51 protein-coding genes are annotated in these 54,978 nt (G+C 37.1%); 50 read left to right on the plus strand and 1 reads right to left on the minus strand.

Annotated elements, in window-relative coordinates; all coding sequences use genetic code 11:
• Positions 1-766: 766 nt before the first annotated feature.
• From HMPREF9072_RS07585 to HMPREF9072_RS07715, 27 genes are read left to right on the plus strand one after another with little or no spacing between them, the layout of a single operon-like run.
• Positions 767-1,147 (plus strand): hypothetical protein, encoded by a 381-nt coding sequence (locus HMPREF9072_RS07585; protein ID WP_034566309.1) that lies wholly within the window; start codon positions 767-769, stop codon positions 1,145-1,147.
• The gene (locus tag HMPREF9072_RS07590) at positions 1,128-2,627 is read left to right on the plus strand and encodes a relaxase/mobilization nuclease domain-containing protein (RefSeq protein ID WP_009411136.1); all 1,500 of its coding nucleotides are present in this window, start codon (positions 1,128-1,130) and stop codon (positions 2,625-2,627) included. Before HMPREF9072_RS07585 ends, HMPREF9072_RS07590 begins: the two co-directional genes overlap by 20 nt.
• Position 2,628: 1 nt before the next feature.
• On the plus strand, positions 2,629-3,270 hold the full coding sequence (locus HMPREF9072_RS07595) for a ParA family protein (RefSeq protein ID WP_009411137.1): 642 nt from the start codon (positions 2,629-2,631) through the stop codon (positions 3,268-3,270).
• Positions 3,257-3,541 (plus strand): hypothetical protein, encoded by a 285-nt coding sequence (locus HMPREF9072_RS07600; RefSeq protein ID WP_009411138.1) that lies wholly within the window; start codon positions 3,257-3,259, stop codon positions 3,539-3,541. The genes HMPREF9072_RS07595 and HMPREF9072_RS07600 overlap by 14 nt, the downstream gene beginning before the upstream one ends.
• 12 nt (positions 3,542-3,553) lie before the next feature.
• The gene (locus HMPREF9072_RS07605; RefSeq protein ID WP_009411139.1) at positions 3,554-4,081 is read left to right on the plus strand and encodes a hypothetical protein; all 528 of its coding nucleotides are present in this window, start codon (positions 3,554-3,556) and stop codon (positions 4,079-4,081) included.
• Positions 4,082-4,105: 24 nt separating this feature from the next.
• Positions 4,106-4,429, plus strand: coding sequence for a DUF4134 family protein (locus HMPREF9072_RS07610; RefSeq protein WP_009411140.1), 324 nt, complete (start codon positions 4,106-4,108; stop codon positions 4,427-4,429).
• A gap of 21 nt (positions 4,430-4,450) precedes the next feature.
• Positions 4,451-4,759, plus strand: coding sequence for a DUF4133 domain-containing protein (locus tag HMPREF9072_RS07615; RefSeq protein ID WP_009411141.1), 309 nt, complete (start codon positions 4,451-4,453; stop codon positions 4,757-4,759).
• 2 nt (positions 4,760-4,761) lie between these two features.
• The gene (locus tag HMPREF9072_RS07620) at positions 4,762-5,208 is read left to right on the plus strand and encodes a DUF3127 domain-containing protein (RefSeq protein ID WP_009411142.1); all 447 of its coding nucleotides are present in this window, start codon (positions 4,762-4,764) and stop codon (positions 5,206-5,208) included.
• 18 nt (positions 5,209-5,226) lie between these two features.
• Positions 5,227-8,259 (plus strand): TraG family conjugative transposon ATPase, encoded by a 3,033-nt coding sequence (locus HMPREF9072_RS07625; RefSeq protein WP_009411143.1) that lies wholly within the window; start codon positions 5,227-5,229, stop codon positions 8,257-8,259.
• Entirely contained in the window at positions 8,240-8,905 is a 666-nt protein-coding gene (locus tag HMPREF9072_RS07630; RefSeq protein ID WP_009411144.1) for a hypothetical protein, read from the plus strand. Before HMPREF9072_RS07625 ends, HMPREF9072_RS07630 begins: the two co-directional genes overlap by 20 nt.
• Entirely contained in the window at positions 8,905-9,615 is a 711-nt protein-coding gene (locus tag HMPREF9072_RS07635; RefSeq protein ID WP_009411145.1) for a hypothetical protein, read from the plus strand. The genes HMPREF9072_RS07630 and HMPREF9072_RS07635 overlap by 1 nt, the downstream gene beginning before the upstream one ends.
• Positions 9,612-10,298 (plus strand): hypothetical protein, encoded by a 687-nt coding sequence (locus HMPREF9072_RS07640; protein WP_009411146.1) that lies wholly within the window; start codon positions 9,612-9,614, stop codon positions 10,296-10,298. The genes HMPREF9072_RS07635 and HMPREF9072_RS07640 overlap by 4 nt, the downstream gene beginning before the upstream one ends.
• 4 nt (positions 10,299-10,302) lie before the next feature.
• A complete protein-coding gene (locus tag HMPREF9072_RS07645; RefSeq protein ID WP_009411147.1) occupies positions 10,303-11,145 on the plus strand; it encodes a hypothetical protein in 843 nt (280 codons plus the stop codon).
• A 4-nt stretch (positions 11,146-11,149) separates the two neighbouring features.
• Positions 11,150-12,478 (plus strand): hypothetical protein, encoded by a 1,329-nt coding sequence (locus tag HMPREF9072_RS07650; RefSeq protein ID WP_009411148.1) that lies wholly within the window; start codon positions 11,150-11,152, stop codon positions 12,476-12,478.
• Between the two features lie 15 nt (positions 12,479-12,493).
• Positions 12,494-13,108: a conjugative transposon protein TraK gene (gene traK / locus HMPREF9072_RS07655; protein WP_009411149.1), complete on the plus strand. Its 615-nt coding sequence runs from the start codon at positions 12,494-12,496 to the stop codon at positions 13,106-13,108.
• A gap of 1 nt (position 13,109) precedes the next feature.
• Positions 13,110-13,538, plus strand: coding sequence for a hypothetical protein (locus tag HMPREF9072_RS07660; RefSeq protein ID WP_009411150.1), 429 nt, complete (start codon positions 13,110-13,112; stop codon positions 13,536-13,538).
• The gene (gene traM / locus HMPREF9072_RS07665) at positions 13,535-14,770 is read left to right on the plus strand and encodes a conjugative transposon protein TraM (protein ID WP_009411151.1); all 1,236 of its coding nucleotides are present in this window, start codon (positions 13,535-13,537) and stop codon (positions 14,768-14,770) included. Before HMPREF9072_RS07660 ends, traM begins: the two co-directional genes overlap by 4 nt.
• On the plus strand, positions 14,760-15,641 hold the full coding sequence (gene traN, locus HMPREF9072_RS07670; RefSeq protein WP_009411152.1) for a conjugative transposon protein TraN: 882 nt from the start codon (positions 14,760-14,762) through the stop codon (positions 15,639-15,641). Before traM ends, traN begins: the two co-directional genes overlap by 11 nt.
• Positions 15,642-15,666: 25 nt before the next feature.
• Positions 15,667-17,661 (plus strand): type IV secretion system DNA-binding domain-containing protein, encoded by a 1,995-nt coding sequence (locus tag HMPREF9072_RS07675; RefSeq protein WP_009411153.1) that lies wholly within the window; start codon positions 15,667-15,669, stop codon positions 17,659-17,661.
• A 12-nt stretch (positions 17,662-17,673) separates the two neighbouring features.
• Positions 17,674-18,468 (plus strand): M23 family metallopeptidase, encoded by a 795-nt coding sequence (locus tag HMPREF9072_RS07680; protein ID WP_009411154.1) that lies wholly within the window; start codon positions 17,674-17,676, stop codon positions 18,466-18,468.
• Between the two features lie 7 nt (positions 18,469-18,475).
• The gene (locus HMPREF9072_RS07685; RefSeq protein WP_009411155.1) at positions 18,476-18,676 is read left to right on the plus strand and encodes a hypothetical protein; all 201 of its coding nucleotides are present in this window, start codon (positions 18,476-18,478) and stop codon (positions 18,674-18,676) included.
• Positions 18,673-20,808 carry a type IA DNA topoisomerase gene (locus HMPREF9072_RS07690; RefSeq protein ID WP_009411156.1) on the plus strand — a complete coding sequence of 712 codons (2,136 nt, stop codon included), beginning with the start codon at positions 18,673-18,675 and terminating at the stop codon, positions 20,806-20,808. Before HMPREF9072_RS07685 ends, HMPREF9072_RS07690 begins: the two co-directional genes overlap by 4 nt.
• The gene (locus tag HMPREF9072_RS07695) at positions 20,805-21,104 is read left to right on the plus strand and encodes a hypothetical protein (protein WP_009411157.1); all 300 of its coding nucleotides are present in this window, start codon (positions 20,805-20,807) and stop codon (positions 21,102-21,104) included. The genes HMPREF9072_RS07690 and HMPREF9072_RS07695 overlap by 4 nt, the downstream gene beginning before the upstream one ends.
• Positions 21,101-21,793 carry a hypothetical protein gene (locus HMPREF9072_RS07700; protein WP_009411158.1) on the plus strand — a complete coding sequence of 231 codons (693 nt, stop codon included), beginning with the start codon at positions 21,101-21,103 and terminating at the stop codon, positions 21,791-21,793. Before HMPREF9072_RS07695 ends, HMPREF9072_RS07700 begins: the two co-directional genes overlap by 4 nt.
• A gap of 22 nt (positions 21,794-21,815) precedes the next feature.
• A complete protein-coding gene (locus HMPREF9072_RS07705; protein ID WP_232300845.1) occupies positions 21,816-23,759 on the plus strand; it encodes a hypothetical protein in 1,944 nt (647 codons plus the stop codon).
• A 15-nt stretch (positions 23,760-23,774) separates the two neighbouring features.
• Complete coding sequence (locus tag HMPREF9072_RS07710) at positions 23,775-24,443, plus strand: hypothetical protein (protein WP_009411160.1); 669 nt, start codon at positions 23,775-23,777, stop codon at positions 24,441-24,443.
• A 12-nt stretch (positions 24,444-24,455) separates the two neighbouring features.
• Positions 24,456-30,515, plus strand: a complete 6,060-nt coding sequence (locus tag HMPREF9072_RS07715; protein WP_009411161.1) for a toprim domain-containing protein — start codon at positions 24,456-24,458, stop codon at positions 30,513-30,515.
• 45 nt (positions 30,516-30,560) lie between these two features.
• Here HMPREF9072_RS07715 and HMPREF9072_RS07720 read toward each other — a convergent pair whose 3' ends face one another.
• A complete protein-coding gene (locus HMPREF9072_RS07720; protein ID WP_009411162.1) occupies positions 30,561-31,151 on the minus strand; it encodes a hypothetical protein in 591 nt (196 codons plus the stop codon).
• A 268-nt stretch (positions 31,152-31,419) separates the two neighbouring features.
• On the opposite strand from HMPREF9072_RS07720, the gene HMPREF9072_RS07725 reads away from it, so the two are divergent.
• The 23 genes from HMPREF9072_RS07725 to HMPREF9072_RS07835 all read left to right on the plus strand — a co-directional run.
• Complete coding sequence (locus HMPREF9072_RS07725) at positions 31,420-32,487, plus strand: PKD domain-containing protein (RefSeq protein ID WP_009411163.1); 1,068 nt, start codon at positions 31,420-31,422, stop codon at positions 32,485-32,487.
• Positions 32,488-32,514: 27 nt separating this feature from the next.
• Positions 32,515-34,992 carry an AAA family ATPase gene (locus tag HMPREF9072_RS07730; protein ID WP_009411164.1) on the plus strand — a complete coding sequence of 826 codons (2,478 nt, stop codon included), beginning with the start codon at positions 32,515-32,517 and terminating at the stop codon, positions 34,990-34,992.
• Positions 34,993-34,997: 5 nt separating this feature from the next.
• Complete coding sequence (locus HMPREF9072_RS07735) at positions 34,998-35,636, plus strand: C40 family peptidase (RefSeq protein WP_034566292.1); 639 nt, start codon at positions 34,998-35,000, stop codon at positions 35,634-35,636.
• A 61-nt stretch (positions 35,637-35,697) separates the two neighbouring features.
• Positions 35,698-36,636 carry a type VI secretion system baseplate subunit TssG gene (locus tag HMPREF9072_RS07740; RefSeq protein ID WP_009411166.1) on the plus strand — a complete coding sequence of 313 codons (939 nt, stop codon included), beginning with the start codon at positions 35,698-35,700 and terminating at the stop codon, positions 36,634-36,636.
• Positions 36,633-37,601: a TssN family type VI secretion system protein gene (locus HMPREF9072_RS07745; RefSeq protein ID WP_009411167.1), complete on the plus strand. Its 969-nt coding sequence runs from the start codon at positions 36,633-36,635 to the stop codon at positions 37,599-37,601. The genes HMPREF9072_RS07740 and HMPREF9072_RS07745 overlap by 4 nt, the downstream gene beginning before the upstream one ends.
• Before the next feature lie 3 nt (positions 37,602-37,604).
• Positions 37,605-38,756, plus strand: coding sequence for a hypothetical protein (locus tag HMPREF9072_RS07750; protein WP_009411168.1), 1,152 nt, complete (start codon positions 37,605-37,607; stop codon positions 38,754-38,756).
• A gap of 30 nt (positions 38,757-38,786) precedes the next feature.
• Entirely contained in the window at positions 38,787-39,308 is a 522-nt protein-coding gene (gene tssO / locus HMPREF9072_RS07755; RefSeq protein WP_009411169.1) for a type VI secretion system TssO, read from the plus strand.
• 26 nt (positions 39,309-39,334) lie between these two features.
• The gene (locus tag HMPREF9072_RS07760; protein WP_009411170.1) at positions 39,335-39,895 is read left to right on the plus strand and encodes a hypothetical protein; all 561 of its coding nucleotides are present in this window, start codon (positions 39,335-39,337) and stop codon (positions 39,893-39,895) included.
• Positions 39,896-39,908: 13 nt separating this feature from the next.
• Positions 39,909-40,607: a hypothetical protein gene (locus HMPREF9072_RS07765; RefSeq protein ID WP_009411171.1), complete on the plus strand. Its 699-nt coding sequence runs from the start codon at positions 39,909-39,911 to the stop codon at positions 40,605-40,607.
• 37 nt (positions 40,608-40,644) lie between these two features.
• Entirely contained in the window at positions 40,645-41,073 is a 429-nt protein-coding gene (locus HMPREF9072_RS07770) for a GPW/gp25 family protein (protein WP_009411172.1), read from the plus strand.
• 11 nt (positions 41,074-41,084) lie between these two features.
• Entirely contained in the window at positions 41,085-42,917 is a 1,833-nt protein-coding gene (locus HMPREF9072_RS07775) for a type VI secretion system baseplate subunit TssF (RefSeq protein ID WP_009411173.1), read from the plus strand.
• Positions 42,918-43,163: 246 nt separating this feature from the next.
• Positions 43,164-43,604: a hypothetical protein gene (locus HMPREF9072_RS07780; protein ID WP_009411174.1), complete on the plus strand. Its 441-nt coding sequence runs from the start codon at positions 43,164-43,166 to the stop codon at positions 43,602-43,604.
• Positions 43,605-43,636: 32 nt separating this feature from the next.
• Positions 43,637-45,004: a DUF5458 family protein gene (locus tag HMPREF9072_RS07785; RefSeq protein ID WP_009411175.1), complete on the plus strand. Its 1,368-nt coding sequence runs from the start codon at positions 43,637-43,639 to the stop codon at positions 45,002-45,004.
• Between the two features lie 131 nt (positions 45,005-45,135).
• Complete coding sequence (gene tssD / locus HMPREF9072_RS07790; protein WP_009411176.1) at positions 45,136-45,522, plus strand: type VI secretion system tube protein TssD; 387 nt, start codon at positions 45,136-45,138, stop codon at positions 45,520-45,522.
• 50 nt (positions 45,523-45,572) lie between these two features.
• Positions 45,573-45,959: a type VI secretion system tube protein TssD gene (gene tssD, locus HMPREF9072_RS07795; protein ID WP_009411177.1), complete on the plus strand. Its 387-nt coding sequence runs from the start codon at positions 45,573-45,575 to the stop codon at positions 45,957-45,959.
• 88 nt (positions 45,960-46,047) lie between these two features.
• Positions 46,048-46,443, plus strand: a complete 396-nt coding sequence (gene tssD, locus HMPREF9072_RS07800) for a type VI secretion system tube protein TssD (RefSeq protein WP_009411178.1) — start codon at positions 46,048-46,050, stop codon at positions 46,441-46,443.
• 44 nt (positions 46,444-46,487) lie between these two features.
• Entirely contained in the window at positions 46,488-48,395 is a 1,908-nt protein-coding gene (locus tag HMPREF9072_RS07805) for a type VI secretion system Vgr family protein (protein ID WP_009411179.1), read from the plus strand.
• Positions 48,396-48,397: 2 nt separating this feature from the next.
• Positions 48,398-49,522 carry a DUF2931 family protein gene (locus HMPREF9072_RS07810; protein ID WP_009411180.1) on the plus strand — a complete coding sequence of 375 codons (1,125 nt, stop codon included), beginning with the start codon at positions 48,398-48,400 and terminating at the stop codon, positions 49,520-49,522.
• 18 nt (positions 49,523-49,540) lie between these two features.
• Positions 49,541-51,553, plus strand: a complete 2,013-nt coding sequence (locus HMPREF9072_RS07815; protein WP_009411181.1) for a phospholipase effector Tle1 domain-containing protein — start codon at positions 49,541-49,543, stop codon at positions 51,551-51,553.
• Between the two features lie 2 nt (positions 51,554-51,555).
• On the plus strand, positions 51,556-52,158 hold the full coding sequence (locus HMPREF9072_RS07820) for a hypothetical protein (protein WP_009411182.1): 603 nt from the start codon (positions 51,556-51,558) through the stop codon (positions 52,156-52,158).
• Between the two features lie 137 nt (positions 52,159-52,295).
• Positions 52,296-52,973 carry a hypothetical protein gene (locus HMPREF9072_RS11790; protein ID WP_009411183.1) on the plus strand — a complete coding sequence of 226 codons (678 nt, stop codon included), beginning with the start codon at positions 52,296-52,298 and terminating at the stop codon, positions 52,971-52,973.
• Position 52,974: 1 nt separating this feature from the next.
• Positions 52,975-54,528, plus strand: coding sequence for a hypothetical protein (locus HMPREF9072_RS07830; RefSeq protein WP_009411184.1), 1,554 nt, complete (start codon positions 52,975-52,977; stop codon positions 54,526-54,528).
• On the plus strand, positions 54,509-54,978 hold a 470-nt coding region (locus HMPREF9072_RS07835; RefSeq protein ID WP_009411185.1), incomplete at its 3' end, for a hypothetical protein. The genes HMPREF9072_RS07830 and HMPREF9072_RS07835, both read left to right, overlap by 20 nt.

Below are 54,978 nucleotides of genomic sequence, written 5' to 3' on the forward strand. Positions count from 1 at the left end.
AGGTAGGATAAAATAAGACCTACTTTCCAACAAGGTAGGTTAAAATAATACCTACCTACTGACTAAGGTAGGATAAAATAAGACCTATTTTCCAACAAAATAGATTAAAATAACATCTACCTACCGACTTAGGTAGGATAAAATAAAACCTACTTATGTTTTATAAATAATTGATTTACATTCAAATATATTATTTCTTCAAAAAAAAATAAACAAATATACCTAATATAATGTATATATGTAAATAAAAATATATAGCATACACACCTCTCTTCTTTTTCTGCAACTAAAATCTTCTAAATCTGTAATTCATTATTAATCAGTTATATTTTGCGGTTTTGTATTCGGTCGCGGTTTTAGGGGCAAGATGTGTCTTTGTATATACACAGTTTTGAAAAAACGGTATACAAAGACTCATCTTGCCTTTTAGCTTCTTTGAAAAATTTGTCTATCGTCTGCATTTTTGCAAAGAAGCTAAAAGGGGAGAAAAACTGCGGATCTTGTTTTTCTTTCTGCAATGGAAATAGAAATCATACATCAAAAAATCTTCAAAAATCCAATATTTTACGTTCTAATACGTACCAATAGAGTCTAATAAACACCAATACCGTCTATTTGTGTCTATTTATGTATAAAATAGTCTATTTTTTGAAAAGTAATGTCCATTTGTGCTGTTTATAGTCTATTATAGTCTACACCCCCTCTTCACCTATTGCGCACCTTAAAAATCCTTCCTTACTTTGCCTCAAATTTAAACCTAAAAGCGTTGGAAAAGACACCACTTAACAAATCGAAATACCTTATTCTCAGAATTAGCGAGAGTCAGAAAGAGCGGTGGAAAAGGTTAAGTGCAGAAAGAAAAACTACCCTTACCGATTTGATAATATCAGCGGTAGAAGGTAATATGAACGCACAAGAACGACGCGCGGTTTTAAAGTTCATTGAAAAGCAAGATAACATCTTTGCTAAGATTGAAAACAACATCAATCAGTTTGCCTATGTAGCCAATGCCAAGAAGGAAGTACACAGTGCAGAGCTTATTGCTTTTACCCAGCGTTTAGACGAGATAGTTAGACTCAAGGCTGAACAAAATCAAATCTTTAGGCAGATATATAAACTTATTGCCAATGATAGTAAAAATTCTTAGTTCGGCTAGTAAGGACTTTCACGGAGTGAAATACAACGACAAGAAGGTGCACAATGAGAAAGGCGAGTTAATGCTGATGAAAAACTTTCCTTCGTTTATCAATGAGCACAGTTCGCAGGAGGAAGTCAGAGATTACTTTAAAGCTATCTCACAAGGAGAGCGCACCCAAAAGCCACAGTTCCACGCGGTAATTTCCACCAAGTACCAAGAGCACAGCAAAGAGCAGCTCACTGAGATAGCCGATAATTTTATGCAAGAGATGGGCTATGGGGAGCAACCTTACCTTGTAGTCTTTCACAAAGACACTGAAAATAACCACGTACATATCGTCTCCACTCGTGTAGATAAAAGCACAGGCAAGAAGATAAACGACAGCTTTGAGCGACTCAAATCGCAACAGGCCTTAGCAAAGGCAATGGAAAAAGTACTGGGAACAAATCACCAAGAAGCTATAGACAAGCTCTTGCAGTATAGATTTAGCAACCTTCAGCAGTTAGAAATGCTCCTTACACGCAATGGTTTTAAAGCAGTGCAAAACGAGGAGAATCCTAATCAGGTGGATATATTGCATAATGGAGTTGTTCAGAAGACACTCTCTATTGATAAACTCAATTACCAAGAAAAGCAGAAAGGTGACAAGCGTATCAAGCAAATCAAAGCCTTTATAGATAAGTACAAGGAGTTGTGCAGCAATAAAGTCTTTAAGGTGATAGATGATAGAGCCCAGCAGGGACTGTACGAGAAAAACATACTTCCACAAGAGCCTATCCCACCTCAGATAGAATACGCCAGCGAGTTACAAGAAAAGTTGCGCCAAATCTTTGGGATAGATATTGTTTTTCACTTTAAAGATGATAAACAGCCCTTTGGCTACACACTCATTGACAATAAAAACCAACAGGTGTACAAAGGCAGTGAGATAGCTAAGATGAAAGACATTTTTGAATTTACTGAAGATAGTATTGATAAAAAAGAGTTTGAACGCCTAAAGGACTATAACCTGAGAAGTGATAAGGAAAAGCAAATCCTTATGCAGTACTTGAGTAAGGAAGGAGTAGAACTTAAAGATTTTATGCTCTTTGAGAACAAACGTTTTAAGGGTAAAGATAGCAACCCTGACTTTCAGCAGCTCAAAGAAGATGTAAAACAGCACATTCACAATGCACAGGACGATGATTTTGTCATTTTGGAGCAAGACGACAAGGGTGAGTTTTACACTATACATGAGCGTTATCACCAAATACATAAGTTGTCATTCCTTTTAGGAAAAGAGGAGTACCAAGCATTTTTAATAGGGAAATCCATACACAACACCTCTGAGATTAGAAGCCAAACTGACCTCAAACACAGCCCAAGCGGTAAAATCTCAGAGGCTTTAAACGATGTAACAGACATCTTTAAAGCTTTAGGAAAAAGCACTTATGCTCCACGTGATACTACAGACGATGAACTAAAGAAAAAACGCAAAAAACGAAAATAAAATGGTCATAACATTTGCTACCCAAAAAGGAGGAGTAGGCAAGACTACCTTAGCAGTTGCTTTTGCAAACTACCTCACCTTAGTAAAGAATAAAAAAGTAAAAGCTTTTGACTTCGACTTTCAAAAATCTTTCCATCAAAAATGGGAAGAGGATAAATTGCTTTCTATCCCTGCGCTCTATGATGTAGAGGTGATAGGTGATGAGAACCAAGAAAGTCTTTTAGATTTTCAGACCTTAATGGATATGAAAAAAGAAGAAGAGACAGTATACCTCTTTGACTTAGCAGGAACATTGGACGAGCGTTATATTGATTTGCTCATATACAGCGACTTTATCATCATTCCTTTTGAGTACTCCGATGTGTCAGTAAAATCTACAATGGTATTCATCAACCTATTGGGTATGATAGAAAGCCAAGCCAGTCGTGTGTTCGTGCGTTCCAAGTATGATAAGGGGTATTTTTATCGCAATCAACAGGCAATGGACGAGGAAATTAGCAAGTATGGGAAACTACTATCTACACCTATTTACAAGCGCAACGACTTGCAGAGTATCAATACTCGTCGCCTTTCTTACGAACAAAAGAATGCTGTTAAACAAACGTTTGAAGAACTAATCCAGTACATCAATGAAACCATCTAAATTACCCTTTAACATACAATTGGAGCGGAAATACAACGAAATAAACACAGAGGACTTCCTCAGAGATTGGATAGAAAATGAGGGAAGCAGGCGTGATAGAACCATTAGTATGAGTAATGATTTGCACATTGAGTTAGTGAAGTTCGGCACTTTTGAAGTAGACCTCAATGAAATTATTGACATAGGTTTGCGTTATGCCCTTAGCAAACGAGAGTTTAGGGGAATGATAGCACAACTGATAGCCTATAAAAGTAGTTACTTAACCCATTAATAAAAAACACTGATGACAACATTTTTTCAAATAGTAATTATTGTCTACCTCCTTTATTACGCAGGAAATATTCTATATGATTTGTATTTCAAAAAAGAAAAACTAACAGTAGAGGAGGAAGACAAACAAGAGTTTTCTTTATCGGGTATAGAGCAAATTAAAGTTACCAATGTAGACTTTAACGATGTGGAAGAAATGACTACCAGCAGTAGTACAGAAATAGATGAGAATGATTTATTCCCTTCTACTCCTGATGAGACTGCAACAGTTCCTGATGAAGTCTTAAACGCGATGATGAGAAAACATCAAGAGGAAGAACAACTTAACACTGACAATACCGATAAACCTGAAACAAGTTCAGATAACACTGGTGGAGAAAGCACAGAACTCACTAATGAGCAAAAGCAAGAGCTTTTAAAAGACAATAGAGCACGTTTTAAAGACATTATGAATATGGCAGAGACCAGTGTACAAGTAGTGGTTAGTGGAGAGGGCGAAAATGGCATTAAGGTATACAAAGCCTCAGTTCAACCTAACTGAACTCTAATATTAATTTTTTTCAATATGTTAAACAATCAGAAATCTGTAACAAGAAAGCGACTACTACTCTTGTTACTTTTAGGAGTGTGTGTCACGACTCCTATGTTTGCACAAGGTGCGGGTGCTATTACCGATGCAGCTAATAGTATCAAAAGTTATTGGGGGCCTTTAAAAACGCTCATTATGATGATTGGAGGTATTGTAGGTCTTATTGGAGGTTTACGTATCTACAACAAGTGGACGAATGGCGACCAAGACATCAACAAGGAAATCCTCGGTTGGGGAGGTGCCTGTTTGTTCCTCATCTTAGTGCCTATCTTCGTAGGAGCTTTCTTTGGTTTGAACTAAAAACTAAAAATTGCTTAGCCTATGGGATTCTACCTGTACAAGGGGCTTAAAAAACCCCTTGTCTTTTTCGGACTTAAAGATAAGTACATCTATTACGCCTTAGGTTCAGCCTTAGGAGGACTTATCTGTTTAGCTTCCTTGCCTTCTTTTATTGGTTGGTTTGGTGCTCTTATAGGAGTAGGAATAGGTGTAGGAGGCGTATGGTATACCTTTCATAATCAAAAGACAAAAGGTCTGTATAACAAAATTAAAAACAATGATGAGATACACATCTTTCCTAAAAGATTTAGGAAATCATCACATAAACAACAACAGATTAAATCGTTATAACTATGGAAATACAAGGACGAGTTAAGGAGATTTTTCCTTTAGAGGTTATTGGTAACAATGGCTTTCAGAAAAGAGATTTAGTTATCACCACTGAAGAACAGTATCCTAATGATATTAGCATTCAGTTCACGCAAGGGCGTTGTGCGCTATTAGACAATTTGCAAAAAGGTCAATTGGTAAAAGTACATTTCAACCTTAAAGGGCGTGAATGGATTTCTCCACAAGGAGAAGTGAAGTATTTCAATACAGTAGAAGGTTGGAAAATAGACTTAGTGCAAATGCAACAAGTACCCTATAATTCAAGTCAAGGGCAATTTGTACCTGCACAAACGCAAACTCAGGCAACACCGCCTCCAATGCAACAACAAGCACCACAAGCACAACAGGGTGAGTTTTTTAACTTTTTTGGTAATGCGCCTGCACAATCCGATGATAACATTCCTTTTTAACAAGAAAAGAATATCAAAATGAAGACAAAGGCTTTTGAATTTCCTTTTATAGGGTACGACTATGGCAGTGAGCACGGCTGGAAGTACGATGCGCTTATTGGTCAGTACGGCAATCCTGTGATAGGTATTCGCATTAAAAATATAGTAGAACAATACTCAGCAGACCCTGAACGTTACGAGCAGTTTCACACCATTCTCAACCAAGTGATAGCTATTATCGGGGAAGGACATATAGTGCAGAAAGTAGATATTTTTGCTAAAAAGCGGTATGTATCTGAAAAGGAAAACACCTATCTGCAACAGAAATACTCCGACCACTTTAACGGCCGTATCTACAAAACCATAGACACACTACTGCTTTTCACTGATTTGTTAGACAAGAAGAAAAGTAAGTACAAGTTTTCAGAAAAAACCTATAAGGAACTGCGAGACAAGTGTGAAAAGGTGTTTATGCTGTTAGAGCAAAGCGAGTGTAACCTCGATTGGCTTTTTGAGAAAGACTTTGAGTATTACATTGGAGGTACTCTTACAATGCAGTTTGCCGATGTGCCCGTGTTTGACAATATCAAATCTACCAATGAGTATTTGCGTATAGGCAGCTCATTTGTCAAAACTGTCTCTTTTGTAGATGTAGAAAACATTGAGCTGCCTAATGAAATAGAAACCTATTCACGCTTAGGAGGTAGCAGTACAGTTGCTGATTTGGCAGTAGATAATTTTTCTTTTCTCAACGAGTTAGAAGAATATCAAACAATTGTCTACAATCAGGTAATTGCTATCCCACCCCAAGTAGCACGCCAGCGAGAGTTGGAAAAGAAAATGAAAAAGCACGATGGAGTAGCTAAGAATGCTCCTTCTAATGCCATAGTAGCACAGGAAATACAAGACCTTTTGCACGATATAGCCGTCAATGGGCAGCTCATAGTAGACGCTCACTTTTCGTTGGTATTTGCTTGTGACACCTTGGAGAAAATGGAAAAAACACAGTCCACTATTGAAAGCAAACTTTTTACCAAGGGAATTATCATCTCTAAGAACGCTTACAACCAAATGGAGCTATTTAGGTCGGCTATTATAGGTAATGCGGTAGAACTGCAGGACTATGATTTGTTTACCACAACGAGCGAGGCGGGCTTGTGTTTTTTTTTTAAAGAGAGTTACCCGATAAGTGAAAAATCTAATTTTTACTTGCGTTTTGCAGATAGACAAGGCGTTCCTCTAAAGGTAGACACCTCTGATTTGCCTTATCAAACGGGGCGTATCAACAACCGTAACAAGTTTGTTTTAGGTCCTTCGGGAAGTGGTAAATCGTTTTTGATGAACAATATTGTAGAGCAGTACCTCACTTATAATTACGATGTGGTAATTGTAGACACGGGTGACTCTTATTCAGGGACTTGTTCCTACAAAGGAGGTCGCTATGTGCAGTACACAGAGGAAAAGCCTATTACGATGAACCCGTTTGCAGTAGGTAAAGAAGAGTTTAACATTGAAAAAACTGAATTTCTTACCAATCTCATTTTCTTAATATGGCAAGGAGCTGATGCAACAATGTCCCCCGCTCAGAAATCCATTATAGACAATGCCCTCCTTGCCTATTATCACCAACACTTTGAGGGTGATACCCAATGGTATAAAGCCAAAACAAATGAGGAGCTGTTACTCTACCTTAATAAGTTCAATGTGTATGAAGAAGATTTGGATAGTAACGAGGAAGAGACATATTATGATATACTGGGACTGCCTTTTGATGCCACTACTGAAGAAATTAAGGACAGAGGGCGCAAACTGTTAAAAGAGTATCACCCCGATAAGCGCAAAGAAAAGTTAGACACTAATATGGATGATATGTTTTACAAGATATATGAAGCTTATGATACTCTTTCTGATGAAAATAGGCGCAAAGCCTATAACGAAAGTGCGGCACTTATCTCTGTAAAACGAGAAGTAATAGTGTTAGATGATGAAGATTCAAAAGGTGATAAACAGCGACAAGCGATTGTAAAACGCGTTAAAAAGGTAGCAGAAGAATTTAAAGTACAAGAATTGTCGTTTAATACGTTCTATGATTTTTGTGAGAAGTTCCTACCTGTGTATATGAACAACAAGCACCACCGTATTACCGAGCAGGAGTTCAACCTGCGTACTTTTCTCTTTGTGCTCAAGGACTTTTATCGAGGAGGTCGCTATGGTACCACTCTTAACGAGAATGCCGATAGTTCCTTGTTTTACGAGCCGTTTATTGTATTTGAGATAGACAACGTGAAGGATAATCCTAAACTGTTCCCGATAGTAACGCTTATCATTATGGACACGTTCATTCAAAAAATGCGTTTGCGCAGTGATAGGCGCAAAGCCCTCATTATCGAGGAAGCGTGGAAAGCGATTGCCTCTAAACTGATGGGAGGGTATATCCTCTATCTGTACAAAACGGTGCGCAAGTTTTGGGGAGAAGCGGTAGTAGTTACCCAAGAGTTAGACGATATTATCGGTAATACAGTAGTGAAGGACTCAATTATCAATAACTCCGATACGTTCATACTACTTGACCAAACCAAGTTTAAGGACAATTTCGACCGTATAGCAGCACTACTGTCGCTCAACAAAGTAGAACAAAACAAAATCTTTACGATTAATAACTTGAACAACAAAACAGGCAGAGGGCGCTTCAAGGAATTTTATCTAAAGCGAGGCTCAAAAGGAGAGGTATACGGCAACGAGGTATCTATGGAACAATACCTTACCTATACCACTGAAAAGCCTGAGAAGTCAGCTATACTGTACTATGTAAAGGCGTTAGGCAATTACGATAAAGCTTTAGATGCTTTTGTTGCCGATGTAAAGAAGTACAAAGAGAAGACCGATGCCATATTTGCCTTGGTAAATCTTTACAAAAAACCTTTAGACGAGAAAGTAGTTGCTTTCTTTAAGGAGTTTAAAAAGGAACACTCTAAAGATACCTTAAAGAAATTCGACCAATATGTAAAAGACCAAGAAATACCTTTATCTGAACTTATAAACGCACAACACTATGAAAAACAAGCTGTTTAAATTATTACTTACATCAATGTTGTTGCCTGCAATAGGTGAGGCACAAACTATTTACTTTGACCCTGCAGTAACAGGCTCAATGGCGGGCTATGCTATATCGCTTAAAAACGGACAGAACAAAATAGCTGATGAACAAACCAAACTGCAAAAGGCACAAACCTTTATCAGTAGTCAAATGGCATTAGTCAATCAGGTGCAAGAAAAGGTGTATAAAGGACTTACAGAAGTCTCTACCACCCTTACCAACGGAATGCAACTCAAGAGTATATGGGAGCAGCTCAAGCAATGCCAAGAGTATTCTTCTAATGTACTCACCCTTGCTAAGAAACACCCTCAGTACGCTGTTTTTGGCGCAAAAGCAAGTGAAAAAGCCTATCAAGAAATACTCAAGCTAACCTCAGAGATTAACAGCGTAATTGATAGTAAGGGTAAGAACCTAATGACCGCTGGCGACCGTTACAAGCTGTTAGACTCTATTGAGAGCAAAATACGCTCTTTCAAGATTTGGCTTTTGACTATTCAAATCGGGTTAGAAAATGCTCAGCGTATTGGGTTTTGGAGAGCTATCAATCCCTTTGACCAATACATCAATACCGATAAGGATATAGTAGAAAACATAATGCGAAAATTTAAACACAATTTCTAATGAAAAAGGTTATTTATCTCATCGGAGTATGTACACTGGGTTTTTGGCTTAGTTCCTCAGGAGGAAGAGGGGGAGCTCCTAAAGTTCCCTTAGAAAAAGAATCATTATCCCCCGTGATGATTAACAACGAGGTAGAACGTTCAGTTGATGAAAACAAGCGACAAAAAACGCTCAACAACAAACAAACGCTCAACACAACTACCGAAGCAGTCAATAAAAGCCAATGGGAGAAGTATAAGGAAACAGGGCGCAAGATACAAGACCGCTTGCGGATAGTAGATTTTACCCTGCAAGCAATCCCAACGGGCTATGTAATTAGCGAGCGTGCTAAAGAAATAAAGCAGGTGCAACAGAAGATTTACAGAGAAATGCGCAACGCTCCTGATGTCTTTAGAGAAGCTTTTCCTATTGTATTGCCTAAACAAATCAATTTTGTAGACGATTTGCAAATGGTAACGCGATTTTTAGCAGGTATTGTACTTTCTTATGGGGCTATCAACCAAATGGAACGCGCTGAACGACAAATATTATTGGATTATGCCTTGAGTGAAGTTGATAGACTCTACAACGATTCTTACGCTACTCTTACAGTTATTCGTGAGACAAGCTATGCTATACAACGCAGAAGGAGCTTATTTCAGTACTATATAGACCGAGATAAGGAATTGGCGCAAGATATTTTAAAAAATGTAAAAAGCCTTGGACTATGAAACAACTCACACAACTAATTGTACTCTTTTTCTTTTCTGCAATAACTACCCTGCAAGCACAGAGTAGTTATTATGAGACGGTCATCAACAGTTCTTTATTGGCACATATCAGTGCTAATCACGTAACAAGGGAAGCGAGTTTAGCAAACTTTAATAGTATCTTTAAAAAGCAAAAAGAGTTCTATGAAGAGTCTAACAAAAAGATAGTACAAGTGCTGGCTATTCACGAGAAAATTTACCAAAATCTGTACAACATTAATTCATTGTTCAAACAGAGTAAGCAACTCAAGTATATAGGTATTTACCTTGGGAACGTATTTGAAAACGTACAAAAAATGAACCGAATTGCTATGGAAAACCCTCAGTATGCTTTTTGGGTAAAGAAGCAAACGGACGAGGTTATTAATAAAGCAACATCATTGAGTAATGATTTATATACCCTCACGAAAAAAGAGAATAGAAAACTACTGATGGACTCAGCCGATAGAGATGCGCTTATTGACCGCATTTATATGAAAGTTCGTTTACTCAATGTTTCTATTTTAAACGTTATCAATATCATAGAGTTTAACAAAAGTCGCGCTTACATTTACTCTATCCCTGTATTCAACAATTTTGTAGAGCACGACAAGCAGCTGGCTGAGGAGATTATGCAAAAGTACAGGCGATATAAACATTTTTAATACTATGAAACAAACTATTTTTTATCTGTGCCTATTAGCTACATCTGCAGTCTTTGCTCAGTACAAGGTTACCAAGGTGAAAGATGAAGCCCTCAATGCACAAGAAAAACGACAAGTATTTCAGCAGTGGGGCGATTTTAAACCCGAAGCGCAGTACAAGACTATTTTCGGGATAAAGGTCGGCCCTCAATTGAGCAAGAACCACTCAATGGTATGGGGGTGGCTCTCTTATAATGGGCGCAGGTATAACCACCGATATATGGATGGTCCTGATATTCGTCCGCTTAGTGCTACAGGATTAGAAACCCAACGACAAGCTAAAGCTATGATAATGCAAAAAGAAGCAGAGACTATCAAAAAACACGTGGATAGTATCTATAAACGCAGTCTCAGCGATATGGCACACTGGACTTCCTTAACCGTTAATGCCGACCCGCTGTTTTTGTTGTATTACAAACGAATGCTCACTCCTTTAAAAAACTTTCCTGACAATCCACAGACCTTTTCTCAGTGGGGTTTTAAAGATGAGAAATCTTTTGAAAACGCTAAACGCACAGGACAGTTACAACCTTTGCAAGAAAAGTTAGATATTATCAAAGGGATATACCAAAAGGCAACCACCTTGGATATGCCACGAGGCAAGCGATTTTTGATGTATCACAAGGCTCTGATAGGTTGGCGAGAATTTAAGCGAATGTTACAAAACACAGGTAATATCAACTTATGGTTTTTAGAAACAGAACGACTGCTAAATGAATCCTATAAGGCTACCGATGGTATATCTCCACTAATGGACGATATACAAATAATGGAAGGTATAATGCGAGAATACAAACATAAATTCTAAGTATATGAACTTAAAGAAAATAACAATCATTATAGCAAGTTTGCTTTTTATATTGGCTACTCCAGCCTCTTTGGCACAGCCAAGACCTCCTTATTCAGGAGCAGGAGGCTCAACGGTCATAGGCCCGCCACCACCTAATGCAGCTCAAGGAGCTAAGACCGTAAAATTTATGAAAGGTAGTGGCGACTTTGAGGAGTGGTTTATGGAAGCCTTTACTCACTTAGACACTTTCATTGAAAGTTATGCCTATCAAGCCTCTCTACTGGGAAAAGCTATTGGAGCTTTGGGTATGCTCATTTATTTTTCAATCATAGGTTTTAGAATGCAAAGCGGAAGTGCTGAGTGGGATGTAGAGCCAATGATTAAACCTGTTATTATCGGACTCATACTCATCTACTGGGTGCCCTTTACTCAAATGATACAATACCCATTTTTAAAGCTCGCTGAAATGCCTAAGGGTGTTTTCCAAGAGATTGAGAAGACAACCAATGATCTTCGGACAACTCGCTATACCAAACAAATGCAAGTGCTTGATGCTACTATCAAAGAAAGAGCAGCTCTTATGGCTAAAAAGCAAGACTTTTGGACAAAAGTAGGCAATGGTGATGTAGGAGAAGCCTTTGGTGACCAGTGGGACAAACTCACCGCTCCTATTGAAGATGCCCTTGAAAGACTTAACTATAAAATGCAAAAAGTTATAGGTGAAGCCCTTGAGTTAGTATGCTTAATGATTTTAAGGGTGGGGGTCTATCTCATCTTCTTTATACAGAAGGTATGGTCGTATATACTGATAGTTCTAGGCCCTATAGCTGTCGGTATGTCGCTCATACCAGGGTTTGAAAGTTCTTTGACTAACTGGATTTCTAAGTTCATTAACATCAACCTTTACACCTTTATTGCTTATACGATTATCAATATAGGGCAACAAATTATAATGGCAGGTTACACTATGGATATTACACGCCTTTCAGCTATAGTAGATAACGATGGTAATGTAATTAACCAAGGACTTTTAATGGCTTATACCACTCATAGCGGAATGATGAACTCTGTGATTTTTCCTTGTGTGGGTTATGTGATAACAGGCATAGCTACATTGATGACCCCTGTTATTGCCGATGCTGTTGTTTCAGCAGGAGGCGCAGGAATAATGACTAAAGCTAAAGGAGGTATAAGTAAATTAGCAGGTGCTGGAAAAGCAGGTGGTAAAGCTGTAGGAGGTACTATAAACGCTGGTCGCTCAATGGCTAATAGTGTAAAAAACTCTGTAGCCAATACTACTTTCGACACTGTTAGCAAAAATATCAATAGGATGCCCGATGTACCTAAATAACAAATTCAACTCACAATGATAGTAAAAAACATAGAAAAACGTATCAAAATCAATAAAACAATGGCAATAGCCACCGTAATATTTGCCATCGTTATCGTGATAGTAGGTTTTAGCTATTCCTACAGAATTGTACAGGACTCTCGTAAGTCTATCTATATCTTAGACAATGGAGTTCCCGTATTGGTCAAGCAAACTGATGAGTTATTAAATCGCCCTGTAGAGTACAAGGCACAAGTGGAACTTTTTCACCGCTTGTTCTTTACCTTAGCTCCTGATGATGAGTACATCAATAAAAATATTGATAAATCACTCTACCTTATGGACGACTCAGCGAAGAAAGAGCGCAGTAACCTTACTGAAAAAGGCTGGTATAACCAAATCATCTCCTCTAATGCAACCGTGTCCATACAAACTGATTCTATCAATATTGATTTGAATAACAAGAAGTTTATGTATTACGGCACTCAGATGATTAATAGGAAAACAAGCCTTATCATACGAAAGCTCATTACACAAGGTACTTTTAGAGATATACCGAGAACACCTAACAATGCGCACGGAGTACTATTAGAAAACTGGAATATCTTAGACAATACCGAGCTATCTGTTAAACAAAAATACAGTTATTAGAATGGAAAAGGAAGTACAACAAATCAATTCTGTAGAGACTCAAATAGAGTCCCAAGAAGAGCAACAACCTAAAAAAATCAAAGATAGGTTTAAAGAAACCTCAGTAGGCAAATGGCTGTATGCCAATCCTAAAAAGTTTTACACCTATGCAATGACCTTCTTAGTACTATCGTTTATAGGAAGTACCATTTGGGATATACGCTTGTCTCAGAAAGCTGATAAAAACGTTATAATACCAATGCTTTACGAGCAGAGCAGTAAAATCATCAAGCAAAATGAGAACAGACAGGAGCAAATGAAAAATATCTCTGAGGAACTAAAGGGCTATAAAGCCAAACGTGATTTAGGGTCACTCACTCCTTCTGATAGCCTTAGAATTGAGTTTTTATACGAGCAGTATCAAACCTTACAAAACCAAAGTCAGCAATGAGAAAAATTAACTTTAAGCAACCCAAGTACATCTTTCCTCTGATTGCTTTGCCTTTTGTCTGCTTTATAGGATATCAAGTGATAGACTTATTTAGCAAAGACGATAAAAAGGAGCAAGCACAGAAAGACCTGAGTACCTCTTTAGGAAAAGTAGAAACGCCCATAATGAACAAAAATGATGCGTACGACAAGATGTTTGAGAATACGAATGACAGCCGTTCTATGATTCAAGATTTTGAGAAGGAAAGCGACAGTCTTTATAACTATTCCGACAATCTAAATGATGCGCAAAAGCGTTACTTAGATTCCTTGGAGTACGAACGTAAACGCAACGCAAACACCAAGGTAACCAAAATAGGTGATAACACCTATTACCACCCTAACAGTAATTTTTCTCAATCATCATCGGGACAATCCTCATCGCAATCACAACAATCACAAGACGATAAAGATTACGAGCGTTCCAAGGAAATGATTCGTATGCTCAACGAGTCACAACAGCCTACAGTGAGTGCAAAACAAGAAAAAGAGGAGAAAGAGTACGACCCAGTAAAAGGCTTACGTGAACAAATGTTGTTCTTAGATTCCCTTGAGAAATCCAAAGACCCCGAAGCAGTGCGACAAAGAGCAGCCTCAGAGCGTTTGAAAGCCAATAAAGAGAAACGCGAGGCCTTTCTCAATCGTACATTAGAGGTAACCAAAGCGAATAACTTAGGTAATTTTAATCACATCTCTAAAGAGAAAGAGGGTAACAATATCAAAGCAGTAATTGATGAGAATATCAAAGGCTATTTAGGTAGTCGTATTCGCATACGCCTATTGGAGGATATTTTCATCGGTAAAAAACAGAAGAGGTTAGTGAGAAAAGGCAGTTTTCTATACGCTGAGATTGCAGGGTTTTCTCAACAGCGCGTTTACCTGAGTATAGTATCAGTAATGACAAACAATGAGATTTACCCTATCAATCTTTCCATTTACGATATGGACGGACTCAAAGGTTTATACGTGCCTGCAAGTGCTTTTAGGGAAATGATTCGCGAGTTAGGAGCGAGCTCCGTACAAGGGGTGAATGTAGAAACAGGCCAAGGATTCTTTACTAGCCTTGCCTCCAATCTATTCCGCTCTACCTCCGAAGCAGTAGCGGCTATCATTCGCAAAAATAAAGTAAAACTCAAGTACAACTCTTACATCTATTTAATTAACGAACAAGATTTAAACAAAAATGAAGAATAACATCATTACAAAACTCTCTATAGCGTTATTTGCCATTGTTTGGGGAGGACAAGTACAAGCTCAAAGCCTTGTCAATCAAATCAACGTAGATGACCTCCCCATTATCTTTATGGGCAAAGAAGTGAATATCCACATCATCGCCCCCGAACCGATACAGTTTGTAGACCTCTCTACAAATCTCCTCATAGGTGATTTACCTTCTGAGAATATCGCCCGCATCAAAGTAGAGCAGAACGGAGATGAACTAATGGAGAATGCAACTCAAAAAAAGCAGCTCCGTTCAGGAATGGACATCGGTATTATCACGGTAGTAGGACAGTCCTTTTTAGCGCAGTACCGTGCTATCTACCAAGAGCAAGAGCACAATTGGTTAGCCTCTAACATTCATATCAAAGCCGAAGATATGCAACCATTGGAGTTTCCTAAGTTTAAATACTCTAACTATGAGCTTAAACGCTTTGCGATGGACATTCGAGCAAAGAAAATCAAAAAGCCCATTCGCAAGAAAAAGAATCTGAAGCTCAGAATGCTATTGAACAATGTTTATGTATTAGATGATTACATTTTTTTAGACATCAGTATTGAAAACCTAACTAATTTGCCTTGCAATATCGATACTATGAAATTCAGTATCGAGGACAAGAAGATTTACAAAGCGACCAACAATCAAAGTATTCTGCTAACGCCTTTGTATGCGCTGAATAATCAGACTAAGATACGCAAGAACTACCGCAATATTTTTGTGTTTGAGAAGTTTACCTTCCCCAATAGCAAAATACTGAAAATACGCCTTATCGAGGAGCAAATCTCAGGGCGTGTAATTGATATGAAAGTCAATTACTCCGATGTACTACAAGCTGATACATTCTAAACCATAAACTCTGAAACCTATGAGTATGCAAGAACAACAAAACCAAATTAAGATATACGACTTCTTCCAAAAAATGGTCTATGGAGTCGTTACCTTAGACTGCCTAATTCTTTTTTTTCAGAATGCAGAAATACCTGTACTATCCAATATCTTACAAAGCTTTGCTAAAATGGGAGTGTTCTTTCCTCCTATCAATGCCAAACTGAGTACCCTCGTATTAATCGCCTTGGTAGCTGTTGGTACACGTGCTAAGAAGAAACGAGACTTGGATGCAACCAAAGAAATCTTTTTGCCTATCTCTGTAGGGCTGATAATGATTATTGGATCATTAGCTCTTGTATGGGGCGCAGGCAATCCCAATTTACCTTATATAGTGCCTTATCTTAACGGCTATCAATTAGGTTACCTTTTGCTCTCGTATGCAGGAGCGATGATCACCCAAAAGGGTGCTGATAGTATTTCTAAACTAATGCAAACTAAAATGGATAAAGACCGCTGGAATACCGAAGAGGAGAGTTTCGACCAAAATAGGGAACTTGTGGAAACTCCTACCTCAGTAAACATCCCTTACAAGTTCCGTTACAAAAAACAAACGCACCAAGGCTGGATAAATATAGATCCCTTTCGTGGTTCTATGGTGATTGGTGTCCCTGGCTCAGGTAAATCTTTTGGGGTGATTAACCCCGCTATTCGTCAGTTAGTGAGCAAAGGTTTTTGCCTCTGTATCTATGACTTTAAGTTTCCCAGCTTAGGTGAAATCGCCTATTATCACCACTTGCTAAAAAAGAAAACCGACCCTAATTACAAGCATCAATTTCACGTGGTAAACCTCGATGAGGTGGAATACTCCCGAAGAGTGAACCCTTTTAAAAAAGAGTATATCAACACCTTGGCACAAGCACAAGAAATGGCTGAATCTATGGTGAGTGCCTTGCAAAAAGGAGGTGGTTCAGGCGGTGGAGGCTCTGAGCAGTTCTTTACGCAATCAGCGGTGAATTTCCTTGCCTCTACTATTTATTACTTTGCTACTTATGAGAATGGTAAGTACTCCGATTTGCCTCACATACTCGCGTTTATGAATCGCAGTTACCAAGAAATATTCGACACCCTCTTTACCAATGAAGAGTTAGTATCGCTTATGTCGCCTTTCAAATCAGCGTATGAGAACAAAGCCTTTGACCAGCTCGAAGGACAGATAGGCACTATAAAGATTTTCTTATCACGCTTGGCAACCAAAGAGAGTTTTTGGGTGTTCAGTGGCGACGAAGTGCAACTCAAAATATCAGACCCTGAAAATCCCTCTATCCTCATTCTCGCCTCCAACCCTCGCACGCAGGATATCAACTCAGCCCTTTATTCAGCTGTACTCAACAGGGTAATAAGTCAGATAAACGACAAAGGTAACCTCTACAGCGGGCTCATTGCCGATGAGTTCCCTACTATCTACATTCACAAGATAGACAACCTCGTGGCAACTGCACGTAGTAATCAAGTTGCTGTAATGCTCGGTTTGCAAGAGCAACCACAATTGCGCCAATTCTACAAAAAAGAAGTAGCAGAAACCATTTCAGCGATTATGGGTAACATCCTATCAGGAGCCGTACGCGACAAGGGTACCCTTGATTGGCTTGAAAAACTCTTTGGCAAAATCAAGCAGAAGAGCTATTCAGAGTCTATCTCTAACCAAGGTACCAATATGACCATCAGCGAAAAAATGGACGTGATGATCCCAGCAGGCAAGATTGCAGGACAACGCACAGGTGAAATGGTGGGTATGGTCGTACAAGGAAACGATAATGCAACCGAAGAATTTAAAACATCGGCTATTTCAGGTAAAATCAACCTTGATATGAAAGCCATTAAACACGAGGAAGCCAATTACGTGAAAATGCCTGCTTACTATTCATTCAAAGACAGTGCAGGCATCGACCGCAAAAACGAAATCCTTATGACTAACTTCCGCCGTATCAACAAAGAAGTTGAAATAATGATTGGAGAAATCAAAGAAGCCGTAGCTTAAAACATATTGCCAATGCAACTCAATAAAAAACATATCAAAATAATAGCCCTATACCTTTTCTTTTCTGCAATAAGTAGCACTTATGCACAGTTCAATACACTCACACCAAGAGTTGCACCTGAAAAAGAGTATCAGAAATTCAGAGTGATAGAGCATAGTGAGGTAAGTAGTAGCAATGCTACTGCAGAAAAAAAAGGCAGTGGCGTGTGGAAACGATTGTTCCGTAGTGAGAAGGCAGCTCTTCGCAAGGAGGTAGACTCGCTAAAGACAATCATTCGCCAATCACAACCTCCAGCGACCAATATTCTAAAGCAGGTGCAAGACTCTATTATCTTATCACTTGCTAAAAAGGCAGTGACAGAGGTACACACCAAACAACAACCTATCCCTGACAAACAGCCCGTACGGTTGGCATTACCTTTAAAAGGAGAACTACACGTTACCTCGCCCTTTGGAGAACGTTTTCACCCCATTCTAAAGCAAGAACGTATGCACAACGGGATAGACCTTCGTGCTAACTATCAGCACATATACGCTGTGTTAGACGGAGTGATTATCGGAGTAGGTTGGGACAGCAAAGGTGGAGGAGTGTATATCAAAGTCAAACATCAGAACTTTGAAACGACTTACTGCCACCTTTCTGAAGTCTATTACCGACAAGGAGAAACTGTAAAAGCAGGTTTTATCATTGGCAAAAGCGGTAACACAGGACTCTCCACTGCACCCCATCTGCACTTTTCAGTAAAGCAGAATAACGAGTATATCAATCCCGTAACTTTTCTAAATGACTTAATATCTCTAAAATAACAAAACTATGAACGAAGCACAAGAAAAGTATTTAGACAATTTTAAACAAGAAGCGTTAGATGCTGTACAAAAGCTATTAGAATATCTAAAAACAATGCGCCCTAATGGTTTTATTTCTACAGAAGGAGAAATAGACGCAAGAGATGTGTATGTAGACATAATGTATCATTTGCGTGATTTTATCTATAAAAGAAACTATATAAAGTGAAAACCCTAATCATAGCCGAAAAATCAACCCAAATGCGTGAGTACGCCCGCGCCTTAGGCTTTACCCTCAAAGGCGACCACTACGAAAAAGGCGATATGATCCTTTCCTGTGCAGCTGGCCACCTCTTAGAACTTGCTGAAGATACCGCCTATCGAGGGGAAGGTAAATGGGATAAATCCTATTTGCCCCTGCTCCTGCAGATAAAAGATTATAAGTACGTGCCTAAGAAAGAGGAGAACCGACAAGCTCAACTCAACAAGTTAGGCAGCTTACTGAACAGCCCTGAAATCGGTAATATCATTGTCGCTACCGACTCCGACCGCGAGGGCGAGCTTATCTTTCGTTACATCTACAACTATTTTAAGTGCAAGAAACCCTTTATTCGTGTGTGGGTATCGGCATTAGTTGATGAAAATATTCGTGAAGCCTTTGCCCATCCTACCTACAAGCAAGGCGACCCTTTTTTAGAAAACCTTTGTAAAAGTGGTTACGCTCGTGCTTTTACTGATTGGCTTATAGGCGTTAACGCCACCCAAGCGGCCACCCTACAATTAGGGCAAGGTAAATTGCTATCCATAGGACGCGTACAGACTACTATCCTGAAGATTATTTGCGATAGGTACACTAAAAACAAATCACACGAGAAAACCTATACTTACAAGATTATCACCAATCATTCGTACAATGGTACTGCCTACACGACCGAGAGCCCTATTTACGAGAATAAGGGGCAAGCACAAGCCGTTTTTAACGGACTTTTGCCCGCTCATAGGTTCGTGTCTCACGAGGTAAAAAAAGTGTCTAAAAACCCGCCTCTATTGCATACGTTGGACAGTTTAACCATTGTGGCCAACAAACTCTATAAGTACACGCCCGACCAAGTGTTAGCCTCTGCCCAAAAACTGTATGAAAGCAAATATTTGTCCTATCCGCGGACTGAAGACCCTTACATCACCGAAGAAGGATATTACAAACTACAAAAGTTCTTTGTCGGTTTGTGTGAAAGTTTTCTCGGTGTTACCGACTTTTCTTTTATGGGTAAACCCAAATCGGTAGATGATAGTAAAATTACAGGCTCGCACGATGCCTTAATACCTACGGGCTATACCAGTGGGTTAGAGAGTTTAGCCGAGCAGGAACACCGTATTTTCTCACTTATCCTATATCGCTGTTTGGAGAGCTTTTCTGAAAGCTCTCAGTACGAAAAAGGCGTGTATCTTTTCGATAACCAAGGCACGCCTTTCAAAACCAATACTAACAAATGCTTATATGCAGGGTGGGAGCGCTACACGCCTAAAAACAAGTCTGTAGCTTCTTCTGCCGAAGACGAACCCGAAGCTGATGATGAAAAAATTACTGTTTTAGAGTTACCCTATAGGCAAGGTGACGCAGTTGCTATTGAGGCTAAAAACGTTCGTGAGATAGAAAGCAAACCACCTGCTATATACACACCCGCCACCCTCACTGATGATTTGTGTAACTTGGATAAATTCCTACAAGAGCAATCGCCTGAAGTACACAAGGAATTAGCATCGCAGTTTGAGTTAAAAGGACTACAAATCGGTACGAAAGCCACTCGCCCTGGCATACTTGAAACGCTCATCGAAAAAAGGCAGTTTGTCGCCTTGCAGAAGAATAAGTATATACCTACAGACTTAGGCCTACAGTTTTACAATGCTATCAAAGATTTAGAAGTAGTGAACGTTGCCCAAACTGCACGCCTTGAATACCAACTGAAGCAGATAACCGAAGGGAAGTTATTAGTAACTCAGTACTACAACAACCTATTGCAGTACGTGCAGAATATGGTGCACGATATCTTTAGCATTGAAGCCACTGTTAAGGTAGAACGCCCTACCTTGGGAACTTGTCCTAAGTGCAAGCAAGGGCAAATCGTGGAAGGCAAAAAAGCCTTTGGCTGTACCAACTACAAAAGCGGTTGCGACTTTACCATTTGGAAAGAGGTAGCCCATAAAACCATCACCGCCAAACAAGTGACCGACCTTATCACCAAAGGCAAAACAAGTCTTTTAAAGGGCTTTAAAAGCAAGGCAGGTAAAGACTTTGAAGCGTATTTGGTACTCAAAAATTGTAAAGTAGATTTTGAATTTAAAAACAATAAGAAGAAATGACAAAACAACAGAAGTTAGAAATCTTTTACACCGCTATATTGCTATTGCTTTTTATAGGAATTATAGTAGTAACAGTTTACTTTAACAGCTTGGTTATAGAAGCGTTACAATCCATTGACGAGTCGTCTCTTGTTACCACCAAAGAAGCTCAAATAGCTAATGAGTTAGCAATTCTTATTAAAAAATGTATAGCTCCTGTCAATCTAATATTGGGAACAGTTATAGGTTTTTTAGCACCTGAAGTTATTAAGCTGGTAAAACAATTATTAAAAACAAATAAAACAACGACAATATGAATGAACAATTACCCACATCCGACCTTAAAGAGTACGGTATTATGAGTGAGGATAACACCTTCTCTAAGAAACTGTCTAACAAGGATATTGAAAACTTCCTAAAGGGACACGCAATGATTGCCGACAATGGTAAAGACCGTTTGATTTTTCTCCTAACGGACAACAACACCCGCCTGAATGTGAATATCTATCAGCGAGACAAAACCATTGACGAGATTGTAAAGCAAGGTCAAAAGGAAATTGTCTATAGTCAATTAAACGAACTTACCAATAGCAAGTCAATAGATATAGAGAAAAAAGCTTTTATCTATGACCAAAAAACGCAACAGGTAACCGAGTTTGACCTGCTCAAGGACACCGAGAAAATCGCACAAGTGGTTGCAGAAAAAAAAGATATTCAGGAAAGCAACCGTTTCAAGAACGAGCTTCTCAAGCTCAAAGGCTACTTGCAGGACAAAATTGACAAGTTCCCTGAGATTGGCAAGGAAATCACCAATAACCTAAACATAGTTTCTAAGACTATCAGCACCATTGACGATGCCACCCCTAATGAAAGTCAATCGCAAAAGCAACAACAATCTAAACTCCGTTTAGATGTCAATGACGACGACCTCTACCAAGACGCTAATCGTCACCGTGAGGAACAACAAGAGCAAGAACAACAACGCCATCGTGGCTTTAGAAGATAACATCAAAAATACAATACGAAATATGGCAGTTTATATAAAAGTAAGTAAAGACGATGTTACTTTAGAAGAAGTAAAACAAGTATTTGAAAATCCAACAGACAAGTTTGATATTCATAACTTCGATGGAACTAAGGGTGATTATTACGAAATGGAAGTTAGAGGCTTTGAAGAGGGAGAAGAAAGAAAAGCCAAAAAAGAACTCCTTAAAATAGTAGATAACCTTAGAAAGCAAAACTTGCAAATTAACATTGGTCAGCAATTCTATTCTAAAGACTACGATGAAACTTTAGAAGTGTATAGCATCCGTGAGCAAACCGACCCTAAAATCTATCTAAGGGGTACTGATTTCGATAGAGAAGTTACTCTTTACAAATCTGATATTGTAAAACTTCTCAATGAAGAGAGGTTAAAAGCTGTAGAAACACCTAAAAAAACCTTAAATACCTCCCTACTTAATGGTTTTATAGGTGATTTAGCTTGGGGGAATAATACTGAAATGGATAGGCTCAAGCAAGTATACCTCTCATTTTCTCCTAAGGAGAGAGAATTTGTAGAGAAAAACGCTGTAAAAGAAGGTGCAAATTCTATTGAAGAAGTCTCTGAGAAAGCATTATCAAAGGACGAAAAAGAGAAATTAGAAAACAAAATCAATAACTTTTTTAACACTGTAAAACAAATGGAAACAACAGAGCAAAAAGAGATAAACCAACAACCTGCAATAGACTTACAAGTAGGTCAAAAACTTCATTACAAAGAGGACGTTTTTGAAGTAGCAAGATTTGCTAAAAACCAAAACGGCCAAGATATGGTTATTCTAAAAGACCCTTCTATTGGGACAGGAGTAGAAATTCCTTGGTATAGGTCAAAATTAGAAGAGGTTATAAACAGCGGACAGTACAATCTTACAAAACCTAACAAAATTGAGCAGCAACAAAACCAAAATCAAGAACAAAAACCTCAAGGAAAAGAAATTGATGTCCGAAGCATAGAAATCAATATAGGGCAAAAATTTCAATCTACAGAAAATAACCACACTTTTGAGATAGTGGGAATAGGTAAGGAAAAATCTTGGGACAATAGTGATACTCTATTACTAAATAGCAGTAACGGACTAAAAGAAATTAGCAAACTACAAATGCAATATGCAGTTTTAGAAGGTAGAGTAAGAGATATTACATCTCCAGAGCGTGAACTTTCAGAGCAGCAATTCACACAACTGAACTACCTTAAAAACCAAGTAAAATATCTTGGTTTAGGCGAAGATAGTAAACTACACAAGGACTTAGAAAACGCTATACTATCGCCCGAAGCTAAAGTTACCGTTCGTGCCGAATACAATCACCCTGACCGCCTAATGAAAGGTAACACCGCTACTTTTGACCTAAACATCAATAAAACCGAACAAGGTGGCGTGTTTCTAAATTCTTACCGTGCTAATCTCACTACCAAAAATGGCGAGGAACGCTCACAAACCTTTAAGGTGCAGAAAGAAAACAGTATTACTGCCAAAGAAGCAATTAACCTGCTTGAGGGGCGTTCTGTAAAAATGGAGCACGATGTGGTCGATAAAGAAACAGGTGAGTTGTCACGCACCGAAAGCTTTATAAAACTTAATATGAAAGAGACTAAAACTGACTATGGCAACTACAAATATGAGTGGTACAATCAAAAAGCTTACGGTGTGGATGTAGACAACATTATGCAAAAGTCTAACTTAGCCTTTGCTGATGATACCGAGCGCGAACGTACAAAAAAACACTTGGAAAAAGGCAACATCACTCAGGTAACTTTCCTACACGAAAACCGTCAAGTACAAGGTTTTGCTGTATTAAATCCTCAGTGGAAAATGCTCAATTTGTACGATAGTGCAATGAATAGGGTTACTACTCAAAACCAATTGGTAAAACCCGAAGTTACCCAATCTCAGCAAAAGAACAACGTTCCTGAACACAGCATTTCACGATAAAACCTAACTTGAACAATGAAAAAAACTCTCTTTTTATTTTCTGCATTATTGTGTTTTTCTTGTGGTAAAAAGGAGATAAAAGCCGAAAAAGGAGGCATTGATATAGTATCCAACATCTATTTCAATGCCTCCAAAGGCTTAGAGGATATGAAAAGCGTAGTTGTCTCTAAACTCAATTACAAAGGCGATACTATTGTGGAGCTCGTTCCTTATGTAGATTACCCTGAAATCACTGAGAAAATCTTTGTCATTACCGATACGCTCGCTTTTGACATTACCGACAGAAATCCTCAGCAATTCATATTTTCTACGCTCCCTAAAGTCCCTTCTATTCCAAAACATAAAAAAGAACAAGGTGCAGTATTTAAATCAAAATACTTGTTGAATTACGGTTACCGAAAAAACCTTAATGATACTATTCTTTTTAAAAAGAAGTACAAACGTTTTAGGGTAATTACTCCTGAAAATTACACTACCTATTATGTTTACCAAACCGATACGATATTGCCTTACCAATTATATGAAAGACAAGGCAAAGAGTACGGAGGGCGTATAGAGCGTATAGACCTATATAACAAACAAAACGATGTGTTTATATCTCTACAACTCCTTCCTCGCAAAGAATGGGACAGTGAAGCTAAAAACATCTTTGAATTTAACGATTTTATCAAAAAACGCAAATAAACCTTACCTACTATGGCAAAACAACAGTTTTTATCCCCTCAAAACATCGAAGACATAATCAATAATACCTCCATAGTTGATTATTTTCACTACCTTGCTGATAAAGGACGACTAAAGTTCGACCGCCAACGTGGACACGACCACTATTTTCTTACTGAAAACGAAAAGTATTCAGTAAGCGATACCCCCCGAAAAGGTTATTATGATTTTAAAGCAGGTGAAGGTGGTCAAATCATCAAAGCTGTTATGAAATTTGAAAGTAAATCTTGGAGAGAAGCAGTAGATTTTCTTAAAGATTTTTCCAATACTACTATTAGCCAGAGTGTCAAAAATCAAAATGCAGAAAATAAAATAGCTACTCCTACTCAGCATAACATTGAGAAAAGCCCCAGAACTACAATTACCCAATTAGCTATTCCTAACAATGATAAATTGTTAGAGTATTTTGCAGAACGTGGTATCTCAAAAGAAATTTTACAGCAATATGCTCAACAAGTGCACTATCACAATAAGAACGATGGTAAGAATTATTTCGGCATTGGATTACGTAACCAATCAGGAGGGTATGATATCCGAAATCCTTATATCAAAGCCAAAGTAGGAGCAAGTGATATAAGCATTGTTCCTGGTACTCGTAACGAAACAGTTGTCTTTGAGGGAATGACCGATATGTTTTCTTACCTGCAAATGGCTAAAGATAACGGAAAAACTAATGACCGTACATTGGTAGTGCTGAACTCTATTACCAATACAGGTACTTTTATTGAGCAGTTTGAAAATTACACAGGCAAAATACATCTCTTTTTAGATGGGGATAAAGCAGGTAATGACGCTACACAAAGCATACTCAACAATCTGAAAAACAGCATAGACCAAAGAGGTGCTTACGGGATAGGTGTAAATGAGATTAAAGACTTGAATGACTATTATTTAAAAGTTTTTAACTACAAGAAAAGCTTAGAGCAAAGTAACACCTCTGAAGAGATAAAATTGCAAAAAGGAATGAGAGCGGTAAACAAAAGTACTAATGAGACTTTTGTCATTAGCTATACAGCCGATAATTATATAGATTTAAAACGTGAATACAACACTCATATTGCCAAAGTGAATAGCGTTCATTTCAATCAACTCAGCGAACTATTCAGCGATTATGATTTTTTTGATTTTAACGATAAAAAATTGTTTCTTTCACCAAAAAATATTATCTTTGCCGACAATAATAACATACAAATTCATACACAAAATGGAAGCACTACAATTGAACCCAACAGAGTATCCTCACCTAAGCAGGTGGGAGAGCAATCACCTGAACCAAACCTTAGAGAACCTCTCACGACAAGCCAATCCCAGCAAGAAGGAACTCACTCAAGCCGACAAGCAGTGGGCAGCGACAATGCTGGAAATGGACTTAGCAGCTCAGAGCGGAGCGATTTGGGAGGACGAACAGGAAGACCCCAAATGGGTAGCAACATTGGAGCACAACAAGAAATTCTACCTAATCAAAGACCTCTTTCAACAGAAGAACACCGAAGCACTGGAAGAGATATTCCAAACGGAGACCGACCCCGACCTCAAGGAGATGGCGAACAATTACCTAAAGAATCTGTACGACCTACCCTTTTAAACAAATCTAACAGCACGAAAGTCAGCAACGAGGAAATAACTAATTTAGTCAATTCGCTGACTTTCGTTGCTGATGATAATACTATTCAGCTCAAAGAAGGCGTACAAATCACTGACGAGATAAAAGATACCATTAGCCAATACAAAAGTGGTGGTATTACTAAAGACAACCGTGGCGTATTAGATGAATACTACACCGATGAAAAGTTAGTGAATGCCGTGCGCAACCTCATTAAAAACAACTTTTCAGGTAAACAGTCCATCAATGTGTTAGAACCCAGTGTTGGCACGGGCAATTTCCTGCGCGCTATCGACAATTTAGGGCTGAAAACTAACATTACTGCCTTTGAAATCAACGAAACTACTGCCAAAATAGCCAAACTTCTAAACCCCGAAGCCACTATCAACTTGCGTTCCTTTGAAACAGAGTTTATCACCGACAACGGTACTAAAAAGGACTTTACCCTTCAGTACGATTTGGTTGTCGGTAATCCTCCTTATGGCACACATAGAGGACTTTATTTAGGCTTAGGCGAAGAAACCAAACTCCCCCGCTACGAAGATTATTTTGTAAAACGCTCCCTTGATGTAATGAACGAGGGTAGTACCTTGGCAATGGTACTCCCTTCAGGTTGGCTCAATAGGCAAAACAAACTTTCAGGAGCTGAACTCTCTGAGGCCTATCGCCTGCCTAATGGAGCTTTCAAAGCTACCGATGTAGGTACTGATATTGTCATTCTTAGAAAGAACAGTCAGGCACAAACTCAAGATATTAGCAACTATTTTAAAGAACACCCTCAACAGATATTAGGCGATACTTTACAGCGCAAAAATCGCTTTGGTCGTGAGGAAGACTACGTAAAAGGCAACTTAGACGATGCTCTTACACGCCTGCAAGAGTTCGCTACCCAAAAAGTAGTACAAGCATCTGTACAGGAAAAAGAGCAAGGCGTGCAGCTCGATATGTTTTCAACTTTTGAGAGTGCTCCTGCCAAAGAACCTATTGCAGAAAAAAAAGAAGATGTAGTTGCGCCTACTGCCCCTAATGAAGAGTATAACAATTTACTTGCTGAAGCCAAAGAAAAAGTAGGACAAGCAATAAATATCTTTAGAAATATCAAGTTTAAATCATTAGCAGTCATTACTGAATGGGATAATTATGCCGCCTTGCTGAGAAAACTCGATAGAAAAAATGCTAAATTTACCCAAGAAGAGCTTTCGGATATTAGCAAGAAAGCGGATAACATTATCCAAGAGCATACCCCCAAAAGCATTAAACGCAAAAAACAGTCTGAAGAGAGCACAGGCGAATACAAGGTACAATCCACTCCTGAGATTAGCAAAAAGGTACTCAAATACCACTTTGTAAAAGATGATACAGTGGTAGATACTGCTTTACAGAATAGTCATAACATCACTCCTGAGCAAGTAAAAGCCTTTGCCGATACTAACTACAATGGCGAGATAGCCAATCCTGAAGAACACGCTGGATACGCTAACTATTATAATGGCAAGTATATACACGACTTTTACTATGCTGAAGGGGATATTTACGAAAAATTAGAGCGTTTAGAGTATGATTTTGCAGGTAGATTAGATGACGAGAAACTAAAAACGCAATACAACAAGCAAAAATCGCTCTTGCAAAGTGTTTTACCCCCAAAGAAACAGTTGGAAGATATTATTGTATCACCCAATCACGAGTTTGTACATAACTTTGACTTAGGAAAGATTGAAAAAGAGGTTTACAACCAATATATGAGGCGTTATGAAACTGAACAAGTAGATTACAATTTGGCTGAAAAATTCAAAGACTTTGTACGGAAACTGCCGAGCCAAGCCCTTGAACCCTCTTCTTCTTGGGAGGTCAGAGAATTTGTGGATAACCAAACAGTAACAGGTAGTGATAAAGAGCGCAATGCTTTGATACGTGAACGCCGTAAAGAGGTGGCTAATAACCTCTTTCAAAAGTTCCTGCGTGAAGAGCTCCCCGACGACCTTAAAGAGCGTTTTGTAAACGAGTTTAACCGAAAATACAATAATCTCCATATCCCCGACTATTCTCAGTTTCCACTGTTTTCTAAGATAAACCAAAACTTTAAAGGAAAACCTTTAGAATTGACAGAAGTACAGAAAGCAGGTATTGGTCGCCTTACGACCAAAGGGGTAGGGTTATTGGCGCACGAAGTAGGATTTGGTAAAACCCTTTCAGGAGTGCTCTCTATGCACGAAGCGATGGAGCGTGGTAATGCCAAACGCCCCTTAATTGTAGTGCCTAATGACAGTATTTTAAAGCAGTGGGTAGAAACTATTTTTGAGGCTATTCCTAATGCAAAAGTGAATGTACTGGGTAACCTTGGTAAAGATTACGATTTGTCACATTTTGACAACAAAGACAGCGAAATAACCTTAGTTACTTATGAGGGCTTTCAAAATATTGGTTTTAGTGATGAAATCATCCAAAAATTAGCCGAAAAATTCTCTTATATCAACAAAAAAGATGTTGATAGCTTAGAAAATCCTATTACAGGAGGCATTTCCGATGAAACTATGCGAGAGATAGAAATAGCCATCGCCAAAGAAAAGAAAATGCAAGGCATAATGAAACGAGGCAAGGTATACGACTGGGAAGATTTCGGCTTTGACCATCTCACTTTTGACGAGGTGCACAACGCCAACCATATCGTGGATAAGGTACGTATTGAGGACAGACGTTTTGCCTCCGATTTTCGCAGTCAGAACCAACGCCCCTCAAAATTAGGACTTAATACTTGGGTAGCTTCTCAGTATATACAAGAGAATTACGATGGTCGTAATGTTACTTTGCTTTCTGCAACGCCTTTTACTAACAAGCCTTTAGAGTATTATTCGGTACTATCACTTATCGCCAATCAACGATTAGAAAAATCGGGCTATTTCAATGTAAACAACTTCTTTGAAACCTTTATGGAAGCCGATAATGATATGGAAATCGACGCTAAAGGCGATGTAAAGTTTAAAACCAACGTGCGCAGGTTCAAGAACAACGCCTTATTCCAACAGCTCTTATCCGAGTTCATCGACATCAAAGGCGAAGAGGATAACCCGCAATTGGTGCGCCCTAATCGTATCAATAAAGAATACAAAATTGAACAAAATGAGCTTACAAAAAAAGAATACGACACTCTAAACCTCCTCTTTGATGAAAGCGAAGAAGGGGCTATTCTTTCTCATATTCTCAATGCAAGACTCATTGCTTTTTCTCCTTACCTCTCTAAAAATTACGAGGGTGATGTAGACAAGGTTAGTACTAAAGATTTTATAGAGAACTCTCCCAAGCTCAAAACCACAATGGACTTAATTCGTCAGAATAAAAACGACAAGCCTGAAGCAGGGCAAATTATCTATTCTGAGTTGGCAGTACAACAATTTCCTCGTCTCAAAGAGTATTTGGTAGACCAAGTAGGCTACAAAGCCGATGAAGTAGGTATCATCACTGGGGCTACCAACAAAAACCAACGTCAGAGTATTCAAGAACAGTTCAACGAGGGGAAAATAAAGGTTATCATCGGTTCAGAAGCCATTCAGGAGGGTATGAACTTACAAGAAAAAACCTCTGATATGTACCTTCTTACCTTACCTTATAACTTTACTTCTTTGCGACAAGTAGAGGGCAGAATGTGGCGACAAGGCAACCAATGGGAAAACGTACGTGTGAACTATATGCTCACTAATGATAGCATTGATGTGTTTATGCTCCAAAAACTACAAGCCAAGCAATCTCGCTATATGGAAGCAATAAAAAAAGGTGCAAACATCATTGATGTGTCCGATGTAGATACCCAAGAACTTAAAACCGCTATCATCACTAATTCCGAAACACGTGCCGAAATTGAAGTAGAGCTAATGAAAAAACGCTATGAGAATGAGAAAACTAAACACGCTGCCGACTTAGGTTTTATCTCTCGTAAGTTTGAAGATTACACCAAAGAGTACCAAAAATTCAAAAGTGTGGAAGACGATTACAATTGGGTTAAAGAGGAAGCTGAAAAAGAGCAAAAAGAGGATATAGGAAATGGTTTCTGGACAGGTAAATTACCTTACAAACTCCAATTACTAAAACGTGCCCAACAAGAATTAGAAGCTGTAGGTGAAAAACTATCTCAGAAAGGTGTCAATATAGCTGATTTTAAACATCAGCAACAGCAAGCTGAAAGCAAAATAGCAGCTATCGACAAAGCTATTAAGGAAGAGCTTCCTCTTATCCGTGAAAAACTCATCGCTCAATACAAACAAGAAAAGCAGGATCGCCTCAATGCCCCACAAATAGACTTTGTGCAAGAACGTGCTGAAGAGAATAAGACATTCTTTAAACTCCGTTCAACCGCTGAAAAGTCTGAAAATAAGGTTGCAGAAAATAAAATATCTCAAAACGAGGAACAGCGCACTTATAAAGCTTTTAGACGCTAAACAAAATACCCCTGACAGGCTTATGCTTATCAGGGGTGCTTTATATTACTGGCGTACAAGATTGTACTTATACTTGTACTTGTAGGCTAACCCATACTTTAATTGTAACTCTATTAGCTTTTTAGCATAGTCAGGAGCTGTTGTATCTAACTGTGCAAACTCTTTCAGATATTCTTCTGCATTGGTTAAATTATCCAAATTGCTATCTGTTATTAGATAGAAGAAGTCAGTATTTTCAGCTAACAATCTATTGTTTTCAATAGCATAAGTAGCTAAAGGTAGCTTATTTTCTTCATTAATTATTTTGTCTCCTAAAGTTGAGTATTTTAGTTCTTGAAAAGAGTACTGACCTGTTTTGTCTGTTATTTTCAACTCTTTTTCACTGTTAAAAACTACTTTAACTGTATAGGTTTGATAGTTACTTTCAGCGCTACCCAATAAAGCACCATAATTTTGTCTAAAAAGTTCTGACACTTTACTTTGTTGTGCAGGTTTTTCGGCTATTATTTCTGCAGTACCTACCCAAGTACCCAATAAGTTATTGTTGTTTCCACTATTAGCGGAAGTGTCATCAGACTTAGAGCAAGCCGTTGCTCCAATCACCATAAAGGCGAGTAAAAAGAATTTCTTTATCATTGTTATTAAATGTTAAGTTACTGATTTGATGGTGCAAAGATACGTATTTTATTGATGAAATCCAAAACATACTTTAAACTAAACATAATCAGGCACAAAACAGAAAAGTTGTTAGAATTTCACTTTAATTATTTATCTAATTAGTTTTCAATATCTTATAAATAGACTGTTTGAAAAAATGAAAAAATATTCACCTTTTTGTTGGTTGTTTTACTAAAAATGACTAATTTGCGCCTCTAAATTACTATTATTCTTAACAACAAGATATATGAATCACAATTCTACTGGTTTTCTCCCTAAGTTTGACCCTAAAATCTATTGGAGTTTTGGAATACTCCTGTGTCTTGGTATTTTCTTATTCATTTTCCAATGCTCTCGTCACGTAGATTGCGAGGAGGCTAACTTCTATGTCTTCGCCGATAATTATGCTGTGAAGGAAGTGATAGAATTTGGCGATAAGACCCAAAATGCCAAATCGTGGAAATGGGATTTTGGCGATGGCTCTCCTGCTGATTTCAGGCAACGCACTTTCCATACCTATGAAAAGACAGGTGAATACATCGTTACCCTTACTATCAATGGCTCTTGTACATCTCAAAAGGTGCTTACCATAACCTCTATCAACCAACAAGTAGGCTACCTGCCTATTATCAAAGCACCTGATGTGGTCTTTTTAGGCGAGACTACTAATTTTGTAGGACAAAAACAAGGGGGTATCTCATTTGAGTGGTCTTTTGGAGAAACTTCATCCACCGATGCTGTTGGTGATTCAGTAACCTATAAGTTCAAACGAGTAGGACAAAAAAAAGTAACCCTCATCGTCAATGGCGATTTAGACCATATTGCTACTAAAACTATCTATGTAGCTCCCAAACACGTGGTAGCTAAAGAACCTATCGATATGGAGAGCTATGAATACGAACAACCTCATAGTGATTTTTCACTACCTATGGGCAAAGCTCAAAAAGACCCTTTAGTAGATATGCTCACTAATATACCTGTAGCTCCTAAAACACCTAAAAAGGAAGATACCCTTCCTCCTGCAAAGAAAGTACCTGACATTTCTAATGAACAGTTTATCCTGCTGCTCAACCAAGTAGCCTCACAAGCTAAGACAAAGGACGATTTCAAAGACTACCTTTGTGAGAACTACCAAGTCCCTGTAATTATCAATGATGATAAAATCGTACCCTTTGTACAGTTTTGCAAAGAGATTTCAGGAAAGAAAGTAAAAATAGAAACACTACGTTTGCAAAAAGACACTAATAACGCTTGTATCCAAAATATCTATGTTTACTACAAAGTAAAAGGCAAGATATTTTGGAAGAAAGGATAATAACAATCATAAAAACATTACAAAGCAATGGAAGAGAAGAAATTGAGCTATGCCCCAGAGGTTACTAAAGCATTGGAGATAGCACAGAAAATAGCTCGTGAAAATATGAATGCTCGCTACTCTGGCGGACACTTATTAAAAGCCGTTCTCAACAGAGATTTACCACTTTTAAAGCTCTTAGAATCCAAAGGCGTTGATGTTTTCTATTTAGAAGAATGGGCTGAAGTGCGCATAGAGGAAGCTCTAAAAGCTACTAACACCTATTCCTGTGACCCCGATGAAGTGATAGACACTATCTTCACTGAAGCAGAAGCTATTCGGGAAATCTTAGATGAGGAGGAAATCTCTTTGTGGGATGTGTTTGTTGCATTGAGCACTCACGGTGTGGCTTTCAATTTCGACCAAATGAAAACCTATCCCGTAACTCGTGCTGAACTATTAGACACTACCCCTCTTCCTGCTGCTACTACCGAAAAACCTTTCTCTTCCGCTCCTCTATCTTCCACTGCTAAAGGTTTTTTACAGAAATATTGTGTCAATAAAAAAGAAGTCCTCAAAGCTAAAGCCTCAAAAGAAATACCTGTAGGTAGAGTTGCCGAAACTCAAAAAATCACTGAGATACTATGCAGATTTAGCAAACAAAATGTGCTTATCATAGGCGATTCAGGTATAGGAAAAACTACCCTTATCAATAGCTTTGTACAGAAGGTCATAGCGGGTCAAGTCCCCGATGTACTATCCAACTTAGCCGTATTTGAATTGGATATGGGAGCTCTCATTGCTGGAGCTTCCTACAAAGGAGAAATAGAAGACCGTATCAAAAACATAGCCCAAGAACTTAAGCAATATCCTAAATCAGTGCTCATCATTGAGGAATTACACGCACTTTTAGGAAACTCTTTTGATTCTTCTATGGCCAATCTGCTCAAAAGCGAACTCACCAAAGGACTCACTGTCATAGGAACTTCTACCATTGAAGAATTTACCAAGAAAATAGAAAAATCAGGTTTAGAACCTTTGTTTGAAAAGGTAGAATTGCAAGAAAGTGATGATGAGACCCATTTTAGAATGCTTCTCCAAACCCTTTCTGCTTACGAAAATCACCACCATATAGCCATAACCGATGAAGCAATTTGGGAAGCCATACGCCTTTCTAAAAGGTATTTAAAAGAGAAAAGTCTGCCCGCTTCTGCTATAGACCTCATAGACCATACAATGTCAGTTGTGAAAACGGCAGGGGCTTCTTTCTTAAAAGAAAAGAACGCCTTGCTCACACAGGTAATTCACTTGGAGGACAATACACAAGGTTTTACAGAAGAGCAACGCAAAAAGAATGCTACTTGGTTATTGAACGACATCAAACAACGCATTCCCTTTTTGTTAGATGCCTCTACCTTTTTAGAAGAGGAACAAATCACCACTTTTGAAACAGCTGATAGCTTATTGAGCTATGGTCGCAAACTCATTACCGAAGCTGAAAAAGTAGCTCAAGAAAAACGCTCTTACATCACCGAATGGGATTTAGCAGTACTCATTTCTCAAAAAACGAATATCCCTATAGGCAAACTCAAAGAAGAGGAAAAACAGCGTTTGAGTGATATGGACGCTATTCTTTCTCAAAGGGTAGTAGGACAAGACCACGCTATTGCTATTATTAGTGAGGCAGTGCTCGAAAATCGTTCGGGATTGAGCAAAGCAGGACAACCTATAGGTTCTTTCTTCTTTTTAGGTCCCACGGGGACAGGGAAAACAGAATTGGCTAAATCTTTAGCAGAGTTCCTTTTCCAAGATGAAAACGCTATCATTCGTTTTGATATGTCGGAGTTCAAAGAAGAACATTCGGCAGCTTTACTCTATGGAGCTCCTCCAGGGTATGTAGGCTATGAGGAAGGAGGATTATTAGTAAACAAAATCCGACAAAAGCCCTACTCTATCGTGCTTTTCGATGAGATAGAAAAAGCGCACTCCTCTGTGTTTGATGTGTTTCTACAAATAATGGACGAAGGGAAACTACACGACCGCTTGGGTAAAGAAGGTGATTTTTCCAATGCCATTATCCTCTTTACCTCCAACATAGGCTCTGACTTTATCGTCAAATCCTTTGCTGAGGGGAATATCCCGTCCTCTTCTACCCTTTTAGAGATAATGAGTCGTTATTTCCGACCTGAGTTTTTAGGACGTCTTACCGAGATAGTGCCTTTTGCACCTATTAGCAAAGAGAATGCACTAAAAATCTTTGAAATACATTTGAAAAAAGAACTTTTAAACCTAACAGAGGGTATAAACATCTCTCTTGATATTACTCAAGAAGTAAAAGAACACTTGGCAGAACAAGGGTATGATGCTACTTACGGAGCTCGTCCTTTAAAAGGCATCATTCGTGCTAAGTTGCGTCGTCCTTTGGCTAAGAAACTCGTAGCAGGTGAATTTAAAGAAGGAGATACTATAAAGGTGCTCTGGGAAAATAATGAAGTTGTTTGGAAAAAAACGAATATAACCGAATAAATAGAATGAAACACTTAAAAATACTTTCAGTTGCATTTAGTACAATTATGCTATTATCCTGCTCAGCAAGCCGTTATCTTGCTGAACTTCCTTATCACTACCCCACTGATGCCTTTTACAAAGCAGTATTAGCTCAAAAGAAGGAGATCAATGAGCAGTATACCTTGGTAGATGATAAGGGAGAAAACCTATCCGATAAGGAATTGGCTTTAAGAGAGAAATACTCTATTATTTTAGCTGTTCCTCCTAAGAAAATCACCAACTATAAGCTCTATGCTTTTATAGATGAGTGGATAGGCACACCCTACAAAGAAAAGACTTTAGAAAAGCAAGAAGGAGCAGATGCTTCTTACTTTATACAAGCCTTGTTCAGTGAAGTGTATGAGACTACTTTTCCTAAAACTCCCGATGGTATTTTTCGCTCTAAGGATTTACAGCTTTTCACAGGACGTACTTACCTGAAAGAAGGCGATATTTTGTTTTTTAGGTATGACAAGTTCAAACCTATTTCCGATGTAGGTTTGTACTTAGGAAATGGCAGAATATTAGCTTGTACCACACAAGGACTAAATATCTATGATTTCAACGATGAGTACTTCCAGAAACGCTACACAAGCGCAGGAAGACTCAAAGAGAAAAAATAAAAACAAAAATTTGCCCTTTCACAATTTATTTGTATATTTGCCACGTTAAAGAACTATTAAAATGGAACGTCTAACAAGAGTCATAAATGAGATAAATCGCCTGCCCTATGATATAAGGGCAGAGGTGTTATTAAATCACTTGTTAGACAAAGGAATTATCTCTGATAACGAGTATATTGTAAAGCATCAGGGGCAGTTTGTGCGTGGTTATCGCACTGATGTGCTAAGTGCAAGACTCACCGATTTTAACTATGACCCTACCCAATTAGTAGAGGTGAGCCTCTCTCGCGATAGTTTGTATGACACGCTCCCTGAAGGGGTTGCCCACCATACCAAGAATGAAACTCAAGGCAAGGGGGTAGAGACAATGCTCAAGGATTACAGAGAAAGGAAACAGGAAGAAAAAGCCGCTCGTACTTTCTTTAGTCCCTTTGAAAATGAAATCTTTAAGTTAGGGGTAGAGATAGAAACCTTTGAACAAAACAATTTTAAGGAACTCAATGCTAATGAGATTTCCTCATTGTTTTATGAGTTATGGGATATATCAAAAAATTTTCCTACTTTCTTAATCTCTAAGTTTATGCGATTATTGCCCTATAGTTATAAAATAGTAGGCAATATCCCTCTTACAGTAGAGATTCTTTCAAAACTTTTAGAGGAAGAAGTACACATCAAAGAAAGAGAGTTTGCTACTTATTCCGATGAGACACAAAGTTTTTGCTTGGGTGAGGATATCTACTTAGGGGTAGATATGATTACAGGTACAGCTTATGAGGATTATACCAAACACCTAACCCTTGAGATAGGCCCTTTAAAGCATTCTGCTTTTACTGATTACATTCTTGGGGGCAATAAAGAAAAATTTGTAACAATGTTCTGTGAGCACTTTTTCCCATTGGAAGTAGAGATACAATTAAGCGTATTGCTCTCAGAAGAAGAAAGCCAATTTGAATTAAAAGAAAACAACGACCCTATTTTAGGTTATAACACTTGGATATGAAAGAGTTAAAGAATTATTTCATCAATTTGTTCGACCCACAACTGTTGATAATACTACTGTTTTTAGTGGCAATGTGTATAGCCATTACTATCATCTTTTCAAAGAAAGTTCCTGAGTTCAAACAGTATAAAACTAATGTTTACATCTATCTATTCTTAACGGTTTTGGTGTATGCAGTCATTGCCTTTTTAGGTTATAGCCGACTCTTTGAAGGGGAAACTTTAAGTGAATTTATCTTCTATCAAATCTGTACCCTAACACTTGGTGTCTTTCACTGTTATTTTTACCGCTTGTTTTTCAATAAATTCAAATTGGAGGACGATGTATTCAAAGAACTTTTCTTTGCTTTGCTCATCGTACTATATGCTTCAGTACCCTTTTTGCTAATTTACACGTTCTTAAACGGAATGTACTATATGCCTCTAATGATGGGTAATTTCATAGTGTTTTTCATTCCTACTTTAGTGAACGCAAGTTTTAATCATTCTTTAAAGATACCTCCTAAAATCTACACTACTTGGCAATTTCCAGAAAACTACAAGGAGTTAGTAGGGGTAAGCGATGAGGAAATGCGCGATTTAGTGGTATTCACGCTAATGATAAAAAAGGAAGAAAACGATAAGGATTACACTTTATATCGTGCCAAAGGCCCTACCCGAATAGATTTCGGTCGGTTGTTCTACAATTTCGTAGAAGATTATAACGAGCGCTTTGCCGATGCTCCTATTGAAATACAAAATCAAGATGGCTTTTATAATTGGGTGTTCTTCAAACAACCTAAATGGTATGAATCCACTAAATATATAGACCCTAAATTCACTCTGTATATGAATGGAATTGAAGAGAATAGCTATATCATTTGTATGCGAACACTTGTTTCCGACACTGCTATGAACAGTAGTGACCAAGAAACAGATTTTGAATACAGCAAAGAAAAAGATAACGAACGTGTAAAAACATATTAAACAATGACAGAAAAACTCACCCACCTCCCAGTGAATTTTATTGATGGAATGAAAATCAATAAAAGGTATTTTATAGATATTCAAAACTTTGTCATCGATTCAGTACGCGATGCTATAGGAGTACATACTTCAATGCTCACTTATGGATTGTTACCTGTTAATGACCCTGTGAGAATGAATCTGTCAGTAGATACCCATAAGAACCTAAGACTCCGTATAGAGGAATGTCACGCTATTACACCTAATGGCTCTCGCATAGATATCAGCTCTAATACGGAACAGAGTACCCTTTCTTTTTCCTATCCCGAAATCATCAAAGAGATAAAAGAAGATGAGGTAGCACTACTAGCTTGTATTTCTGTCAATCCTTTCAAGCGTGTCCCTTGTGGAGACCCCGACCCTGAAGAAAATCCACCTCGTGACCCTTATACCGAGCCTGAATATTACCTCTCTTTAGTAAAGGAAGAGGATCTTAGAAAAGATATGGGCGTAGGAGGACATTATCTTATCGTAGGGAAAATATGGGTAACGGGAGGTAATACCACCCTTGACAGCTCATATATTCCACCTTGTGTATTAGTAGCTTCTCACCAAAAACTACAGCAGTTGTACAATGAAATCGACCGCTTTTATGGTCAGATGGAAATTTATGCTATCCAAATCGCTCAAAAAATACATACAAAAAACCAAACCAATAAATTAGCTACTATTATAGAGCAAATGACCGATAGAATGCTCTATTACTTAGCTACTGGAATCAATCATTTTCGTTGGCTTACACTCTATAGCACTCCTGCCCAAATGTTAGTCTCTGTGGTAGGTTTTGCAAGAGTGCTTAAGAACTTTATCGATGCTCGTTCAGGAGTAGGTAAAGAGGAGCTACTCAATTACTTTGCCGATTGGTGCAATGTAAGTCAAGGAGAGTTTGAAACCGTCTTCTCTGAGGTGATTAACACTGAATACAACCACAACCAAATAGGAGACGCTGTGGTAAAAGTAGAACGTTTTATGAAAACCTTAGAAGATTTATTCGCTATTCTAAACCGCTTAGACTTCATTGGTAAGAAACGTGATGGTAGCATTTTCGTATCTGAAATTACTAATGAAAAAAGCTCTTTACAACCTGAAAGAAGCAAAACCTTCTTAGCTGACTAATAGAATTTAACAACAAAAATATCAACCTATATGGAAGTATTAAATCATAAAGAACGCACAAAAGCATTAGGCTTTTTCGTGTTGTTTTTCGCTCTTGCTGTACTTGTTATAATTTTAGCACTTGTGGTCAATATCTATTTCCCTTTCAAGGAAAATGATTTGCTCAAACAAGAGAATGCTCGTATACAACGGGAAATAAAATTCCAAGACGGCTTTTCTTTTCAGTTAGAAAAAGTAAAGGTAGCTGTAGATTCTATAGGAACACCTCAAGGTGGCTACAAAAACGACTTTTTCAACGAAAAAGTAGCCCTTTCTATCCTTGCCGATATGTACAAGCAAATTCCTAAAGACTCTCTTAGAAATAAAAATATGTACAACAATACTATTTTGGTGTACAAAGAACTTATTGATGCTAAAAAACAAATAAAACAACTTACTATCAATCAAAAGACATTGGATAGCCTTAGTACAATCAATCAAGCTCTAAAAGAGGAGTACGATAAGATGAAAGTAGATTTGGAGGTTTGTAAACAACTATACCAACAGCAATAGAGTAGCTACAAAAAGACGTATTGAATATGCTAAAAAAATATTTACTTTCATTCTTAGGCCTTATGTACTTCTCTTCTATTACTTTTGCTCAGGAGGAACAAAAGCAAGATAGCTTGCAAATCATCTCAAAGAATCCTAAAGAAACCGTTACTATCAATTGTAAAATAGTACAAGGACATAAAAAACTCAAAGGAAGACGGTTTGCAAGTGCTCAACCCTTGTATTTGAGAACCAATAAAGATACGCTCACCTATGGAGTGTTTCAGTTGGGAAAAAGAGGAAAAGATTTGTTCTTATATGTCAAAATATTAGACGAATCAGTTTGCTTGAAAAAAGAAGGAAATTTTGATATGTTTTTTGCTTCAGGAGAGAAGATAACCTTAAAAAATCAATTTCCTATCAACTGTGAAGGGGCTTTTGCTCATAAGTTAAAAGCTAAAGAGATAGATGAGATAATATTTAAAGATTTGACTAAAGTCAGCGTTTACACCTATCACAAAAACTATGAGTTTTTGATAAGTCCTAAACAAAATGACGACATCACGACCTTAATACAATGCCTAAGGAGGTTTAAATCGTCAAACTAAATACAAATACACTATGCCACTACCTGAAGTAAAACTAACATTGCGATACGAAGACCGCTACCTATCAGAGAAATGGAATGATAGAGAAGCCGATAAGGTAGTGGTTCGCACCGATACTCACTTTCAAAAGTACACCATTAGTATTCTTATCTCAGAGGAACAAATAGGGCGTGTCCAGCTAAAAATAGACGATCATTGGGTAGAGTTGCCAACGTATAAACTTACAGTTACAGACAACAAAACCGAAGAGATAAAAACTTTCCAAGTAACTCGCGACTTCCTTACTTTTAAAAATGAAAATACTCAAAAGAGTATTTTTTCATTTTTTGGTATCAAACGTTTCGATAAAACCACTTTCTTGTATGAAAATATAGCCTTTGAACCTGAAAAAGATAGTATAGAAAGTTTTGAACTATCTCGTTATCGCAAATTGTCCAGCGATTCTTTGTCCTATCAGTTTAGAAGTGGGGATAAAAACCTCCTTATCTATGCAGGAGGTTTAGAAAACTTTGTAAAACCTACAGATATAGATAGCTACTTTATCGTTGTAGACAAAAGTGAAGGACAAAGTTTTATTGGGGATATTTCCTATCGAGAAAAAATGCTAAAACTCACCCCAAAAGTAACTTTACAAGTTGTCAAACGTACCAAAACAGCAAAAGAGTTTTCTTTTGATGAGAAAGGAAAAGTTCAAAAACTCATTTATTTGTAGATTAGAAAAGCTATACTGAACACATAATAATTATACTATGAAAGGAATATATTACAAACTCCCTATTGATTTTGCTGGCTTGATGAAAAAACAAGACCTTGCTAAAATAGCTTTAGAAGACTCTATCTCCCAATCTATCTACACCCTAATGACTACTACCTTTGGAGAATGTAAGTTTGATGAAACCTATGGCTGTGAACTGTGGGACTCAGATTTCGACCTTTTAAAAAGTGATAATGAACTAAAAGTATTTGTAGCTCAAAGTCTAAAGAATAGTATTTCACAACACGAAAAACGTATTGCTGTACAAGATATAGAAGTGGTAATTACAGAGCAAGATTTGGGAAGTTTGGGCAGAAAACGAATAAAGAAAAAGGTTTTAGTTTCAGTAAAAGCAGTTATTTTAGAGACAAACCGCCCTTATGTGTATAAAAATTCATTTTTTGTAAGCCCTTTATCCTACTAAATAGTTAAACAATGAAACAGGAACAGATAAAAAACAGAATGCTAAAGAGAGCTTCCAAAATGTGGGGCTATAGCGAATTAGAATCTGAAAACGCTTTTGACCCAGTGTTAGAGCTTATTCTTTCAGCGTGTGCTTCAGAACTTGAAAAATTGCGTTTTGAACAGGAAAATTCTCGCACGAGAATTACCGAACGCATTCTTGAAGTTATTTTTCCTGATGAGGTTACAGGCATCACTCCTTCTCAAACACTTCTACAGCTCACCCCTGTAGAGAACAATATACAAATATCTCGTTACAGCCATTTTAAAGCTGTAAAACGAATCCAAAACTTGTACGACCCTACTCAAGTAAAAACAATAGACATCTTTTTCAGTCCTACCTTAGAGATGAAACTCACAACCGCTAAGGTAAAATATTTAGTGTTTGGTAATAAAATATTGCAACAAGAAAGTTTCTTTTATCAAGAAGAAGTAGACCAATCCGATAGAAACATTCCTTCAGGAGAGTTTTGGGTGGGATTGCACGCCCCTGAGGTAGAAAAATTAGAAGATTTGTGTTTTTATATAGACATAAACAACAAAGAGCAAAAGGAGTTTTTTTATTATTATCTGCAACAAGTAAAAGTGTTCTGTGGAGAAAAAGAATATGAATTGGTAGAAGGGTATAATGTACCAACAAACAATCTTGAATACGAAGATATTATCTCTAAGAACTATACTAACGTAGAGGCTATTTACAATGAGGTAAATCAGTTCTACCAAGGAAATTTCTTTACTTTAAAAGGGAATATATACCCTGAAAGACAAGAAAACGAGAGTACTACTATGCCATTTATAGAGGATTATTTTTCTAATCATCGTATTGCTACTGAAAAGGATATTGTTTGGTTGCGTTTCAAATTCTATGAAGTAATTACCCCAAAAATTTTGGAAAACATACGCATCGCTCTAAACTGTGTCCCTGTGGTGAATATGTACAACACTAAAAAGACCAAACGCATTAAAGGGCAACTAACCATCTATCCCATCATAGGGGATAATACATTCTTAGACATAGACTACATTTCCGATGACGATGGGAAACGATATGACGTAAAAAACTATCAAAAAGACTCTGAAGATAATACTTCTTTTGTTTTAAGACGAGGAGGAGTTGCGCGCTTTGATGAGAGAAGTGCTTTAGACCATTTACAACATACACTAAGACTTATAAGAGATGAAACAGCTTCTTTTTCGGCCATAGGGAATGACTTTTCTATCGACGCAGAACTCAGACAAATAGGTCAGAATTTAGCTTCTATCTATCAGAATATAGGAAATAGAAATCTTTCCTTAAATACTAATCCATTCCTAATCATTTCTTCTATGAATAAAGAATTAGATAAGAGCTTTACCTTTTCCTATTGGCATACAGCAGGAGAAGAAGGAAATGATATAAAAACAGGAGTATCATTGGAATGTGATAAGAGTAATAAAACAGCTATTAGCAGAGCCATTACAGTAAGACCTTCTTTAGGAGGTAGACGCGGACTCACCACAGCTGATAAAATTTTAGAATATCGCAATGCACTACTTTCACGAGGTAGAATTGTCACTATTGCTGACGTAAAAACCTTTGCTAAAAGCCATTTCAAACACACTATCAAAGGATTAGAAGTGCAAAAAGGCACTAAAAAAGATGTCTCTCTCAAAGGAGGTTTTAAAAGAACTATAGATATTTACCTAAGCAAAAACAGAGAAATAGAAGTTAATGCAACAGAATGGGAATACTTAAAAGACAGTTTCTTGATTAAGTTAGAAAAAACCTCCACAAACATCTATCCTTATAGGATTTTTGAGAAGTAATGTAACAAAACAGTGTAGAACTACACATTTTTTCACACAAATATACGAAAGAAGCATCTAAATAAGGTGCTTTTTTTCTTTTCTTTCCTAAAAAGGAATTATTCCTATTCACTTGTTCTACAAGTTTTTAAAATGCACTCCAAAAATATTTTGGAAAATATTTGAATAAAAATTTGTTTTGTATTTCAATTTTAACTACATTTGTCGCGTAATTAAGTTTTATAACAATAAAAAAAACAATATCCAATGCTAACAAATAAAGGGATCGGAGGCAATGAAGTGCCTATAGATGCAAGTGAGGCTATTTTGGAAATAGCTCCTAATCGCACATTGATAGCTCAAAAGCTAAGTGCAGAAAATCCTGTAAAACCTGAATTAGTAGAAGGACTCAATACTATAGATAAGGTATTTGAGCACTTCAAACCTACTATGAAGGTGGATTTTGAAGATAGTGAAGGAGCTACCAAAGTAGAAGAATTGAGCTTTAAGAATTTGGGAGATTTTGGCACCAAAGGAATTACAGCACAAAGCGCTTTCCTCACAGGGTTGGCTACAGAAAAAGACCAATATCAGAAGATTATCAAACAGCTAAAGACAAACAAGCTCCTCAAAGCAGCTCTGGAAGATCCTGAAGCTAAAAAGGCTTTACAAGATACTTTAGAAGCTCTTATAGCTGAGTTGAGTTAATTTTCCAAATTTACAATCAAATATTTGAAACTATGTCAAATAAAGTAGAAACAACAAATATAGCATCACAAGCACAAGAATCTGTTAAAAAATCTCCTATCTCATTAGAGAAGTCATTAGATAAATTAGTACGCTATGGAGGTTTTGATTTATTAGAAGCTTCCATAGAGAATGTGCAGAATGTAAATCCTGAGAGAAACGCCCGTAGAAAGATATTTCTCACCGAAAGTAGCAAACAAAAAGAAAGAGATACGCTAAAGAAGACCTTAGAGCTTTGGGCAAGTGTATTAAAACAAAGTGATTCTTTGGTTGAAATGGTTACTCATTGTGAAGACCAACAAAAATCAGCAGAAGAATTACTTTCTAAAAACCTATACAATGCCGTAGAGGCCACTCGCGAGTTAGAAACAAATTACCGAACTATAGCTTTGTTCTACAAGAACACTGAGGAAGACAAAATCAAAAATGTTACTGTGATGAATGCTTCCTTAGAGCAGCTCAAAGACCTCGACAATACGCGTTTTATCGATACCATACACGCTGAACTTTCTGATAACTATGACCGATTAGACCTTAGAAATAACTACGGATTGTTAGTAATACCAGGTTACTTAGGCTCTAATATGGTAGTTGAGAAATGGGCAAAAATCGCTCACGAAAACAAAGTAATGCTTGTTACTGACTTTGAGCATTTAGACGAACCTGACGATGTAATGGAAATGTTCGACGAAGCTCAACTTACAGGTGGGGACGTTTATCGCGCCAATGTGCTAATGACCTGCAACTGGTTGGTAGGTAGAGGACGCTTCAATGAAATAGGCGAAACAACCGATTTGTTTGTACCTCCTTCAGCAGCTTTAGCTGGTAAAATCTATAGAACACTGATGTCTCAAGTGACTGCAGGAAAGAAATTTGGGGGTATTAACGAAGTAGAAGGAGTTCGTTTTGACCTAAAGAAAAGCGAAATAGCCAACTTAGAAAGTTTAGGACTTATTCCTATGGTCAATGAATACGGAAAAGTAATGGCTTTCTCAGGCAAAACATTGTTCAATGGAGATAACTTAGGACTACAAACGTATTCTGTAGTACGTGTGTTCGACTATGTAACCAAAGTGCTAATGGACTTTCTTAACCGTAGGGCTTTTGAGAACTTTACAGCCACTACTCGTAAGGACATTATGAACCAGATCGTCCAATTCTTGGATAGCATCACTGGTCCTAAAAATCTTATTGAGAATTTCGAGATAAGACGATTTGAACAAGACCCCAAACAAAAAGACAGAATCTATTTAGACATTCATATGAAACCTTATTTCCCTGCTAAAAACTTCCTTATCAAAATGGATGGACACAAGGGAACTGACGCTAATGAATGGGATACCGAATATGAACAAAAGTAAAGTACCTCTTATGAAAAATTGCTAACCTTGAAAAAAAACAATAAGGTTAAAGATTTAACATAAGGCATTGGAGACATTTTATATATTTCCATAATTGGTATTATTAATTATTTAAATTAAATTATAAAATTATGTCGTTTAAGTGCAAACTTAATGTTGCGGGAAAAGAACGCAACATCGTTTCCGTTGACTACGGAATGTTACAGGAAACAGACGTCACAGGTAGACCTTCTTCGGTTACCAGAGGTGGCAAAATTACTATCACTGTGGAAAGCACAGGTGATACCGACCTTTTTGAGTGGATGACCAACTCCTTCGAACGCAAGGATGGAAGCATCATCTTCCTCAAAAGAGACAGTGAGGCTACTTTAAAAGAGCTTAAATTTAAAGAAGCTTACATTGTAAAGTACAAAGAAGATTTCGATGCAGCAGGTGATAATCCGCTGACAGAAACCTTTACACTCTCTGCCAAAGAGATAGAAATGGGTACAGCCAAACATACCAATGAATGGGTGTAATCTTCTTTTGATTTTTTAATGTAATTATTAATTTCTTAAATTTTAAGCGTATGTCTTTCAAAGCAAAACTAAAAGTAGCTGGCAAAGAATATAATGTTCTTAGCGTAAGTTATGCATTGTTCCAAGAAACAGATGCAACAGGTCGTCCTTCTACCGTTACACGCGGTGGAAAAATTGATGTAGTAGTGGAAAGCACAGGAGAAGCTGACTTCTTCGAGTGGATGACCAATTCTTTTGAACGTAAAGATGGTAGTATCACATTCTTAAAACGAGATAGTGAAGCTACCCTAAAAGAATTGAAATTCACTGAGGCTTACCTTGTAAAACATCGAGAGCATTTTGATGCCTCAGGAGAAAAACCCCTAACAGAATCCTTTACTATTTCTGCGAGAAAATTAGAAATGGGTACAGGTGCCTACGAAAATGAGTGGGTGTAAAACTTATGGAAATTGGGTAGCACTTTCGGGTGCTGCCCAATTTTTGTTAAAACTAAAACTAAGTATAATCCATAAAAATTAAAAAAATATGTCTTTCAAAGTTAAATTAGAATTAGACGGAAAAACCTACAATGTACTGGCTTGTAGTTATGAACTTACTCAAAATAGAGATAAAACAGGCCTGCCCAAAGGAATGCCTACGGGGGGCGAAATACATCTTCGCTTAGAAAGTACAGGAGAACCTGATTTTTTTAAGTGGATGAAAGATAACAACGAAACAAAAGATGGTAAGATTATTTACTATCGTCGTGATGCTATGAGTAAGTTAAAAGAATTGGTATTCAAAAAAGCATTTTGTGTGAATTTTAAAGAAGATTTTAATGCTGATAGTGCCGACCCTTTACAGATAGAGTTGATTATATCAGCTCAACAACTCATTACAAGTGGAATTACCTTTGAAAAACAATGGAAAATGACCCTATAGATGAAATCACTTATAATACTATAAACACTTAAAAAAAGAATCTTATGAGTATAAATGATGATCAATTTTTCACCGGCTATCGCACCAATCACCCCGATGATATAGCCCACTTTGCCTCAGTGAGAAGTTTCCAAGACTTTTTGGTGGACAAAACCAACCCCGTAGTGATGGTTACCCTTACTATTGACGGTAGAGGGTTCTTAGATAATGCTACTTTTGAAACATTCCTCACCCAACGTACTAATGCCCACGATGAGTTTACCATTGTGGTAAACGACACAGCTATCGACGACTTCAAAGGGCAGGTGATGAAAAACTCCCAAAACCTCTTAGGACAAAATATCGCCATTAACTTTCACCAGTTCGGGAGCGTCATTTATACTTTTAAAGGAATTATTGCCAATATCTGCAACAAGAAAAACGAAGGTGGAGGCTATGGTACTTTGCACATCTCAGGTTATGCCCCAAGCATAGTGTTAGACGGAGGCAAAACCTGCCAGTCGTATGAGAACAAAACCCTCCCTGAAATCATCGCTGAAGCAACCCAAGAATACCCCCAAGAATCACAAATTCACATAGAAGGGCTTATCAACAACGAAGAAAAAATCCCTTATACCGTACAATACAACGAATCTGATTATCAGTTTATCCAACGCCTCGCCAAACGCTATGGTGAGTTCTTCTATTACAACGGCACACAGTTTATTTTTGGCAGTCGGGCACAGAAAACAGTAACCCTCTACGAAGGAGGCGACCTCTCAGAAGTAGAATTTGAACTGCTACTCAAACCACAAAAGTTTAACTACCTTTCTTACAACTCACAAATGACCCGAACAGAGCTCAAAGGTAGCGACCAAACAGAACCACAGTACAAAGAAAATCCCTTTCAGTTTACCGCTATCAAAGCCTCAGAAAAAGTATTTGCCAAAACCACTGAGCAGACCTACGGAGCTCTGCCCGATGAGTTCAGAGGCGATTACCTAAAAGAAGCCGTACAAAGGGAAAAAGAAAAACGTGAACAACTGATGCAAGTGCGAGGCAAGAGTCGCAACCCACACGTATGTATTGGAGGCTTTGTCAAACTAAAGGACATCAACGACCTACCGATGGAAACTTATCGTGTGATAGAAGTAAAACACTATCAGGGCGAAGGCGACTATTACAACGAATTTGTAGCCATTCCCGATGTATTTGTAGCCTATTATTACGACGAACAAGCCCTCCCCAAAGCCGAACAACAACCTGCAAGAGTGATAGACAACAACGACCCTCAAGGTTGGGGGCGAGTGCGCGTACAATTTATATGGCAAGAGAAATACCAAACCAAAACCCCTTGGATACGTGTGGTACAACCTCACGCAGGAGGAGGTAAAGGTTTTTACTTTATCCCTGAAATAGGCGAAGAGGTATGGGTAGATTTTGAAGACCAAAATGCTGAACGTCCGTTTGTAGTAGGAAGTAACTACAATGGTAAGGAATTTAGCAAATACCATACAGCAGGCAATGACAAGAAAGTGATACATACTCGTTCAGGAACTAAGATTATTCTTAATGATGCCGAAGGTAGCGTGTTTATAGAAGACCCCAGTGGTAATACCTACCTTATGGATGGACAAGGAAATATTAATGTAAATGCTCCTAAGAATATTAGTTTCTCAGCAGGAGAAAATATAAATATCAAAGCAGGAACTAATTGTATTATGGAAGTAGGAAATGATATGTTCACTACAGTACAAAATAATAATAGTATAGAAATAGCTAACAATCATAGTTTTAGATCTAAAGACTACAAACAAACAGTACAAGGAGCTAAAACAGTAGATATTGAGGGTAATTTGGTAGAAAACACAGCAGATACTACCCATACAGCAAAAAAAGGAAATATCACTATACAAAGTGCGGGGGTTTCTAAGGTGTTAGGTAAGATTGATGCTATGGTAAATAAAGGATAACTATGAAAAAAACATTATTATTTTTATTTTTAACCCTGCAGCTCGCCAGCTGCCAAAACCATAACAACAATAATAAGAATATGAATGAACCACAATACGATTGGGGCGTAGCGGTGAATACCCCCATAGGTTACCCTATACGCTTTTATGCCGCTATGGTAGGTGGAAGACCCATTACAGGAGAATTATACACTGAAAAAAAAGAACCCGATTGGGGTAATGCCTTGGGCTATGAAAGCCATTCAATGGACGAGCTACCTAAAAGTGTGGATATGGTATGGCTATCCTATAAAGAAGATTGCTTTTATAGGCTCAAAACAACTATTGATTACAAAAAGCTAGAAAAACTCTTTAGAGAAGGCTATAAAGAAAGATTTCCTAATGGAGAAGTAGATCATTCTACTTATGATACGGTAGTGGTAGGCATAGCTCCTGGGGGCGTAGTAGTGCTATGGGCAGGAGATGGCTATAAAAAAATTACTGAAATAGGAAGATACCAAGCTGAAAGAATAGAATTAAAAGAGCCTCCTGGGTTAGACAGCCACGAAAGACTTATATTTAGCAAAGAGGATAGAGAAGAAGTTTTAAATAGTGACTTAACAATTCCTAAAGCGGTACGTGAAGCTAATAAAAACAAACCCATCCCCTTTGGTTTATGGGATAGTTTTAGAGACCATCAGTACCAATGGTTCCCTGTCTATGAAATTCCCGACGGAAAAATAGGCGATGTTAGGGTAAGATATTGGAATGGAGAAGCAGGCACTACCTTGTATACTGACTTTTCCTCCTATATGGGCAAAGAAGATTTTTTCTATTTAGAAGAACCTACCCAAAAACGTCCCTTGTTTAAAGAATTAGTAATTTGGTATAAAGCAGAAAACGGAGAAAAATATTTGGCTGAAGTAAGTTTTGATTGGGAAGCAGTAGTAGCAGCTTATCAAAAAGTATTTGGAAAAGAAGCTGATAAAGTAACGGCTCACTTAGATATTCGCGTAAATCGCAACAATACCTACCTCACCTTTCAATTGATAGGTGATAATGGCAAACAAACTTTTTTAGAACCTAAAACATTAGAAATTTCAAAATTTACAGAGGAAGATATTATTCCTCCTACCCCTTTTGAATAATAAAAACTTGACTAAACTATGGCACAAACATTTGTATACAACTCAGGGACTCCTAAAGAAACCAACTCTGGAACAATTCATTTAGAGTTTGGATTATTTTTTGATGGCACTCTCAATAATAAAGATAATACTGATTTGCGCCTAAAAATGCTTAATCGAGAAGATCTCAAAATTCTTCCTTCTGATAATGTTAATACAGTGACGCAAAAAGAAGAGTTAATAAGAAAAAGAAGAGAACGTTTTGAAAATGATGAACTTACAAATGCTGACAAATGGCATTTAGGATTGGATTTTAAAGATATTAAGACATTAGAACAAACACTTGAAAAAGAAAAGCAAGCTGGTTCAGAAGTCCCTGAAATATTAAAAGAAATCGTCGGTTATTACAATGCCGATGAAAGATCGTGGCTTGATAAACAAGGAGTTGATAACAGTCTGATGAACGATTATACCAATGTAGCCCGTATGTGGAAATGTTGTGATAAAGATTATCGCATCTATATAGAAGGCATTGGTACACTTGATAAACAAAAAGATATAAGTGCAGGCTTCCAATTTGGTTCAGGTGATACAGGTATTAGAGGGAAAGTACGTAGAGGTTGTGAAGAATTAGCAAAGAAAATTAAGCTTTATCTACCAGTAAAAATTAATGGTATTATTAAAGTTACCTTAGATGTGTTTGGTTTTAGCCGTGGGGCTGCAGCAGCACGTAATTTTCTCTACGAAGTAAATGTTTCTAATAAGAGAGAAGAAGATACTAAATTAGATAAAAGATTTGAAAGAACAGGGAAAAGACCATATGATGAGAGGAGTGAAAACTATTATAATGAGTATGCTTATTTTTATTATGATAAGGATAAGGTAAGAGTAAATATAGATTTCTTTGATGAAGGTAAATGGCCTAAATATGGTTACTTAGGATATTACCTATTAAAAGAAAAGGTACCTCCTGAAGTATTAGATAGAATAAGGTTAGAAATAAGATTTGTAGGGATTTATGACACTGTTTCTTCCTATGAAGAGTTTGGAAATATAAGTGGGCTTGACTTACTTGAAAAAGGGATACAGCATAGTAAAAAAAGTTTTTTTGAAGACGATGTAGAACAATTGCAACTGAACAATATAGGAGCTTTTGAGAAAGCAGTTCATTTTACAGCAATGGATGAACATCGCGAAAACTTTGCTTTAACTCATTTCTCAAAAGAAATGCTTATTAAGCCCAATTGTATAGAAAAGGTTTTTCCTGGAGTGCATTGTGATATCGGAGGAGCTTATGAAACAGGTATTGAGTATGTTGATGAAATAGAAATAGACTATGATATTACTAATATTATTAATCATATGTACTTAGACCTATTCCAACAATATCTTATTTTAGAACACTGGTATAGGGAAGAGCAATTGGATCAAAGTTTTGACAAGATGTATTATAAACTTTCAGGTACACGCTTTTTACGAAAAGAATATAGTTATATTCCTCTACATTTTATGGAAGAGTTTTTTAATGATATTTTAGGAAATAGCTACGCAAATGTAATTAGTAAAAATGTTGTTACCGATTATCCTATTTCAGACCCTCAAGACAAAATACTCATAAAAGCTAAAGAACGTTTGAGAAAATATGTCTTTAGAGATAAGAGTAAAGAGGAAAAGGATATAGAAGAGGAAAAAGAGTGGAGATTTATTTCAGACCGTGAAATTGAAAATAAATATAACCAAATAAGGGATGAGGTTCTTATGGAAAGAACGCAACGTGCTTTAAAAGAAATGTCTAAAAAAGAAAAAAAGGGAGGAAAACAACAAATGGAAGAAAGATTAGTTGTAAGAGATAGATTTGACAAAAATATATACTTCCCCCCAGAAAAACAAACAAGAGAAAGAGAAATAAATGCAGAAATTTATAGTAGAAATTCGGTATTTGAAGAACAAAAAATTTTAAGAATACTGCGTAATAAGTATCTCCATTGGTCAGCTAATAGAGATTGGTTTGGTATGCAACCAGCTCCTGGTAGAAAGCGCAAAGAATATTAGAGATGCAAAATGAAAAATATCTTATAGAAAGTATTGTAACTAAATACTATAACACACCTTATGCTCAAGAGGATACTTATGAACGTCTTATAGAGGTTTGGTATTTAGGTAAAAAAGCAGATTTAGCTTATTACCAAGTAATGACTGTAAAGTATCTATTTCCTGATGAAAAAAATATGCTAAATACTTTATTGCGAAAGATAGCCTCTACTTTTAATTATTTAGAAATAGGTGTCAATGAAGAAAATAGAATAGCTAAAGTATTCAATCTTTCTGCTATTAAATTGAAATGGGAAAAGATACAACTATCTATCACTACCATTCATAAAGGCTATGAAATAGAGAATTATTGTATCTCTATTACCAATCTATTAGAAGATGAACAAAGTCTTATTGCTTTCCTCAACCAAAAGAATGTGTTAGGATTACTTTTTAATGGACACCCAAAAGAGGAAGACAAAGTAATTCGCAAAGGTGAAGACCTTTTTGAATATAGAAACGGTATTCTTATAGAATTCATCATTAATGAAACAAACAACAACACAAATTTAAAATACTCATTGTTATGGCTTGGTTCTTTTGAAATAAACGACAAAAATACATAGAAAACTTAGAGAAGAGTAATAAAAAGCGTCAAGAAAAGGAGCGTGAGGAGGCTGAAATCATTACCATTGGCAAGACAACTCCAGAAAGACAACAAGAACGAGCTTCTCAAGTTGTCGTTGCACGCAACCAAAAAAGAATGGAAGCTATTGAGAAAGAGCAAGAAAAGGAAGATAAAGCTCAAGAAGACCAACTTTTTATTATTGATGGAGCTAAGGTGAAATTTGGATCTCATATAGGAACTTTTAAAGTTCTAAATGATACACCTACCATACAAGGTAAAACAGTAGGTACTGAAATAGAAAAAAGTCCTGCAAACTTTACATTTATGGATGGTTTTCAACTATTGTCTCTAACGCAATGGCAAGATATTGGAACAGCCAAATATCAAGATAACTTGGCACTTATTAAAAAATCTACTATTATGGGTACAGGGAAAATGCCTCCTACCAATGCTCCTACTGAAAGTGGTAAAATAGAGTTTATAGACTCAGGACAAATAAATGTTCCTACAGATATAGATACAACGGGAATGCCTTTACCTTTATATATTTCAAAGCCTCGAATTATAGAGGTTTATTACACAGACCTCGAAGGCAATCGCATTGAAGGAGGAAGGATAGGACAAGAAGTCTATTTAGTAGTAGAAGGTAATAAAATTGAAGGAGAAACCAGTGATTTGTATTTAGAAGACCCTGATGTAGATTTTGAATATCAAGGTGAATACTTAGTAAACGACATTCTCAAAAATTACACTTTTAAAAATAATAATGAACATATAAAACTAAAAGTGATAGCACCTAAAAACAATAACTAATATGGCAACCATTTGTATAAAATTACATAAAACTGGACAAATAGCAAAAGCTCATTTTCAAGTTAAAGACAGTCCTAATTTCACAGTCTTTACAGAACCTTTCCTTAATGATCCTGAAGATATTAGCTATAATTTAGACCGCTATATTAAAGAAGATACTCAAGCGGGTAGTATTACTAAATGCACTAAGGGGAGAGAACTTTACGACCAATATTACCTAAAAAACAGAATAAGAATAGGCTCTGAAGATTATATTCCTTCTTATCTTCGTATGTTTGAAAAACATAAGGAAAAGACAGGAAGAGAGGTGTTATTGTCTCTTAAAATAACTTATAACGATAGGGATAAATTAATAAAAGACAAAATAACCTTGGACTATGATGCCTCTCTGTTTGAAATAGGATTTACCGATGATGGAACAACTATAAATACTAAAGAATTTGTTTTTGAAAAGAAGTATTTTAATGAAGATTTCTATACTATTCCCGTAGAGAACAAAAATGGCGAAAATTATTTTGATGTATTCGCACCAACTAGCAATAATCCTACGGATAAAGAACCTTTTATGATACACAAATTGCTTATCAGATGTAAAAAAGGGTTTTCAGATGAGCAAAAAGTAACTTTTTTAAATAAGAAAGGACAAAAAGTAGGGCTTTTAATCATAAAGCCTACTACCGAAGTTTATCATTCTAAAAGGAAATTTAGGTTTATAAAAGTTTTTCGCAAATCGCACAAAGCATATGATTTTAGAAAGATTAATAGAGATATTTTAAAACAAAATGTAAGAGATGAAAAGTATAAATCTATAGACTTTGAGTTGCTTACTAAGACTCCTAATGACTTTGATGAGAATATAAAGTTATTTTATAAGTATCTTTGCAATAATTATTATAGCAGGCTAAGGGTTGTTTATCCTCCAGAAATAGAGATTGAAGAGATGGAAATTGAGGATATCTCATTTGCAGATGAAAATTTTTACAAACAGATACGACACCTGTATATAGATAAAAAACAGTTAAAAGAAGAAGAGTATAAAAATCTTGTTTTAGTATTTTTAAGTCCGTTAGAATATAGTAATTACGGAGCTGCTATATCCTATGATAATGTATATATGTTCTCTATGATTGTATATATTCTTTCATCGGAATCTGTATTGCACGAGACCGCTCACAAAATGGGATTACCTCATATCTTTGAAGATAAATATATAGATGAATCTATTGGGAGGACTATAAAAAGTATAAAAACCTCTAAGGAAAACTGTGAAGAATGGATTTCTAAGTACCAAAAAATGAAAGGTAATACAATTACTTTTGGAACAGAAATCATTACTAAGGCTGAACTTGAAAAAAGGATAAAAGCTGAGCAAAAAAATATCCCCATAAAAGAGCAGATGTTAGAGTTCTTGCAAAAAATGAAACGTTATCACCAGATTTATTTTGCAAAAGAGATTTCAAATAACATAATGGACTATGCAAGTCAGCATTTTGGATTCTTTGAGTTTCAGTTTGAAATTATTAAAAAGTTAAACGATGAATACCACCATATTTAAAATAGTTTTTATTTCTGTATTATGTACCCTTGTTTCTTGTGGGATAAAAACACAAACGAGAGAGAGTTCTGATATAAAAGAATTTCTTAGGGATTTGCAATATGCTATAATGCATAAAAAAACAGGAATTTATGATTATCCTAATATTAAATGTAAATATTCAGTAGTAAAAGGAAATCTTAACGGAGAACTTTTATTTAGTTATGATGTAACGAAAAATAATGAAGGCTACTACTATAAAGAGAAAGATACATTTTTTTACGCTAATTTTGAGAAAAATACTCCCAGAGGATATTTGGTAAATGAAAGGTTTGGAGCTTATCATTACTATCACTCTTTATGTTTAATATTAAATATTATAGTGCGAATAGATGGAGAACGCGTAGAATTAGATAAAATTTTAAGTGGTAGAGGGATGTTAAACGCTAATGGAAAAAAAGAAGATTTTTG

The sequence above is a fragment of the Capnocytophaga sp. oral taxon 324 str. F0483 genome (assembly GCF_000318315.2).
GTDB lineage: Bacteria > Bacteroidota > Bacteroidia > Flavobacteriales > Flavobacteriaceae > Capnocytophaga > Capnocytophaga ochracea.

Bases quoted from the DNA above. Each gene is read 5' to 3' on its own strand.
- HMPREF9072_RS07685 (WP_009411155.1), top strand. From the start codon at position 18,476: ATGAACGAAGCACAAGAAAAGTATTTAGACAATTTTAAACAAGAAGCG.
- HMPREF9072_RS07595 (WP_009411137.1), top strand. From the start codon at position 2,629: ATGGTCATAACATTTGCTACCCAAAAAGGAGGAGTAGGCAAGACTACC.
- HMPREF9072_RS07830 (WP_009411184.1), top strand. From the start codon at position 52,975: ATGGCAACCATTTGTATAAAATTACATAAAACTGGACAAATAGCAAAA.
- HMPREF9072_RS07640 (WP_009411146.1), top strand. From the start codon at position 9,612: ATGAAACAACTCACACAACTAATTGTACTCTTTTTCTTTTCTGCAATA.
- HMPREF9072_RS07725 (WP_009411163.1), top strand. From the start codon at position 31,420: ATGAATCACAATTCTACTGGTTTTCTCCCTAAGTTTGACCCTAAAATC.
- traM (WP_009411151.1), top strand. From the start codon at position 13,535: ATGAGAAAAATTAACTTTAAGCAACCCAAGTACATCTTTCCTCTGATT.
- HMPREF9072_RS07705 (WP_232300845.1), top strand. From the start codon at position 21,816: ATGGCAGTTTATATAAAAGTAAGTAAAGACGATGTTACTTTAGAAGAA.
- HMPREF9072_RS07810 (WP_009411180.1), top strand. From the start codon at position 48,398: ATGAAAAAAACATTATTATTTTTATTTTTAACCCTGCAGCTCGCCAGC.
- HMPREF9072_RS07605 (WP_009411139.1), top strand. From the start codon at position 3,554: ATGACAACATTTTTTCAAATAGTAATTATTGTCTACCTCCTTTATTAC.
- HMPREF9072_RS07780 (WP_009411174.1), top strand. From the start codon at position 43,164: ATGCTAACAAATAAAGGGATCGGAGGCAATGAAGTGCCTATAGATGCA.
- HMPREF9072_RS07750 (WP_009411168.1), top strand. From the start codon at position 37,605: ATGACAGAAAAACTCACCCACCTCCCAGTGAATTTTATTGATGGAATG.
- HMPREF9072_RS07650 (WP_009411148.1), top strand. From the start codon at position 11,150: ATGAACTTAAAGAAAATAACAATCATTATAGCAAGTTTGCTTTTTATA.
- HMPREF9072_RS07645 (WP_009411147.1), top strand. From the start codon at position 10,303: ATGAAACAAACTATTTTTTATCTGTGCCTATTAGCTACATCTGCAGTC.
- HMPREF9072_RS07620 (WP_009411142.1), top strand. From the start codon at position 4,762: ATGGAAATACAAGGACGAGTTAAGGAGATTTTTCCTTTAGAGGTTATT.
- HMPREF9072_RS07815 (WP_009411181.1), top strand. From the start codon at position 49,541: ATGGCACAAACATTTGTATACAACTCAGGGACTCCTAAAGAAACCAAC.
- traK (WP_009411149.1), top strand. From the start codon at position 12,494: ATGATAGTAAAAAACATAGAAAAACGTATCAAAATCAATAAAACAATG.
- HMPREF9072_RS07730 (WP_009411164.1), top strand. From the start codon at position 32,515: ATGGAAGAGAAGAAATTGAGCTATGCCCCAGAGGTTACTAAAGCATTG.
- HMPREF9072_RS07765 (WP_009411171.1), top strand. From the start codon at position 39,909: ATGCCACTACCTGAAGTAAAACTAACATTGCGATACGAAGACCGCTAC.
- HMPREF9072_RS07740 (WP_009411166.1), top strand. From the start codon at position 35,698: ATGGAACGTCTAACAAGAGTCATAAATGAGATAAATCGCCTGCCCTAT.
- HMPREF9072_RS07680 (WP_009411154.1), top strand. From the start codon at position 17,674: ATGCAACTCAATAAAAAACATATCAAAATAATAGCCCTATACCTTTTC.
- tssD (WP_009411176.1), top strand. From the start codon at position 45,136: ATGTCGTTTAAGTGCAAACTTAATGTTGCGGGAAAAGAACGCAACATC.
- HMPREF9072_RS07775 (WP_009411173.1), top strand. From the start codon at position 41,085: ATGAAACAGGAACAGATAAAAAACAGAATGCTAAAGAGAGCTTCCAAA.
- traN (WP_009411152.1), top strand. From the start codon at position 14,760: ATGAAGAATAACATCATTACAAAACTCTCTATAGCGTTATTTGCCATT.
- tssO (WP_009411169.1), top strand. From the start codon at position 38,787: ATGGAAGTATTAAATCATAAAGAACGCACAAAAGCATTAGGCTTTTTC.
- HMPREF9072_RS07745 (WP_009411167.1), top strand. From the start codon at position 36,633: ATGAAAGAGTTAAAGAATTATTTCATCAATTTGTTCGACCCACAACTG.
- HMPREF9072_RS07820 (WP_009411182.1), top strand. From the start codon at position 51,556: ATGCAAAATGAAAAATATCTTATAGAAAGTATTGTAACTAAATACTAT.
- HMPREF9072_RS07715 (WP_009411161.1), top strand. From the start codon at position 24,456: ATGGCAAAACAACAGTTTTTATCCCCTCAAAACATCGAAGACATAATC.
- HMPREF9072_RS07700 (WP_009411158.1), top strand. From the start codon at position 21,101: ATGAATGAACAATTACCCACATCCGACCTTAAAGAGTACGGTATTATG.
- HMPREF9072_RS07720 (WP_009411162.1), bottom strand. From the start codon at position 31,151: ATGATAAAGAAATTCTTTTTACTCGCCTTTATGGTGATTGGAGCAACG.
- HMPREF9072_RS07610 (WP_009411140.1), top strand. From the start codon at position 4,106: ATGTTAAACAATCAGAAATCTGTAACAAGAAAGCGACTACTACTCTTG.
- HMPREF9072_RS07785 (WP_009411175.1), top strand. From the start codon at position 43,637: ATGTCAAATAAAGTAGAAACAACAAATATAGCATCACAAGCACAAGAA.
- HMPREF9072_RS07735 (WP_034566292.1), top strand. From the start codon at position 34,998: ATGAAACACTTAAAAATACTTTCAGTTGCATTTAGTACAATTATGCTA.
- HMPREF9072_RS07615 (WP_009411141.1), top strand. From the start codon at position 4,451: ATGGGATTCTACCTGTACAAGGGGCTTAAAAAACCCCTTGTCTTTTTC.
- HMPREF9072_RS07635 (WP_009411145.1), top strand. From the start codon at position 8,905: ATGAAAAAGGTTATTTATCTCATCGGAGTATGTACACTGGGTTTTTGG.
- HMPREF9072_RS07675 (WP_009411153.1), top strand. From the start codon at position 15,667: ATGCAAGAACAACAAAACCAAATTAAGATATACGACTTCTTCCAAAAA.
- HMPREF9072_RS07695 (WP_009411157.1), top strand. From the start codon at position 20,805: ATGACAAAACAACAGAAGTTAGAAATCTTTTACACCGCTATATTGCTA.
- HMPREF9072_RS11790 (WP_009411183.1), top strand. From the start codon at position 52,296: ATGGAAGCTATTGAGAAAGAGCAAGAAAAGGAAGATAAAGCTCAAGAA.
- tssD (WP_009411177.1), top strand. From the start codon at position 45,573: ATGTCTTTCAAAGCAAAACTAAAAGTAGCTGGCAAAGAATATAATGTT.
- HMPREF9072_RS07625 (WP_009411143.1), top strand. From the start codon at position 5,227: ATGAAGACAAAGGCTTTTGAATTTCCTTTTATAGGGTACGACTATGGC.
- HMPREF9072_RS07805 (WP_009411179.1), top strand. From the start codon at position 46,488: ATGAGTATAAATGATGATCAATTTTTCACCGGCTATCGCACCAATCAC.
- HMPREF9072_RS07710 (WP_009411160.1), top strand. From the start codon at position 23,775: ATGAAAAAAACTCTCTTTTTATTTTCTGCATTATTGTGTTTTTCTTGT.
- HMPREF9072_RS07590 (WP_009411136.1), top strand. From the start codon at position 1,128: ATGATAGTAAAAATTCTTAGTTCGGCTAGTAAGGACTTTCACGGAGTG.
- HMPREF9072_RS07630 (WP_009411144.1), top strand. From the start codon at position 8,240: ATGAAAAACAAGCTGTTTAAATTATTACTTACATCAATGTTGTTGCCT.
- tssD (WP_009411178.1), top strand. From the start codon at position 46,048: ATGTCTTTCAAAGTTAAATTAGAATTAGACGGAAAAACCTACAATGTA.
- HMPREF9072_RS07770 (WP_009411172.1), top strand. From the start codon at position 40,645: ATGAAAGGAATATATTACAAACTCCCTATTGATTTTGCTGGCTTGATG.
- HMPREF9072_RS07660 (WP_009411150.1), top strand. From the start codon at position 13,110: ATGGAAAAGGAAGTACAACAAATCAATTCTGTAGAGACTCAAATAGAG.
- HMPREF9072_RS07600 (WP_009411138.1), top strand. From the start codon at position 3,257: ATGAAACCATCTAAATTACCCTTTAACATACAATTGGAGCGGAAATAC.
- HMPREF9072_RS07760 (WP_009411170.1), top strand. From the start codon at position 39,335: ATGCTAAAAAAATATTTACTTTCATTCTTAGGCCTTATGTACTTCTCT.